Here is a 57,671-nt window from a genome sequence, read left to right as displayed (position 1 = left end):
CGGAACGCCAGCCACTGGCCGCCAGCCACCGCTACAGGTTCGGTCGCTATCTCGTTCTTGGCCGTCAGCAGCTTCTGCGCCGCGCCCTTGGCATCGACGCTGAAAATCTGCCGGTGATCGATTTCGGCGCAGTTGCCGCTGAACACGAATTCGCCGTTGTCGGCCAGGGTGCTGGTCTCGACCTCGCACTCGCCGCGGCTGAGCGCGACCGGTTCGGCGTTCTTGCCGCCGTCGGCATCGGGCGACAGCGCATACCAATGCAGCCAGCCGTTTTGTTCCGAGGCGAAGATCAGGCGATTGTCGCCGCTCCACGACAGCGGCGTGTTGGCGCTGAACTGAGCGTAGCCGCCGGCCTTGTCGCTGGAGCGGAATACGCGTTTCGCCAGCCCCGTGGCGACATCGGCGGTCCAGATTTCAAACGCGTTGGCGGCGGTGAGATCGAACGCATCGCCGGCGCGGGTCGGCGCGGTGCGCAGGAACGCGACGCGGCGGCCGTCGGGCGAGAACACCGGATTGGCGTCGTTGTAGAAATCCGCGCCCATCCAGCGCACCGTGCGCGCGGCCAGATCGAGCACGCCGACGAAGGCGTGATCGCCGCGATTGCTGCCGAAGGCCAGCAACCTGCCGTCGGGCGAAAACTCCGCCGCGCTGTTGGCGCCGCGGCTCTTGATCAACGCTTCCTTGCACCAGTCCGGCGCCTTGCCGCCGGGCAACGCGAAACAGCCCACGCCGCGACCCTGCACGATCAGCGCGTCGCCGTTGGGCGCGAACTGCACCGAGCGGCCCGGGGCGATGCGCTGCGGTTTGCCCGAACCGTCGCTGGCGACGATCCACACCGCCTGTTCTTCGCCGTCCGGATCGCTGGTGGGATTGCTGTTGTTGCCGGCCGCGTCCGGACCGCTGCCGCGCACGTAAGCCAGCCAACGGCCGTCGCGGCTGAGTTGCAGGCTGCCGAGCAACTGGCCGTCGTCTTCGTCGAACGCGGTCAATTTGCGCGGCGCGAATTCCGGCGCGCGCGCCGACCACAGATTGCGCGCACCGCGCTCGTTCGACACCCAGGCCAGCACCGGCGCGCCGCGGGACGCGGTCAACTGCTCGGGCTGCGGCGCGCTGAGCAGATCGGCGATGTCGATGCCGGCGGCGGCGGCCTGCGCGGCGCCGGTGAGCGCGATGCCCATGGCGATGCCCGCCGCCGCGCCGATCTTGCCGAGCCGTGTCGTCCCGCGCTGTGTCGCCTTCATGCCGCCCGCTCCGTGTCGCTTGGATAAGTGACCGACCAGGCAGGGCGGCCTTGCGGCCGGCTCAGCGCATCAGCACCACTTCCTCGGCGCTGGTCGGATGGATGGCGACCGTGTCGCGCAGGTCGTCCAGGGTGATGCCGCGCTTGAGCGCGACCGCGAAGCCCTGCAGCATCTCGTCGGCGGCTTCGCCGAGCAGATGGATGCCGACCACGCGGCGCTCCTCGCCGACGCAGATCAGCTTGAACAGGCTGCGCTGCGGCGATTCGGCCAGGGCGTACAGCATCGGCCGAAAACCGGCGCGATAGATGTGCAGATTGTCACCATGTCGCGCCCGGGCTTCGTCTTCGGTGAGGCCGACCTTGCCGATCGGCGGATGGGCGAAGACCACGGTCGGAATGTTCTGTTGATCCAGGCGGCCTTCGCGCTTGCCGTAGACGCGGTCCATCAGCCGGCGCGCGGCGGCGATGGCGACCGGGGTCAGCTGGACATCGGTGGTGACATCGCCGACCGCGTTGACGCCGGCGACGCTGGTCGCATGCAGCTCATCGACGACGATATGGCCGCGCGCATCGAGCTTCACGCCCAGTTGCTGCAGGCCCAGCTTCGCGCTGTTCGGCCGTCGTCCGGTCGCGAACAGCACCTTGTCGAACGCTTCGCTGAGCGCGCCGTCGGCGTCGCGCAGGCGCACGCGCACGCCGTCGGCTTCCAGCGCCGCGACCGCGCGATCGAAATGCAGGCGCACGCCGCTCTGGCAGTAATCGTCCGACAACTGCTTGGTGAGTTCGGCATCGAAGCCTTCGAGCAGGCGCGCGCCGCGCGCGAACACCTCGACCCGGCTGCCCAGCGCCTGCAGCACGCCGGCCAGCTCGACCGCGATATAGCCCGCGCCGATGATCGCCACCCGCTCCGGCGCCGCGTTCCATGAGAAGAAATCGTCCGAGGTACCGCCCAGTTCCGCGCCCGGCATGTCCGGCTTGACCGCGTGGCCGCCGGTGGCGATCAGGATCCGCGGCGCGCTCAGGCGCGCTCCGTTCTCGCATTCCACCGTGCGCGCGTCGAGCAGGTGCGCGCGCATCGGCGCGAGCACGATGCCGGACGCGTCCAGGCGCTTGCGGTAACTCTCGTGGATGTTGGCGATGTAGCGCTGGCGATGGACGATGAAGGTCGGCCAGTCCAGCTCGCAGCGTTGCTGCGGCGGCTGGTCGATGGAGAAGCCCAGCGACTGCGCCATGCGCAGCTTGCCGGCGATGTCGGCGGCCAGCCACATCGCCTTCTTCGGCACGCAGCCGACGTTGACGCAGGTGCCGCCCAGCAGCGCCGGTTCCAGCAGCGCCACGCGCGCGCCGTACTCGGCGGCGCGGAACGCGCCGGCCAGGCCGCCGGAGCCGCCGCCGACCACGATCAGGTCGAAGTGGGTCTTGCTTTGTTCGTCTGCGTTCAAGCGAAACGCTCCGGTCGGTAGGGATGCGGGTCGATCGCGGTCTCACGGCCGGCGATCAGGTCGGCCAGCAGCTGGCCGGTGCCGGCGCTCATGCTCACGCCCATCATGCCGTGGCCGGTCGCCAGCCACAGGCCGGCGCGGCCGGGCACGCGGCCGATCAGCGGCACGTCGTCCACGCTCATCGGCCGCCAGCCCTGCCAGCGCTCGCGCTCGACCGGGCCCACCGGCTGGTGCAGATATTCGGCCGCGCCGCGTTCCAGCGCGGCCAGGCGGCGCGGGTTGAGGCTGTCGTCGAAGCCGGAGAATTCCATCGTGCTGCCCAGGCGGAAGCCGCTGTCCCACATGGTCACGCAGACCTTGCGCTCGCGCAGCACCACCGGCCGCAACGGCGTCAGCGCCGGGCGGTCGTAGGTGATCGAGTAGCCCTTGCCGGGCTGCATGGTGCGCTTGAGCGAGGGCAGGCCGATCGCGTCGGACAGCTTCGGCGACCACGCGCCGAGCGCGATCACCGCCTCGCGCGCGCGCATCGGGCCGTGCGTGGTGTCCAGCTCGATGCCGCCGGCGCCGTGCTGCAGGCCGCGCAGCGCGCAGCGCTCGACGATCTCGCCGCCGCGTGCGCGTACCGTGCGCGCGAGCTCGGCCACGTAGCGGTCCGGGCGCAGCACCGCGTCGTGATCGAAACGGATCACTCCGGCCAGGCCGGGCTTGAACGCCGGGTCCTGCGCCTGGTAGGCGGCGCCGTCGATCAATTCGATCTGCACGCCGAACTCGCGCAACAGGTCGAGCTCATGCTGGCCGGAGGCGAAGGCGGCGGCGTCGCGGAACACGTAGTCCACGCCGGAGCTGTCGAACTCGCAGACCAGGCCGTAGCGCGTCACCCAGTCTTCCAGCCGTTCGCGCGAATCGTTCAGCAGCGCCGACTTGGCCTGCGCGCTGGCGCGCCAGTCGCTGGCGTTGCAGCGCGCGGCGAAGCGCAGCAGCCAGCTCCACAGCTGCGGATCGAGTTTGGGATGCACGTACAGCGGCGCGTCCGGGGTCAGCATCCAGCGCAGCGCCTGCGCGATCACGCCCGGCGCGGCCAGCGGCGTGGCGTGGCTGGGGGTGATGGTGCCGCAGTTGCCGTGCGAGCTGCCGCCGCCGACCGGGCCGGCGTCGATCACGCGCACGCCGCGCCCGCTTTCCAGCAGGGCCAGGGCACAGGTCAGGCCGATCACGCCGGCGCCGACGACGATGACGTCTTCGCGCCCGCCCACTGCGGCTGCCGAATCCACTTCCACTTGCACTGCGCCCATTGTGCTCCGTCGCTCGGTTGGAACTGATCAGCGCGCGGCGGCGCGGCGCTGGCGTGGGCCGCTTCGCGCGGCGCCGACGACATAGTAACGAGCGCGCGCCGATGCGGTTGTGTCGTGAGTCGGATGCATGGTTTCGGTGATGCGCAGGCCTGGATCGCGCAAAGGCCGCCACTGCGGAGTCGGTGGGCTCGAGCTGGGAGGAGCTGGGCGAGTCGTTCTGTCCGAACCTGGCCACGCCGCCATGCGTGGGATGTACGCCGATGCCGCCAGACCTGCGTCGCAGTACCGGCCGGCAGACTACGGGCCAAGACTCGTCTGAATTCAAAACCCAAGTGACAACCATCGTATTTATAAACGATCGTGCCCCGCGCACACCACTGCCGATCCCCCCCGATTCCTGTCGCGAATCCCGATGCGCTGCCGCGGCCCGCCGGACGCTACCGGAACGCCCGCGACGCCATCGGCCCAGCCGCGCCGCAAGCCAGCGCGGATGTCGTCCTTCCGCAGGACTTACTGCGCAATCGCTCCCATGCAGTCGAAGACCGTCTTACTTACCATCGCCGTCATCCTGGTACCGAACGCTGACCACGGACTTCCTTCTCCAGCACCGATTACCCGGCGCCCGCGCCGGCCCCCTGCAGGCGGCGGCGGATTTGTACGGCGCCGGCCCGGTCGAGTACCAGACCGTGGCCCACGTCTGGTCGGCGGTCAAGGCCAACTGACCGATCCATCGGCGTCACCGGAACGGTCCGCATCGCGGGCCGTTTTATTGCGGCGCGACGCGCGAGTTCGGTTCGCGCCCAGGCAACCAAGCACCCGATGCGCAGCGTTGGCGCTGAAACAAAATAACCATCCCGCCCGGCGTCTTCGCTCTCCCGCAAGCGCATACGGCTCAGGACCGCCACGCCCGCGCGTCGCTCAAGCCGATCGCGGATCTAAGACTTGTCTGAATTCAAGAATCGTGTCGAACCGATCACATTTCCCTGGCGTGAAAAGGCCGCCCGCTTCCGTCGCCGTCGGCCCGAGGTTCCTAGCCTAGACCCGACGCGCCGCCGGATCGCCCGCCCCACCGGAGAGTTGGCGGTGCCGTCGCACCGGCACCTCCAGCGCTAGCAGCAATCGTCCGCCTGGCCTGGATGCCGCCTTTCTGCTGCACTTTCCAGGGGAATCGCATCATGCAATTGAAGACCGCTCTACTCAGCGCCGCAGTCCTGGGCGCACTGGCCGGCGTGGCCGTGTACGGAACGCGTCACCACACCGCTACGGGCGCCGCCGCCGTCGCCTCCTCCACCGGCTCCGGCGCGCAGACCGGCACGCTCGTCCCGGCCAACGCCAAGGCCGCCGCCGCGCGGAACAGCGCGGCGCTGCGCGCGCTGATCGACACCAGCGCGCGTCCGGGCAGCCAGCAAGCCTGGGCCAGCAACTCGTCGGAACAGGCAGACCGCACCGCCGCCGCCGACCGCGCGCGCGGCTTGCTCGCCGGCGTCGGCGCGGGCGAGGTCCACCTGGCCAGCGCCGACGGCTTCCACGCCCGCGACGTGATGATCGACCGCGACGGCACCGAGCACGTGCGCATGGAACGCAGCTATGAAGGCCTGCCGGTGATCGGCGGCGACATGGTCGTGCATACGCGCAACGGCGAACTGCTCTCGGTCACCCAGGGCAGCAACATGCGCACCATCGCGCGCCCGCAACTCAAGCCCGGCATCGCCGCCGCCCAGGCCCGCTCCGAGGCCGGCGCCCACTTCGACGGCCGCGTCGCCGAACTCGATCCGGCCAAACTGGTCGTGTATGCCCGCAACGGCATGGAACCGACCCTGGCTTATCAGGTCGACCTGCGCGGCGAGCGCAACGGCAGCCAGACCCCGGGCGTGATGTCGTACTTCCTCGACGCCCGCGACGGCCGCCTGCTGGAAGCCGAGGATCATGTCGAAGCCGCCGCCGCCAGCGGTACCGGCAAGACCCTGACTCTGGGCAACGTCGGCATCGTCAGCAATTCGGTCAGCAGCGGCTACGAGTTGACCGACCCCTCGCGCGGCAGCGGCCAGACCCTCGATGCCCGGAACTATTCGTTCACCTTCCTGGGCAAGGCCGTGACGGACACCGACAACGTCTGGGGCAACAACACCACCTCCGACCGCGCAACCGCCGCGGTCGACGCGCACTACGGCGTGGGCGCGACCTGGGACTACTACAAGGCCGTCCATGGCCGCAACGGCATCAAGAATGACGGCCGCGGCGTGAAGAGCTACGTCCATTTCGGCAGCAACTACTTCAACGCCGCCTGGGACGGTACCCAGATGATCTACGGCGACGGCGACGCCAGCAACGGCAATTTCCCGCTGGTCGCTCTCGACGTCGCCGGCCATGAGATGACCCACGCCGTCACCGAAGCCACCGCCAATCTCGGCTACTACAGCATCAAGGACACCGGCGGCCTCAACGAAGCGACCTCGGACATCTTCGGCACCCTGGTCGAGTACAGCATCGGCAGCGCCGCCGATCCGGGCGACTTCCTGATCGGCGAGAAGCTGAACTACCGCCCCGCGGGCCCGGGCACCCAGCTGCAGCCGCTGCGGGTGATGTTCCAGCAGAACCTCGACATCGCCTTCCAGTCCAGCCCATCGTTGAAGTGCTATCCGGTGGGCGGCTTCACCGCGGCCGATACCGCCGAGGGCAAGAAGTACGATCCGCACCTCACCTCCGGCGTGGCCAACCTGGCTTTCTACCTGATCTCGCAAGGCTCGGTCGTGCCCGCGGATTACTCCAGCAGCCTTACCCCCGCCGACCTCGCCTGTAACGGCGACACCAGCGTCGTCGGCGTCGGCCTGGCCAAGGCCGGCGCGATCTGGTACCGCGCACTGACGAAGTACTTCGTGTCCAGCACCGACTACCCGGGCGCACGCACGGGTACGCTGCAGGCGACGGCCGATCTGTACGGCGCCGATTCGACCGAGTACAAGACCGTCGCTCGTGCCTGGTCGGCGGTTAGCGTCAACTGACCGATCCACCGGCGTTACCGAAACGGCCCGCATCGCGGGCCGTTTTTTACGCGAGCCCGTGTCGTCGCAATGCCCGGCTTCGCTGTCGAAACCACCGACTTGCGCCGATTTCGTTGACCGTCGCAGCATCCGTCCAGCCAATCGCGGCAAAACTGTCCGACTGACGCCGCGGACCGCATCGCGCGTGATTGCGTTTATGTAAACGCTTCGCTGCGTTCTTGCCGCGAATGCTTCCTCCGCATTCGACCGCGTCCGCGCATCGCGAGGCCTGCCTTTGCGACGCCGCATTTACGCCTTGATGAAGTTCTGTGACGCCTTGCGAACTAGCGCGCGCGATTGTGTGACGCGATGCGCTGGTTTTCGCTGCGTGCATCGGCGGCGCAGGCATATGGTTTTCAACGCTCACTGGCACATAAGAAACATGCATCCAACGCCGATGAGTCTCCCATTGCTTCCGGGAGAGCTGTCTTGCGCGCATTCGCGAGGACGTGCGCAACCACATTCCATCCACCTTGTAGGGGATCCAATCGAATGCAACTCAAGACCGCTCTGCTGAGCACGGCCGTGGTCGCCGCGCTCGTCGCTGTGTCCGCCCAAGTCGGCTCGGGTTCGGACCCGATGCAATCGCTGTCGCGCCAGAACCCGGCAACGGCGCCGTCCGGCGCTGCCGCGACCGACGCCGCCGCGCCCGCCATCGCCGCGGCCGTCGCGCCGCGTCATTCCGCCCTCGGCGCAGTCGCCAACGCGCCCGGCGCGCGTCCGGGCAGCGATCTGGCCGCTTCGTCCGAATCGCCGGCGCAGGCCGACGCATCGCCCGCCGCCAACCGCGCGCGCGGCCTGCTGTCCGGCGCGGCGGCGCAGGAAGTCCATCGCGTCCAGGCCGACGCCTTCGTCGCCCGCGACGTGATGATCGACCGCGACGGCACCGAGCACGTGCGCATGGAGCGCAGCTACCAGGGTCTGCCGGTGGTCGGCGGCGACTTCGTCGTGCATTCGCAAAACGGCGAGCTCAAGTCGATCAGCCAGGGCGACAACATGCGCACCTTCGGCCGTCCCGACATCGCGCCCAAGATCAGCGCCGCGCAGGCCAAGATCGAAGCCGGCGCCGCCTTCGACGGCACCGTCAACTCGATCGACAACGCCGGCCTGGTGGTGTTCGCGCAGGGCACGCAGCCAACCCTGGCCTATCAGATGGAACTGATGGGCGACCGCCGCAACGACCAGACCCCGGGCCATATCGCCTATTTCATCGACGCCAACAACGGCAAGCTGCTGCACGCCGAAGACCGCATCCAGACCGCGGCCGCCAACGGCACCGGCAAGACCCTGCTGGTCGGCAACGTCGGCATCGTCGCCAATTCGGTCAGCGGCGGCTTCCAACTGGTCGATCCCAACCGCGGCAGCGGCTCGACCTACGATGCCAAGGGCTCGATGAGCTACAGCACCGGCTTCCCGACCGCGACGCTGTTCACCGACGCGGACAACACCTGGGGCAGCAACACCACCTCCGACCGCGCCACCGTCGCCGCCGACGCTCATTACGGCGTCGCGGTGACCTGGGACTACTTCAAGAACGTGCACGGCCGCAGCGGCATCTTCAACGACGGCAAGGGCGTGCGCAGCTTCGTGCACGTCGGCAACGCCTACGACAACGCGTTCTGGTACGGCTCGCAGAAGCTGATGGCCTACGGCGACGGCTCCAGCTTCCTGCCGCTGGTCGCGCTGGATGTCGCCGGCCACGAAATGACCCACGGCGTGACCGAAGCCACCGCCAAGCTGGGCTACTACAACATCAAGGATACCGGCGGCCTCAACGAAGGCATCTCGGACATCTTCGGCACGCTGGTGGAGTTCTACGCCAACAACGCCAACGATGCCGGCGACTATCTGATGGGCGAGAAGCTGGTCAAGAACAATACGACCGGCACCAAGGCGCTGCGCGTGCTGTTCAAGCAAGACGCCGACGGCCGCTCCAAGGTCTGCTACCCCAGCGGCGGCTTCACCGCCTCGCAGACCGGACAGGGCGGCACCTACGACCCGCACTACACCTCCGGCGTGCTCAACCGGGTGAACTACCTGGCTTCCGAAGGCGTGGTCGTGCCGAGCGGCTTCAGCTATACCAAGGCGCAGTTGGTCTGCAACACCGACACCACCATCGTCGGCATCGGCCGCGACAAGGTCGGCGCGATCTTCTATCGCGCGCTGACCCGTTACTTCGTCTCCAGCACCACGTATCCGCAGGCGCGGACGTGGACGCTGCAGGCGGCGTCGGATCTGTACGGCAGCACCTCCAACGAGTACAAGATCCTCGCCCGCGCATGGAGCGCGGCCAGCGTCAACTAAGGCCAGGCGGCGATACCTGCGAAATGGAGCGGCCCGCGCGAGCGGGCCGTTCTTTTGTCCGCGCGCTTTACCGCTCGCGCGCATGTAGATACCGGCGGGCTCAGTCGCGGACCCGAATGGGAGTGAGTTCAGAGGAGTGAGGAGTGAGTAAAGGCCGTTAGCGGCTTCACACTCACTCCTCACTCCTCTGAACTCACTCCTCTCGTGAAAGCGCTGCGCATCGCCGGCCGGCGCCAATAGGCGAACGCGCGCCACAGCCATTCCAGCGGACCGAAACGGAAATGCCGCAGCCACCAAGTGCTGGCGGCCATCTGCAGCGCGAACAAGACAACGGCGGCGGCGATCAGTTCGGTATAGGACAGCCGCCCCCACAGATTCAGACCATGGTGGTACAGCGCCCAGGTCGCGATCAGCGACTGGCCGAGGTAGTTGCTCAGGGCCATGCGCCCGGCCGGGGCGAAACGCAGCGGCCAGCGCGCGCCGCCCTGCATCAGCAGCAACACGCCGGCGATCAAGGCCAGCGCCAACGGCAGCCCGGCGAGCATGTGCAGGGTCTGCGCCAGCATCGAGGATGCACTGAACAAGGCCAGCGACGGCGCGCTGTCGATCATCAGGCTGACGACGGTCAACATCGCGCCGACGGGCAGGCCGATACGCACGAACCCGCGCAGCAGCGCGCGATGGCGCCGCGGATCGGCAACGAGGCCGGTGCGCGCCAGCCCGGCGCCGATCAGGAACAGGCCCAGCGACAGCGGCAACATCATGATCCAGCCGCGGGTCGTGGACTCGAAGAAGAAGCGCAGGCGTTGCCCGGTGACGGCGAAGTAATCGCCGTGCGCGTACACGGCGACCTCCGCCGCGCGTTCGGCCTGCGCGCGCGCCAGATCGGCCGCGTCGCCCTGGGCCACGCCGGGCACGGTCAGGGCGGCGGCGACCAGCAACAGGTAGGCGATCGTGCCCAGATACAACGCCGCGCCGAGCTTGAGCCAGCTCGCGCCCGACCACGAACGCAGCGCCAGCAGCACGAACGCGCTCAAGGCGTAGGTGACCAGGATGTCGCCGGCCCAGATCAGCCAGGCGTGGATCAGGCCGATCGCCAGCAGCCCGATGCTGCGGCGCAGGTAGACCGCGCCGAAACCGCGGCCGGCGTCGCGGGCGCGTTCGAGCATCACCGCGAAACCCATGCCGAACAGCAGCGAGAACAGCGTCCAGAACTTGTTGCGGATCGCCACATATACGAACGCCGACAGCCAGTAATCCGATCCGCTCAGCTTCGGATCGATGCCCTCGCTCAATTCCGCCAGCGGGCCGGCGAAGCTGGCCACGTTGCTGAGCAAAATGCCGAGCAGGGCGATCCCGCGCAGCGCATCCAGCGCGAGCAGGCGCTCGCGTGCGGGGATGGGCGCGAATTCGGGCGGGGCGGCGATCATGGAGTCGGTGGCGTGCGGGGCGGTATGAGTGATGGGGCGGCGGCGGCACGAGCGATGATGATGCCGGCAACGACGTCTGCCGCGAGGTCTTGCGTGGGAGGGGCTTCAGCTCCGACGCTCGTGCACAGCGGGACCAGCCCACATCCGGCAACCGCCTCGCCATCGCTATCACGCAAAAACGAACGGCCCGCTCGCGCGGGCCGTCGTCGTGCGATGCCGGCGGCGCGACAGCGCCGCGCCGGCCACGCGTTTGTCAGTGAGCGTGGCCGCCGTCGCCGTGCACGTGACCGTGCGCGATCTCTTCTTCCACCGCCTCACGCACTTCGACGATCTCGACCGCGAAATGCAGATCCTTGCCGGCCATCGGGTGGTTCAGGTCGACATCGACCACGCTCATGCCGATCTTCAGGATCGTCACCGCGCGCGGGCCGAAGTTGGTCTCGAGCACCGCCTGCATGCCCGGGAACAGCTTGGCGTCCTTGAAGTACTTCTTCGGCACGCGCTGGGTCAGGCCTTCCTGGTGCACGCCGTAGGCGTCGGCCGCGGCCACGTCGACTTCGAACTTGTCGCCGGCCTCGTGGCCTTCCATCGCCTTCTCCAGGCCCGGAATGATGTTGTTGTGGCCGATCAGGATCGCCAGCGGATCGCGGCCTTCCGAAGTTTCCAGCGGCTCGCTGCCCTGCTCGGAAACGGTGTAGTGGAAACGCACGACGCGATCTTTTTCGATTTTCATGGCAAGTCCGGCTGGGATGACCGCCCACGGGGCGATCAGGAAAGGTAACGGCAGCACCGACATGCGCGGGCCGCCACAAAAGGTCATATGGATTGTCTTGTCGCCGCCGCCGATAGCCGCCAAGCTATCGGCCGTGACGAAGGCCGCGCATTATCCCGGCAACACCGTGTCCTCGCCAGCGCGCGGGCCGCTGCCGTGGTCGGCGGCGCTGCTGGGACTGGCCCTGTGCGGGCTGCTCGCGGCCTGCGGCGGGGGCAAGCAGATCGTCCGCCGCCCGCCGCCGTCCCAGCCCGTCCGGGTCTGGCCGCATGTCGATCCGGAAAACCCCGGCGCCGCCAATTCGGTGCTGATGCGCGCCTTCAGCCTGGTCGGCACGCCCTACCGCTACGGCGGCAATACCCCGGAAGGCGGCTTCGACTGCAGCGGCCTGGTCAACTACGTCTATCGCGACATGCTGGCCCTGAGCCTGCCGCGGACCTCGCGCGACCTGGCCGGCTACCAGGGCCCGCGCATCGACCCGATGCGGCTGGCAGCCGGCGATCTGGTGTTCTTCGGCAGCTCCGGCAACGTCAGCCATGTCGGCATCTATGTCGGCGAGGGCCGCTTCGTCCACGCCCCCAGCAGCGGCGGCACGGTGCGCCTGGACCGGCTCGACGGCCCCTACTGGCGGGATCACTACAGCGGCGCCAAACGAGTTCTCAGAAGGAACTGAGACACTTTATGAATGCGGCATCGGTCTCAGACTCGTCAGAAATGTGAGGAAAATCACACACCTGTTAACGACCGTCTAACGAAATTTGAACCAACCTCTGCCTCTTCGAAGGTATCGTCCCCTACCGGTGACGACTTCGTGATTAATAAGTGACGACCCAAACCACTCGCCACAACCGCCAGGCTGCCACCCCCCAAGCATCCCGCGACACCGCCCAGAGCCACTCCGGCCGGGCTACCCAACGTCTTTTGCTGACCGCCGCGCTGGCGGTTTGCGCCCTGCCCGTTTTCGCCCAATCCTCGCCTGCCGGCGTGGCTGGCTCGTCGATGGCCGGCGGCGCCCTTCCGGGCGGCCCGTCGCTGCGCAACGACTCGGCCGACGCGCCGGAGCCGACCGCCAGCAACATGCTGCCGGAGGCGATGACCCTTTCCGACCGCGCCATGATGCTCGCCACCGACCTGAACCGTCTGCTGGGCCAGGGTCAGGACGTGGAGCTGAGCAAGACCGACATGCCGGTCGCCGAGCAGGGCCGGATCAAGGGCATGCTGCAACGCGCCCTGGCCCTGCTGGGCACGCCCTATCGCTGGGGCGGCACCTCGCCCGACCAGGGCTTCGACTGCAGCGGCCTGGTCGGCTACGTATTCCGCAACGCCCTGGGCATCGAACTGCCGCGCGTCTCGCGCGAGATGGCCAAGACCGGCGAAGTGATCGAACGCGACTCGCTGACCGAAGGCGACCTGGTGTTCTTCGGCCGCCGCGGCCGTGTGGACCATGTCGGCATCTACCTGGGCGAAGGCCGCTTCGTGCATGCACCGCGCACCGGCAAGGACGTGACCGTGTCCAGCCTGGACAGCGGCTATTGGAGCGCCAAGTTCATGGAAGCGCGTCGGGTCGATGGGATCTGAGTTTCGCGCCCTTCTGCATAACGAAACAGGCCGCCTTCGGGCGGCCTGTTTCGTTGTGGGCTTGTGAACCGACGCGTTCCATTGCCCCCTTTGAAAAAGGGGGCGAGCCCCCGGCGCAAGGTTCGTTTCTGAGAAACGATCGGAGCGCGGGGGATTTGCTTTTCGTGGGGACGCGGGCAACTGCGGCTAAGAGCAAATCCCCCCCCCTTTTTTCAAGGGTCTTAGGAAGCAAAGCTGCCCCATAACGCAGCTATCTTCCTGAAATGCAAAGAAAAAACAGGTACTACAGCCGTTCGAAAATCAGCGAGGCCCGATTTCGGGCGCTCGTGCGCTGTTGGTCGCTGGATCTCACCGCCACCAACACCGCTCAGTTGACCGGCTTGAGCGTGCGTTCGGTCAACACGATCTTCCTGGCCATGCGGCGCGTCATCGCGCACGACTGCGAGCAGCATTCGCCTTTCACCGGTCAGGTCGAAGTCGATGAATCCTTCTTCGGACCGTGGCGCGTGCGCGGCAAACGCGGACGCGGCGCCGGCAAGAAAACCATTGTCTTCGGCATGCTCAAACGCGGCCAGCACGTCTACACCCAGATCGTGCCCAACTGCAAAACCGCCACGCTGCAGGCCTTAATTCGTGGGCATATTCGCCTGGAGAGCGAAATCCTCTCCGACTGCTTGTCCAGCTATGACGGACTGGTCGATCTGGGCTACGCCAAGCACTGGCGCATCCGCCACAGCGGCAATCACTTCGCCGAGGGCGACAACCACATCAATGGCATCGAGAGCTTCTGGAGCTTCGCCAAGCGCCGCCTGGCCAAGTTCAACGGCTTGGCCAAGACCACCTTCTACCTCCACCTCAAGGAGTGCGAGTTTCGCTTCAACCATCGCCACCACGACCTCTATCGGGCGACCCTTAAGTTGCTACGATCCAACCCCCTCTGAGGGCGCGTTTGCTTCCTAAGACCCTTTTTCAAAGGGGGGAACAGCAAGTACCGAATCAACCTTCCTTGACGTACCGCTCCACCGTAGCCTCGATGCCCTTGCTCAGTTCCATGACCTTGAGCGCGTACTCGGCCAGGCGCTTGTCGTCCTCGGTCTCCGGCGTCCACGACGGCACCGCCGTCGGCTTGCCCTCGACCTGATCCATCGCCACGAACACGATCACGCAGTGCGTGCACAACCGCTCTTCCGGCTCGCCGTCGTCCAGGCCCGGGTCGCGCGCTTTCACGTCGACGGCGAAATGCATGCTGCTGTTGCCGGTCAGGATCAGCTTGGTGTGCACGGTCACCAAGTCGCTGATGCGGATCGGGGCGACGAAGCGGATGCCGCCGACGGCGACGGTGACGCTGTACTTGCCGCTCCAACCCACCGCGGCGGCATAGCCGGCCTGGTCGATCCACTTCATCACCATGCCGCCGTGGACCTTGCCGCCGTAGTTGACGTCGGTGGGCTGGGCGAGGAAGCGCAGGTTCAATTCGCGTTGCTGGCCTTTCATGCGCGGGCTCCGGCGATGGATGGGTTGTAGACGTGCAGATGCCGCACCACCGCGGCGCCGACGCGATGCACCGCTTCGCGCGCGCGCTCGTCGCCGAGTTGGCCGTAATCGAGCAGCTTCTCCCCGGCCTGGCCAACCGCGACCTGTTGCGGCACCACGATCAGGCCCAGCTTGGCCAGCGCGTCGCGCAGGACCAGCAGCGAGCGCATTCCGCCCAGCGGCCCGGGCGAGGCGGAAACGATGCCGGCGACCTTGTCCGTAAACAGCGAGGTGCCCGAACGCCCGTCGCCGAGCGGCCGCGAAATCCAGTCGAGCGTGTTCTTGACCAAGGCCGGCATCGAGCCGTTGTACTCGGGCGTGGAGATCAGCAGGCCATCGTGCTCGGCCATCAGCGCCTGCAGGCGCCGGGCGTTGTCGGGCAGGCCTTCGGCTTCGATGTCGCCGTCGTAGATCGGCAGCGAGTAATCGCGCAGTTCGATATGGGTGACCTGAGCGCCGGCGGCGCGCGCGCCTTCGACCAGCACCGGGATCAGGCGGCGGTTGTAAGACCCCGAGCGCAGACTGCCGGCGAAGGCGAGCAGACGCGGGGCAGCGGGCGGATCGGCGAGCGGGCTGGCGGCAGACATACGGTCCTCCGTGGCAAGGCGGGCATTATGCGCGAGCAACGGCGAAGGCGAACGCTTGAAACACGGACGCCGCGGCGCGATGCTCGGCGCGGCCCGACGGGCGCGGACGCGGCGACAAGCCCGGCGACCGGCGCGGGCATCATCCAGGCGAACCAGGGGCGACGATGAAACAGGTGTACTACGGCGTGGGCGTATTCGTGGCCGCGTTCGCGATCGGCGCCGGGCTGGCGCATTTCGGCGCGCCGGGCGATCCGCTGGCGATGCTGATCGGCGGGGCGATGCTCGCCGTCGGCGTGATCGTGGGCTACAAGGCGCTCGAAGCGGTCGCGCTGCTGTTCGCGCCGATCGTCCTGGCGCGCATGGCCATGCGCTGGGCCGCGACCGGCAATCCTCTGCCGCGCGAGCAAAGCCGCGAACGCGGCGTGTGGGCGGCGCGGCTGATCTTCATTCCGGTGTACGGGCTGTATGCCTTGGTCACCGGAGGCATCGTCGGCGCGTTTCCGGGCGGGCACGGGATTTTTCTTAGCGGGTTGTTGTTTGGGTTCGTCGGTTTGCTGTTCGCGGGGATCGCGGTGCGGATTGTTATCAAGTATTTCGATTGAGGGGGTTGAGGACTCGACTCGACTCGACTCGACTCGACTCGGATTCGGATTCGGACTCGGACTCGGACTCGGACTCGGACTGTCGAAATACTCACACCAAAGCCGTCATTCCCGCGAACGCGGGAATCCAGGGCCTTTCGTGCGAGAAAGCAAGAAGTCTCGGCATGGTCTGCTTTGAAGCGATTGAACACGGAATCGCATTCGACAGACTTCTCTCTCTTTCGCACGAAAGGCCCTGGATTCCCGCGTTCGCGGGAATGACGAGCAAAAAAAAGCGGATTCCGTCCAAATTGCCGCTTCCGCGCAGCCTGGATTCCCGCGTTCGCGGGAATGACGAGCAAAAAAAACGGATTCCGCCCAAGTTGCGCTTCCGCGCAGACAACGACCAAAACCAAAAAGCCCCGACCGCGAACGGCCGGGGCTTTTGTCTGTCGCGAAGATCGCAAGCACGCCGACAACCCGTCAGCCGCACCCGCCACCCATCAGCCGCGAACTCACTTCTCCTGCTTGAACTCGCCGTACTCCTTGAGCTGCGACTGCACCGCCTTGTAGTCGCCGACCACGATGATCGACTGATCCTTGACGGCGTAATACTTCTTAGCCATCGCCTGCACCTGCTCGGCGCTCACGGCGCGGACCTTCGGCACGTACTCGCCGAGGAACTCCGGCGGCAGGCCGTACAGCCAGTTGCTGGCCAACGACGACGCCACCGAGGCCTGCAGCTGGTTGTTGATCAGGTAACCGCCGGCGACGTAACGCTTGGTGTCTTCCAGCTCCTGCGCCGGCACCGGATAGTCGCTGAGGCGGCCGAGCTCGTAGATGAACTCGCCGATCGCCGCGCCGGTGACTTCGTTGCGCACGTCCGCCGAGGCCTGCACCGCGCCGCCGGCGCGGAACGCGCTGAGTCCGCCGCGCGCGCCGTAGGTGTAGCCCTTCTCCTCGCGCAGCTTCTGCATCAGACGGCTGCTGAAACCGCCGCCGAGCACGATGCCGGCCAGTTGCGCCGGAATGTAGTCGGCATCGGTGGCGGCGATGGCCGGACGGCCCAGGCGCAGCGCCGATTGCACGCTGCCGTCGCGCTGCACGAACACACGCTGCGCCGGCGCCGAACTGCGCGCGGGTGCGACGTCGGCGATCGGCTCGCCGCTGGCTTTCCAGTCGCCGAATGCGGCTTCGGCGGACTTGAAGCCTTCCTCGGCGCTGATCCGCCCGGTCACCACCAGCAGCGCGCGGTCGGGACGGAAGCGACGCGCATGCTCGGCACGCATCGTCTCGGCGGTGACGGCGTTGATCGCCGCCTCGGTGGGCTGTGTGCGCGCGTAGGGATGATCGCCGTAGGTCGTCGCCAGCAGCGCGCGCGTGGCCTTGAACGAAGGCTGCGACTGCTGCGCCTTCAGGCCCTGCAGGGCATTGGCCTTGGCCAGCTTGACCTCATCGTCGGGAAAGCTCGCGCCTTCGGCGACTTCCGACAGCAGTTGCATCATCGATGCGGCCTGCGACGGCAGCGCATAACCGCTGAGGGTCAGGCCGTCGTTATACGGCATCGCGCCGATCACGCCGCCGTAGCTCTGCGCGGCTTCGGCGATGGCCTTGGCGTCGCGCTTGGCGGTGCCTTCGACCAGCAGGCCGGAGTACAGCGCGGAGAAGCCCGGCGCGTCGGTGGCGTCGCTGGCATAGCCGGCGTTGCGCACGGTCAGGGCGAAGTCCACGCGCGGCAGTCCCTGGCGCGGCACGACCCAGACCTGCAGGCCGTTGGCGAGGGTTTTCTGCGCGATCTGCGGCACCGGCAGCGCCTTGTCGGCGGCCAGCGGCGGCAGGCGCTCGGGCAGCTTGGCGGTGGGGCCGGCCGCGGCGGCGCCGGCGATAAGAGTCAGGGCCAGCGACAACGACAACGCGAGCGAATTGGTGTGGATTCTCATGGCGCGGGTCCTCAGTTCTTGCCCGACGGCGCGGCCGTCTGGGAGGGCGCGGCGTCGGCCTTGGCCGCGGGCGCGGCGGCGGCCATCGCGGCCGGCCGGCGATCGATCACGGTGCGGTTGGCGCGGGTCAGATAGGTCTTGGCCACGCGCTGCAGATCGGCCGAAGTCACGCCTTCGATCAGGCCCGGGATCTTGTTGACCACGTTGGCGTCGCCCCACAGGGTCTGCATAAGCGCGATGGTGTTGGCGCGCTCGATGAAACTCTCCAGGCCGTTGTACCAGTCGGCCAGCATCTTGGTCTTGACCCGTTTGAGCGTGGCCGCATCGACGCCGTCGCGGGCGATCTTGGCCACTTCCTCATCGATCGCGCCCAGCACCGCGTCGGCGTTGGTATCGGGCTTGTACAGCGCGAACAAGGTGTAGAGCGTGGGGCCGTTGTAGGTCCACGGATCGACCAGGCCGTACAGCGGCTCGACGTTCAAGGCGATCTGGCGCTGCTTGACCAGGCCCTGATACAGACGCGAAGCGTCGTCGCCGGCCAGCACGTTGCCCAGCACCGCCATCGGCGCGTGATCGCGGCTGCCGCGCGCCGGCATCTTCCAGGCGGCGGCGATCGCCGGCACCTGCGCCAGCGCATCGGTCTGGTTGATGCGCTTCTCGGCGGTGTTGAGGCCTTCGTTGTAATCCGGCGCGGCCGGCGTCGGGCGGCCCGGGACCGCGCCGAAGTACTTGTCGGCCAGCGCGAACGCCTCGGCCGGGCTGATGTCGCCGGCGATGCCAAGCACGGCGTTGTTGGGGCCGTAGTAATCGCGGTGGAACGACTGCACGTCGGCCAGGCTGGCGTTTTCCAGATCCTGGAAGCTGCCGTAGCCGTCGTGATTGTTCTCCCACTTCTGGAAGGCGTGCTGGCCGATATCGATCCACATGAAGCCGCCGTAGGGCTGGTTCTTCACGTTGACGCGGATTTCTTCCTTGACCACGTCCTGCTGGTTCTTCAGCGTGGTCGGATTGAAGTCCAGGGTCTTCATCCGATCCGCTTCCAGCCACAGCAGGCGGTCCAGCGCCGATACCGGCGCGACTTCGATGTAGTTGGTGAAGTCCGGACGGGTCGAGCCGTTGTTGCGTCCGCCGCCGCCGCTGATGACCTTGTCGAACACACCCTTCGGCGCAACCGGCGTGCCCTGGAACATCAGGTGCTCGAACAGGTGCGCGAAGCCGGTGCGGTTCTTGGGCTCCAGCCGCATGCCGACGTGATAGACCACGCTGATGCCGACGGTCGGCGAGGTGTGATCCTGCGATACGACCACGGTCAGTCCGTTGTCGAGTTTCTTGACCGCCACCGGCACTTGCCAGCGATCGCTCTCGGCCGCGGACGCTGTAGCGAACGCGGCGGTCGTGATCGTGGTCAGGCCGGCCAGCAGCACGCTCAGGTGACGCTTGCGCATGGAGTGCTCCCTGTCCTTGTCGAGATATTCGGATCGTGATGGATCCGTGGCGATTATGGCCGCATGCCGGCGCCGCCGCCGCGGGCCCGGGCACCTTAACCCGCGCCGATGACACCGGAGCAGGTCGAAAGTCACGTGGGGAGACCGGCGCCGCTGGCCGTTGCCGGACGAATCGCCGACACTGTGCGCCTGCAGTCCCGCTGCGCCCTTTCCGACGCCGATCCCCCGATGCCGTACACGCCTATCGTGGCCACCCTGGGCTACGTGATTTCGCCCGATGGCCGCCAAGTGCTGATGGTCCATCGCAACGCCCGCCCCGACGATCACCAGTTGGGCAAGTACAACGGCCTGGGCGGCAAGCTCGAGGCCGACGAAGACGTGGTCGCGGGCATGCGCCGCGAGATCTTCGAGGAAGCCGGCATCGACTGCACCGCCATGCAGTTGCGCGGCACCATCAGCTGGCCGGGCTTCGGCAAGCATGGCGAGGACTGGCTGGGCTTCGTGTTCACCATCACCGCCTTCCAGGGCGCGCCGTTCGCGAGCAATCCCGAAGGCACGCTGGAGTGGGTGGACATCGAGCGCCTGCACGAGCTGCCGATGTGGGAAGGCGACCGCGAATTCCTGCCGCTGGTGTTCGACGCCGACCCGCGGCCGTTCCATGGAGTGATGCCGTATCGCGACGGGCGGATGGTGTCCTGGAAGTTTTCGCGGATTTGAGCGGCGCTGTTTTTGTGGGAAGCCCTCAACCGCCGACCCGCACCGCCCCCTTGCCGTCCTTCTGCTCGAACACGAAACTGAAAGCCAGGCTCACCGCCACCGGCTCTTCCTTCCCGGTCACGCAGCCTTGCTCATCGGGTTTCGCGCCCGGATAGACGCAGCGGAACGCAGGATCGAAGCGCCATTGCGCCGCCGCGGCGCGCGCGGCCTCGACGAAGCGCGGGTCCGACCCGATCGCGCAGCCGGCCTGCGCATCGTCGATAGGCTGACTGTCCATGACCCGCCCGTCGGCGCCGATCGCCACGCGCAGGCACACGGTCTGAGGCGCCAACCGCTGCGCCAACAACTCGGCCGGATACACCGGCACCGCGTTAGCCGCTTCGGCCAGCGGCATCTGAAAGGTTTCGTTGTCGGCCAATTGCATGCGGTCGTCGGACGGCATGAGCTTGTCGATCGAACGCACGCCGACGGCACCGCTGCGCGGGTCCGAGGCCGGCTCGACGGATCGCGGCGCGCTCGCGCATCCGGCGAGCGCCACCAACAACAGCGCGGGCATCCATGACCTCATCGTTTCTTCCTCCGAATGGAAAGACGATATCGCAACACTCAGCGCGAATCGAACCGCTCTCGGGCCAGGCTCGATCCCGTCCCAGGAACGATTCCGTATCCTGCCATCATCGCTCCAATGCGGCGCGTCATGGCCCAGGCTTCGACGGCAGTCGCGTCGAACGATGCCGCCTCAGGCGTTTTCCTGCTCGATCCCGACGTTGGTCGGCGCGGCCTCGTACACCGCGCGGTCGAGCAGGCCGGTTTCCTTCGCCACCAGCACCGGCACCAGCATCTGTCCGGTCACGTTGGTCATGGTGCGCATCATGTCGAGGATGCGGTCGATGGCGTACAGATAGCCGATGGTTTCCAGCGGCAGGCCGGCGGCGCTGAGCACCACGGTGGCCATGATCACCGCCGTGCCGGGAACGCCGGCGGTGCCGAAGCTGCCCAGCACCGAGGCGATCAGCACGATCAGGTACTGGTCCGCGGTCAACGGCGTGCCGGTGTACTGCGCGATGAACACCGCGCACAGCGCCGGATAGATCGCGCCGCAGCCGTCCATCTTGATGCTCGCGCCCAGGGGCGAAGCGAACGCGGCGTAATCCTTGTTGACGCCGAGGTTGTGCGTGATCGAACGCATCGCCACCGGCATCGCGGCGAAGCTGGAGGAACTCACGAACGCCACCTGCATGCCCGGCGCGGCGCCGCGGAAGAACTTCAGCGGGTTCAGGCCGTGCGCGAGCAGCAGGCCGCTGTAGACCACGACGATATGAATGCCGCAGGCCAGATACAGCGCCAGGACGAAATTGCCCAGCGGCAGCAGCTTTTCGAAACCGTACGCGCCCACCAGCGCGGCGATCAGGCCGAAGGTGCCGATCGGAGTGAATTCCAGGACGAAGCGGGTGACCTGGATCATCAGCTCGCTGGCTTCGCCGACCAGCTTGCGCACGCCGGCGACTTTCTCGCCGAGCTTGACCATGGCGAAGCCGAGCAGCGCGGCGAAGAAAATCACCGGCAGGATCGAGCCCTTGCCGGCGGCGAGCACGGTTTCGCCGGCCGCGTTCTTGGTCGTGCCGATGCCGGTCAAGGCGTAGAACGGATTGCTCGGCACCACGTCGAGCAGCACCTTGGTCACGCTGGGCACGTCGCGCGGCTTGTAGGACGAATCCATCGCCAGGCCGATGACGCCGGTGCCCGGTTGCAGGATCGTGCCGACCGCAAGGCCCACGCCGACCGCCAGCACCGCGGTCAGCGCGAACCACAGGAAGGTGCGGCCGCCGAGCGCGGCAATCGACTTCTGTCCATGCAGCGAGGCCACCGCGTTGATCACCGCGAAGAACACCAGCGGCACCGCGATCATCTTGATCAGGGTGACGTACAGATCGCCCAGCGGCCCGAACCAGGTCTCGGCCGAATGGCCGAAGGCCCAGCCGGCCAGCGCGCCGAGCACGAAGCCGCCGACCACGCGCTGCCAGAACGGAATGCGGAACCAGGCCGAGAACAGAGCACTCATCGCGGGACTATCCAGTCAATTCAGCGTGGGACGCGCCTGCGCGCGCGGTTGCGAATGCGCGCGCCGCGCGGGCGGCGGCGCGAGAGGACGACACGATAAACAGCTTCGCCATCGCGCCGGCTGATGGAAGTGCATAAGCCGGCAACGAAACTTCATTAGTGTGAACCGCTTCGGCAAAACGCCGTATCGCGGCAGGCGCTTTCATGCGCGGGTCTTGCCGGCGCGCGCGGACGCCGGCTCGCCGCGGCGGGCGCGCGCTGCGGGCTTGGCCGCCGCTTTAACCGCGCTTTTTGCCGGCGCCGCCGGCGTCTTGCCCGGATATTTCGCCGCCGGCACGCTGCCGGCGCAGTGCAGGATCGCGCTCAGCAGGCCCGGGAAACGGCGCTCCAGATCGTCGCAGCGCAGGGTATTGAGATTTTGCGTTCCGGATTTGACGGTATGAACCAGGCCGGCCGAACGCAGCACATCGAAATGCCGCGACAGCGTCGCGCGCGGCAATTCCTCGTCGATGCAGGCGCCGATGCACGACACCGGCTGATCCTTGCTGAGCCCGCGCACCAGGCCCAACCGCACCGGATCGGCAAGCGCGTACAGCACGGTGGTCAGTTCGATGTCGTCGGTGGCGGGATGATGCAGAGGTCTCATGGCGACAGCTTGCAACAAGCCGGGGCCTGCTGCTATATTTTCCATAGTTCCGAATATTGGAACTATACCGCATCCGGAACCGGAACTCATCCGGGGCACTGCCCCGCTTTCCCGCCTGCGAACCCAATCGCCCCCGACCGCTGCGCAGGCGCTGTCGCGAATCCCGATTCCCCAATCCCCAATCCCGGCCTCATGAACAAAGCACTCTTCGCACTTCTGCTGGGCGCCTTCGCCCTCGGCTCGGCCGAATTCGGCACGGTCGGGCTGATTCCGTCGCTGACGCACCAGTTGCATCGCGACAGCGACGAACTGGGCTGGCTGGTGGCGATCTACGCCATCGGCGTCACCATCGGCGCGCCGGTGCTGACGCGGCTGCTGCAGCGCTACGACACCCGCCTCACCCTGGCGGTGTCGATGGCCGCGGCCGGCGCGCTGACGGTGCTGGCGTCGATGAGCGAACACTTCGGCCTGCTGCTGGCCGCGCGCCTGCTGCTGGGCGCCAACCACGGCCTGTTCTTCTCGCTGGCGATGCCGCTGGCCGGCCGGCTCAGCCCGCGCTCGACCATCGAAGGCATGGCGCAGGTGATCTCCGGTTTGACCATCGCCATCGTGCTGAGCATTCCGATCATGGGTTTCGTCAGCGATCACTACCGCTGGCAGCTCACCTTTTGGCTGCTCGGCGGCGCGTACCTGATCGCGGCGGCGGCGATGTGGCGCTGGATTCCCGCGCAGGCCGGCGCGCGCACGCCTGAATCGCAGCAGGTGCGCTTCGCCGAAGTGATCTCGAACCCGCGCGTGCTGTCGGCGCTGATGAAGATCGTGCTGCTGTTCGGCGGCTATTTCATCGCCTACACCTACCTGCCCAAGCTGATCATCGATTCACTGGGCTACAGCCAGGACACGGCGAATTTCCTGCTGCTGTTGTTCGGCGTCGGCGTGGTGCTGGGCAATCATTTCGGCGGCATCGCCGCGGCCAGGTACGGCGTGTCGCGCACCATCGGTTTCAACTACGCGCTGATCGCGGCGCTGCTGGTGGCGATCTATTTCCTGATCGGCCTGCCCTCGTTCGCTTACGCCGGCATCTTGCTGCTGGGGCTGTTCGCGATGAGTTCGACGCCGTCGCTGGGGCATTACGGCATCGAGGTGTCGCGCCGCCTGATTCCCGGCTCGGCCGAGATCGCTTCCAGCCTGACCGTGTCGGGCTACAACATCGGCATCGCCCTGGGTTCGCTGATCGGCGGCGTGGTGCTGCGCCAGGTCGGGCTCAATCAGGTGCTGGTAGTGGCCGCGGCGGTGATCGGGCTGGGACTGGTGGTGAATTTTCTGGAGCATCGGGCGGATCGGCGTTTGGACATGGCTATTTAGGCGGAAGGCCGGAGGCAGAAACGAGTTCAGAGGAGTGAGGAGTGAGTAAGGGCCGTGCTTTCTCTCACTCCTCACTCCTCTGAACTCGTTTCTGCTTCTGCACTCCTCCCCCAGACCGCCACGACCAGCAAACATCCGGCGCCGTACAACCGGCGCCGGCGCCCAACCGCGGTCACACGCCCAGGGCATAATCGCCGGCTTGTCATTCCCAACGCCCGGCCCGCCCATGTCCAAGCTGCGTTCCGCTTCCGTTCTCCTCGTTCCCGCGCTGCTCACCGCCTGCGCCGCGGCCGCGCCGACCACGCGCGCCGATGCGCCCGCCAGCGCTGTCGTCGTCGATGTCCCGCAGATCAAGCACCCGCAGGACGAAACCCCGGCATGGTGGTACCGCGACGGCGCCGCCCAGGCCGCGCAGCGCGGCGCCAGCACGGGCAAGGCCAAGAACGTGATCCTGTTCGTCGGCGACGGCATGAGCCTGACCACGGTCGCCGCCGCGCGCATTCTCGACGGCCAGCTCAAGGGCGCGCCCGGGGAAGAAAACCGTCTGAGCTGGGAGCGCTTCCCGGCGACCGCGCTGAGCAAGACCTACAACACCGATTCGCAGACGCCCGACTCGGCCGGCACCATGAGCGCGATGGCCACCGGCGTGAAGACCCGCGCCGGCGTGCTCAGCATCGGCCAGAAAGGCCAGCGCGGCGATTGCGCGGCCGCGCTGCAGGCGCCGATGCTGACCTTGTGGGAACTCGCCGCCAGCAGCGGCCTGGCCACCGGCGTGGTCACCACCACCCGCGTCACCCACGCCACCCCGGGCGCGACCTTCAGCCATTCGGCCGATCGCAATTGGGAAAACGACATGGACCTGCCCGACAAGGCCAAGGCCCAGGGCTGCATCGACATCGCCCGGCAAATGATCGAATCGCCCTATGGCACCGGCCCGGACGTGTTGATGGGCGGCGGCCGCGGCAACTTCATGACCGTGGAGCAGCGCGATCCGGAATACGACGACAAGGTCGGCCAGCGTCTGGACGGCCGCGACCTGATCGCGACCTGGAAGCAGCGCCATCCCGGCGGCGAGTACGTGTGGAACGCGAAGCAGTTCGCCGCCGCGCCGAAGGACAAGCCGCTGTTCGCGCTGTTCGAGCCCGACCACATGCAGTTCGACCACGACCGCCCGCAGGACGGCGCGGGCGAGCCGTCGCTGGCGCAGATGACGGTGGCGGCGATCGAGCGGCTGAAGACGATCAAGGGCGATAACGGCTTCGTGCTGCTGGTCGAAGGCGGCCGCATCGATCACGCCCATCACATGGGCAACGCCTACCGCGCGCTGACCGACACCATCGCGCTGAGTCAGGCGGTGGACGCGGCGACCAAGGCGACCTCGGCCGACGACACGTTGATTCTGGTCACCGCCGATCACTCGCACACGCTGAGCTTCGTCGGCTACCCGACCCGCGGCAACCCGATGCTGGGCAAGGTGCGCGGCACCAGCGGCGAAGACGGCGACGCCAACGACTACGCCCGCGACGCGCTGGGCAAGCCGTACACCACGCTCAATTACAGCAACGGCCCGGGCTACACCGGCGCCAGCTCGCAGCAGCCCGAAGGCCCGCACAAGTTCCCGCACACCGCCAGCGGCATGCAGGAAATCGAGAAGGGCCGTCCGGACTTGACCAACGTAGACACCCAGGCGCCGGACTACATGCAGGAAGCGCTGGTGCCGACCAGCAACGAAACCCACGGCGGCGACGACGTCGGCATCTGGGCGCGCGGCCCCGGCAGCGCCGCGGTGCGCGGCAGCGTCGAGCAGAACACCATCTATCACTTCATGTTGCAGTCGATGCCCACGCTGCGCGCGGCGCTGTGCGCCAAGGGCGATTGCGATGCGAACAAGGTGCCGGTGATGTTGCCTAAGGGTGAGGACTTCAAGAAGAACTGAGGGGTCGAGGCTAGCGCTAAGGCCTAAGAGCAAATCCCCCCTGCCCCCTTTTTCAAAGGGGGGAACGGCACGGGCTTCGGTAGGAAAAAAAAACGGCGGCCCTGGGGTCGCCGTTTTTTTGTCGCGCATAACGATCGCGCAAATCGCAGCGCCGCCCCACCACCGACGAACCAGTCTCCCCCTTTGAAAAAGGGGGATTAAGGGGGATTTGCTCTCCGCCCAAGAGCCGTCAGAACGGCTTAGCCAACACCAGCCAGACAATCGCGATCAACGCCACCAGCGGCAGCTCATTGAACAGGCGCAACGTGCGCGACGAAGGCAGCGCCTGTCCCTTGTCCACGCCCTTGAGCCAGCGCCCGGTGAAGATGTAGTACACCAGCAGCGCCGCGACCAGAGCCAGCTTGGCGTGCAGCCAACCGCCGCTCATATGGAACACCAGCCACAAGGTCAGCCCCAGGATCGCCGCGATTCCGAACATCATGTGGCCGAAGCGATACAGCTTGCGCCCCATCAACACCAGCCGCGCGCGCACCGCCGGTTCGTCGCCGGCTTCGGCGATGTTGACCAGGATCCGCGGCAGGTAGAACACCGCGGCCATCCAGGCGATCACGAATACGATATGGAAGGTCTTGGTCCAGACATAGGCATTCATCGCGGGCTTCCTGAAAACGGGCTGGCAGTGACGGCGAACGAGGGCGGCTTATGCAGGCGATCCGCCGGGCGCGTTAGGATGCCACGCCCCCACGCCACGCACGGCCACCATGAGCAAACAATACGACCGCGACTACTTCCAACGCTGGTACCGCGACCCGGCCCTGAAGGATCAGGCCATCGGCGGCGCCGCGCGGCTGACGCGCAAGGTCGCGCTCACCGTCGCCACGGCCGAGTACCACCTGGAGCGGCCGATCCGCAGCGTGCTCGATATCGGCTGCGGCGAAGGCCCGTGGCGCGCGCCGCTGCTCAAGCTGCGTCCGCGCCTGCAGTATCTGGGATTCGACAGCAGCCAGTACGCCACTGCGCGCTTCGGTCGCAGCCGCAATCTGCATCTGGCCCGGTTCGGCGACTTCGAGTTCCTGCGGCCGTGCGCGCCGGTGGATCTGCTGATCTGCAGCGACGTGCTGCATTACCTGGACACGCGCGAACTCGATCGCGGCCTGCCCGGCCTGGCCGAGCTGTGCGGCGGGGTGGCGTTCCTGGAAACCTTCACCCGCGAAGACGGCATCGAGGGCGACACCGACGGCTTCAAACGCCGGCCGGCGAAGTTCTACCGCGAGCGCTTCGCCGCGCAGGGATTCGCCGCCCTGGGTTCGCATCTGTGGCTGGCCCCGATGCTGCGCGGCGGCACGGCGGCGCTGGAAACGGCGGATTGATCCAAGCCACAACGAAATCATTCCCCATCCTCTGATCCCCCTCTACTGAGCTGTTCCCCCTTTGAAAAGGGGGGCCAGGGGGATTTGCCTTTGCTCTTCCCACAAACAAAAGCAAATCCCCCGCGCTACAGCACCTGCACCGACTTCGTACTACCACCGGGCGCTCGCCCCCTTTTTCAAAGTGGGCAACGGTTGACGCGCCCGGTCGAATTCGAAGCATTCGAATCCGGCGCATCCCCGCCCAGCCCAGCGAACGATCTCGCCAGCCACCGCGACACCCCTCGCCATTCACGCCAGCGCCGTCCCAATCCGCTATGCTGCGGCGCAGCAAACCGCTCGTGCCGGGGTCAGCTACTCTCCGGCGCCAGCTCTGCACCGCCACCGCTGCACACCGCCACTGAGAGTCCGACCCGATGCTGCTTTACCAAATGCACGAACTCGGCCGCGCCTGGATGGCCCCGATGACCTACTGGGCCGACGCCGGCGCGAAGATGTTCGCCGCGCCCGGCAGCTGGCTGTCCACCCTGCCCGCCGCGCCGCGTCTGGCCGCCGGCTACGAACTGCTCTACCGCATCGGCAAGGATTACGAGAAGCCCGAATTCGGCATCCACTCGGTGCAGATCGACGGCAACGCCTATCCGGTGATCGAACGCGAGATGCAGCGCAAGCCGTTCTGCCGGCTGCTGCGCTTCAAGCGCTACGCCGACGACGCGGACAACATCGCCGAACTCAAGGACGATCCGCCGGTGCTGGTGGTCGCGCCGCTGTCGGGCCACCACAGCACCTTGCTGCGCGATACGGTCAAGACGCTGCTGCGCGATCACAAGGTCTATATCACCGACTGGATCGACGCGCGCATGGTGCCCACCGAAGAGGGCGCCTTCACCCTCGACGACTATGTCGGCTACATCCAGGACTTCATCCGCCTGATCGGCGCCGACAGCCTGCACGTGATCAGCGTCTGCCAGCCGACCGTGCCGGTGCTGGCGGCGGTGTCGCTGATGGCCGCGCGCGGCGAAGCCACGCCGCGTTCGCTGGTGATGATGGGCGGGCCGATCGACACCCGCGAAAGCCCGACCAAGGTCAACGACCTGGCCGTGCACAAGCCGCTGTGGTGGTTCGAAAGCAATCTCATCCACCACGTCCCGGCCAACTTCCCCGGCCGCGGCCGCCGCGTCTATCCCGGCTTCCTGCAGCACAGCGGATTCATGGCGATGAATCCGGAGCGGCATTTCCAGTCGCACTGGGATTTCTACCAGGACCTGCTCAAGGGCGATCTGGAAGACGCCGACTCGCACCGCCGTTTCTACGACGAATACAACGCCGTGCTGGACATGCCGGCCGAGTACTACCTGGATACGATCAAGGTCGTGTTCCAGCAGCACCTGCTGCCGCGCGGCCTGTGGGACGTGGCCGGCGAGCGGGTCGATCCGGGCGCGATCAAGAACACCGCGCTGCTGACCATCGAAGGCGAGCTCGACGACATCTCCGGCCAGGGCCAGACCCGTGCCGCGCACACGCTGTGCACCGGCGTGTCGAAGGAACGCCGCGAGCACCTCACCGTCGAAGGCGCCGGCCACTACGGCATCTTCAGCGGCCGCCGCTGGCGCGAGCAGGTGTATCCGCAGGTGCGCAACTTCATCGCCAAGAACGCGGCGAAGTAACCCGCGCGTCATCGGTTCGATCGAGCAATCAGGAAAGCCCGGCCACGTGCCGGGCTTTTTTCATGCGCGGCTTATCGCCACGCGCTCAACAAAAAAAGCCGGCGCGAACGCCGGCTTTTTCGTTGCATCGCAGCTGGCCGCGATCAGTCGCGCTGCGCCCATTGCACCAGCAGATGCTTGGCCAGCTGCGCATGCGCATAGCCGATCAGGCGCGCCACATGCAGCATCACGAACAGCAGCAACACGCCGACCAGAGCGAAAACCGGCATCGCCCAGGGCTCCCAGACGCCCAGGAACGAAATGCCGTCGATCCGGACCAGGCCGTCGAACAAACCGAACAATTGCGCGAACGGCAGGAAAATCAGCGACAACGACAGCGCCAGACCGGTCACCGCGATGCTGAAGTACAGCGTACCCAGCGGCATCATCAGCAGCATGTACAGCAAGGTGCCCCAGGTGCGCGGATCGGTGAACATCTCCTTGATCCGCTCCAGCACCGGCCGGCTGCGATCGGAATACAGCGGCCGTCGCGGCATGCGCTCGCCCAGCATCACTTCGACCAGGCGCCCTTCCACCAGCGACAACACCCGCACCGAGCCCAGGAACAGGATCAGCAGCGGAATGCCGATGATCAGCACCATCAGGCCGAGCGACAGCGACACGCCGGTGGTGACCCAGGTGAAGTAGAACGTGCCGGTGGCCAGCGACAGCAGCATGTAGAACAGCGCGCCGTAGGTACGCGGTTCCAGCGCCACGCCGAAGAAGCGGCCGAGCGCCGATTTGCGCGGCGCCGGCTTCGGCGCGCGCAACGCGGTCTGCACTTTGACCTCGGTGTCGCGGTAGATGTCCGCCACCTCGTCGGGCGCGCCGTAGCTGCCGGCGACCGCGGCGATGATCTCGGCCTCGCTCTGGCCGGGGTTGTCGGCCATTTCCGAGCGCAGGTATTCCTCCGCGTCGTACAGCGCGTCCTGGATCAGCGCCGGGTCGGCGCCTTGCAGCGCTTCGCGCAGGCGCTGCAGGTATTCGGGAATCGAGCGCGGCAGGCCGGCGCCGGCAGCGGCGCCCGCATGGGCGGCGGCGGGGTCGGCGCTGGGTGCGTCGGCGCCGGACGGGTCGGCGGAGATCGGATAGTGGCTCGTGCCGGCTATGGCGTTCATGAGTTCAGCCCCTGGAGTACGGAATCGACGGAATCGCGGGTGGCGCGCCAGGCCTGCGTCCATTCGCGCAGCACGGCCAGGCCGGTCTCGGTGATGCGGTAGTAGCGGCGCGGCGGCCCGGTCACCGACGGCTCGACATAGCTGTCCAGCAGCCCGGCCGCGCCGAGATTGCGCAGCACCGGATACAGCGCGCTCTGCTTGCCGCTGAGCACGCCCTCGCCCTCGCGTTCCAGGCGTTTGGCGATCTGGTAGCCGTACATCGGCTCGCTGGCCGCGGCCAGCACCGCCAGCAACGCCAGCGATACGGTGCCGGCGCTGAGCTCCTTCTGGAACTTGCGCAACTGGCTGTCGAGTTCGATCACGGCGGCCCCCGCGGGGTGTCTGGCTAGGTTGGAGCTCAGGCTATTACGAAGTTCGGTATAGCGAATGTGCCGGTAGTCATTGGGCAGATAAAGAGTTGAGAGGAGTGAGTGGAAGGCAAGGGAGGCGAGGACTAGGGGACTGGGCCGTTACTCACTCCTCACTCCTCTCCACTCACTCCTGCTTCCAGCTACGCTTCGCCGACCCGCCGCCTTCGCGCGATGCATCCGCGGCGATTACGCTCGCCAACCCTGATCAGGAGATCGTCCATGCTTTCGATGCATCGAGCCGCGTTGCTCGCCCTCGCCCTGAGTGCCGCGGTCGCCGCGCCGGTCTTCGCGCAGACCGCCGAGCCGGCCAAGGGCCGGACCATGCAGCAGATTCTCGACGCCAGCCAGCCGTCGGACTGGCGCACGCTGGACCCGAAGAACACGATTTATCTCGAACTGGCGCGCGGCCGGGTGGTGATCGAACTGGCGCCGCAGTTCGCGCCGGCGCACGTCGCCAACATCCGCGCCCTGGCCCACAACGGCTATTGGAACGGCCTGAGCATCAACCGTTCGCAGGACAACTACGTGGTGCAGTGGGGCGATGCCAACGGCGAAGACCCGGCCAAGCGCAAACCCTTCGGCAAAGGCGTGAAGGCGAAACTGCCGGCCGAGTTCTCGCGCAAGAGCGCGGGGCTGGCGATGACGGTGTTGCCCGACCCCGACGGCTGGGCGGCGCAGGCCGGTTTCGCCGCCGGCTTCCCGGCCGCGCGCGATTCCGAGCAAGGCAACAGCTGGCTGGCGCACTGCTACGGCACCGTCGGCGCCGGCCGCGATCTGGCCGCCGATTCCAGCAACGGCACCGAGCTGTACGTGGTGATCGGGCAATCGCCGCGTCACCTGGACCTCAACATCACCACTGTCGGCCGCGTGATCAAGGGCATGGAGCTGCTGTCGACGCTGCCGCGCGGCACCGGCAACCTGGGCTTCTACGAAACCGCCGCCGAGCGCACGCCGATCCAGGCCATCCGCCTGGCCGCGGACGTGCCCAAGGCCGAGCGCGCCAATCTGGAAGTGCTGCGCACCGACACGCCGCTGTTCGCGGCGCTGGTGGAGTCCCGGCGCAATCGCCAGGACGATTTCTACAAGCGCCCGGCCGGGCACATCAACATCTGCAACGTGCCGCTGCCGGTGCGCGATCAGGTGGCTGAAAGCAAGGCGGCCAAGAAGAAGTGAGGTTGCGCCGGCGGTTGAAAGCTGAAAACCGCCTCAGCGCCCGTCCGAAGTAACTGCTTCGGGGAGCTTCGAATTTTTTTTGCTCGTCATTCCCGCGAACGCGGGAATCCAGTGACTTCAAACGTTCTCGCACAAAAGTCGCTGGATTCCCGCGTCCGCGGGAATGACGGGCCTGTTTTTTCTGGATTCCCGCGTTCGCGGGAATGACGGAACTATTTCTTGGAGACGCTGACCGCGCTCTTAGCCCCTCTCCCGCGGGAGAGGGGTTGGGGTGAGGGCACGCGAACCGACAAGCACGCCGCGGGCCCTCATCCGGCCCTTCGGCCCCCCTTCTCCCGCGCAGCGGGAGAAGGCATCAGCGACTACTACGATCGCGCCAGGCGCTGCCCTGCCCCAGCACCTGCGGCTGGAACAAACACATCCGCACCACGTCGTGATAGCGGCCGTCGCTGAAGAACTCATCGACCAGGATGCCTTCGCGCTGGAAACCGGCGTCTTCGTAGATCTGGATCGCGCGCAGATTGTCCACGTCCACCAGCAGATACAGCTTGTACAGATTCAACACCCGGAACGCGTAGCTGATCGCCAGCCGCGTCGCCGCGCGCGCATAACCGCGGCGCTGCTGTTCAGGCGAAATCATGATCAGGAATTCGGCGCGACGGTGCAGGTGGTCGATCTCGACCAGTTCCACCAGCCCCACCCGCTCCTGGCCGCCGTCCTGGACGATGAAGCGGCGCTCGGACTGGTCGTGGATGTGCTTGCGATATAGCTCTTCGAGTTCGACGAAGGACTCGTAGGGTTCTTCGAACCAGTAGCCCATCACGCTGCGGTTGTTGTTGAGCACGTGGACGAAATGCAGGTCGCCGCGTTCCAGCGGTCGCAATGTGACGCTGGGCACGGGCACCGACGTAGGGGCGGTTTCGGAGGTCGTGTTCATGCGCCTAGCCTACCGCGACGCGATTTAGACGGTGTGACGTTTCACGCGGTCTTAGCTGCGCCCTGCCTAGCCTCCAGGCTTCCCCGCGATTCCAGGTTTCCCGCCATGCCCCTGCTTCGATTGCGTATCACCGGCAACGACGACGACGCGCGTGCGATCAGCAATCTGCTGTCCAGCCTGGACGGGATCGAACACGTGGAGGAAGTCGCCGACCTGATGCCGCACATGGACGACTCCGATTCCAGTTCCGCCGGCCTGCCCGACGACGCCGGCCCCGGCGTGCACGAACTGGAAATCGACGCGCCCAACCCGTCCACCGCGAACAAAGTGCGCGAGGCGGTGGAGGCGCTGGCCTTCGACCTGGACGTGCTGGTCGAGTTCGAGTCGGAAGAAGAGCGCTGAGCGCAACGCTCGCCTGCGACCGGGCCGCGTCGCCGCGGCCCGGCTGAGCCCGCGCCTCAGCTCTTGCGGCGCGCGCGGCGGATACGGCGGATCACCACCACCAGCACGAACAACACCACTGCCACCGGCAGCAACGCGGCGAAGGCGCGGATCATGAAGGCGACCACGCCGGTCACGATGGAACCCACGTCCTTGAACGCCTGGCCGATTTCGCCCGTGTTCTCCTGCGCGCGCGTGGTCTGGAAGGTCAGCGTGACCAGCTGAGTCGAAATGCGCCGCTGTTGCTGCGCGGCTTCCTGCTCGGCCGCCTGCAACTGCGCTTCGATCTCGGCGATGCGGCCGGACAGCGTCATCACGTCGGCGATTTTCAGATCCTTGCGATCCTGGAATTCGAGCAATCGCGCATGCTCCTTGCGCAGACGATCCTGGCGCAGGCTGTTGTCGCGCACGGCGGTCGCCAGATCCTCGGCCTGGATGCTGCGCTCGGCGATCTGTTCGCCCTTGCTGGCCAGCCCGATCAGCTTGTCCACGCCGTCGGGCACGATCCGCACCTGTACGGTCGCCGACGGATCGTCGCCGCCGCTCTGGCTCATGCCCAATACCGCGCAGGCGCCGAACTTGCCGCTGTTGCAGGCGGCCTGCACCTCGCTGGCCCGGGCCGCGATGCGCTCGCCGGGCATGCGGATACGGATCTGATGTTCGTAGGCCAGCAGCACGCCCAGGTCGGCCTTCGCGCCGCCGCCGGCGTCGGAGCCAGAACCGGGTTTGACTGTTAGATAGGACTCCGTCGTCTTCACCGAGGTCTCGGCGGGCGACTCATAGGCGTGCTTGGCGCAGCCGGCGAGCATCGCTGTGGCCAGCAGCAACGTGCCCAGCCGGTTCGCGATCGTATTCGTATCCATGGGCGTTCTCTCCAGCCGTCAGTGGCCGCTAGCACTATGCCACCGGCCGGCGCGGCGGACAGCCTTCGTCCACCGCGCGCGATGACTGGATCAACGCGGGCCGCGCGCCAACGGGGTTGGCGCCGGCCCGCGTTCGCGGCGGCCGATCAGAACTTGTGCTTGAACCCCACGCTGACGAACCGCCCCAGCGCGTCGTACTGGCTGATGTCGTAGGGCAGCGCGCCGCCGGCCGGATCGAACGGCGGATCCTTGTCGGCCAGGTTCTGCACCGAAACGTACAAGGTCGTATCGCGCAGGCCCTCATAGCCCAGGTACAGATCGAACTGGTGGTGGTCGTCTACCTTGTCGCTCAGGCCCGGGTTGCTACGCGCATCGACTACCTGCTGCTTGTAGCCGCCGATGTAACGCCACGACAGCTGCGCGTTCCAGTCGCCGCGCGCATAGGCCAGCGAGGTGATGCCGCGCCACTTCGGCAACGCGCCGAAGCGGTTGCCGCCGGCGCCTTCCAGCGCGCCCTGGCCGGCGACCTGCGGCTGCTCGTAGCTCAGCAGGCGGGTCCAGGTGCCGTCCAAGGTCCACGACGAATCGCCGGCGTGCCAGACCTTGCGGCCTTCGATATCGAAGCCGGTCGTGGTCAGGGTGCCCTGGTTGGCGTAGCGGTTCTCGACCAGTTGCAGACGGCCCTGCGCATCGCGGGTGATGCGGCCGGGATTGCTCTGCGGGTTCGACACCACGAACTGCACGTTGTCCGGCGCGATCAGATCGTCCTGGCGGATGCGGTACAGATCGATGCCCAGGCTGGTGTCGGCGTCGGGCGCCCACAGCACGCCCAGGTTGACGTTGCTGGAACGCTCGGCCTTCAGGTCCTTGTTGCCGGCGCGCAGGATGGTGACGCCGCGCGAGGCGCCCGGCTGCACCGGATCGAAGGGATCGATCACCGAGCCGTAGCTGATGGTGGTGCTCTGCGCGATCTCCGGCAGCGACGGCGCGCGGAAACCGCGCGAGGCGTTCAAGCGCAGCAGCCAGTCGTCGCTGACCTGCCAGCGAATGCCGAGCTTGGGCGAGAACGCACTGCCGAAGTCGCTGTAGTGATCGCCGCGGCCGGCCAGCTGCACTTCCACCTGTTCCCACGGCTTGAGGCTGAATTCGAAGAACGCCGCGGCGACGCGGCGGTCGCCGTCGATCAGATTGATCGCCGGACGCAGTTCGGTGCCGGACAACACCTGCGGGCTGGTGCGCGCGTCCTGGGCCTCGTCGCGGAACTCCACGCCGGCGGCGACGCCGACATCGCCCGCGCGCCATTGCCACGGGAAGCCGGAAATCTTCCCGCTCAGCGTGCTCAGGCGATAGGTGCCCGGACGGCGCGTGGACAAGCGCAGCGCTTCGAGCGCGCCCGGCGTGCGCGAGGGATTGAGGAAATCGTAACTGCCGTCGCGCAGCACCTGCTCGAACGCATAGCGATTGAGGAAGTTGCGCACGTACTCGTGCTGCTGGCTTTCCGAATGGCTGCCGGCGACTTCCCAATCCCACACCTCGCCCTTGCCGCGCAGGCCGAACAGGATGCGCGAGAACTCGGACTTGTTGATCTTGTAGCGCGCGCCCAGGTCGAGGAAGGAATACTCGAATGGGGTCGGCACGGCGTTGGGATTGTTCGGATGGCCGATCGGCAGCACCGCCGGAATATCGACCAGGCGGCCGGTGCTGCGATCGTAAGCGCGCAGGCCCGCGCCGACCGTCATCGGCGCGCTGAAATAGGTGCCGTTGTGGCTGGTGCTGTAGAGAATCTCCGCGAAGCCCTGGACCTTGTCGTTGAACCAGACATCGCCCGCGACCATCGCCTGATAGCGTTCGACATCGGGAATCAGCGTGCGATACGGCTGGGTGTTGAAGGCGCAGGCGTTGCCCGGCAGCGGGCTGCCGAAGTCGCTGTACGGACGCGACTGCGTGCCCGGCTGGCAGGGAAAAGCGACTGGCGCGCGCGGATTGCTCAGGAACGCACCGCCCTGGGTAGACCAGCCGGCCAGACGTCCGCCGGGCTGATCGCGGTAATCGCCGTCGCGGGTCAGATCGCGCTCATCGGCGTTGAGCTGGCCGCGCTTGAACACGTCCAGGCTGAAACGCAGGCTGTAGCCGTCCTTGCCCGGATCGCCGTGACCGGCGCGCAGGCCGATGCTGTGCTGGTCCAGGCCGCCTTCGGTGGCCGCGCCATAAGACGCATCGAGTTCGATGCCTTCGATCTTGCGGCGCAGGATCAGATTGACCACGCCGGCGATCGCATCGGAACCGTACAGCGCCGACGCGCCGTCCTTGAGGATTTCCACGCGTTCGATCGCGCCCAGCGGCAGCGCGTTGAGATCGACGAAGTTGTCCTGGGTGTTCTGCGCGAAGCCGTACGAAGCCACGCGATAACCGTTGACCAGCACCAACGTGTTCTTCTGGCTCAGGCCGCGCAGCGACACGCCGGCCGAACCATTGGCGAAGCTGCCGGTGTATTGCTCGTTGAAGCTGTTGCCGCTGTTGACGGTAAGGCTGCGCAGCAGATCCGACACGGTGACCTTGCCGCTCTTCTCGATCTGCACGCGATCGATCACCAGCACCGGATTCACCCCGGCCTCATCGCTGCGCTTGAGGTTGGTGCCGGTGACCTGCACCGCATCGAGCGTGACGCCCGGCTCGGCGGACGCGGCGGCGGCTTCCTCGGCTTGCGCCAGCGGCGCGGCGATGGCGATGGACAAGGCCAGGGCGAGACGTCGATAACGCACGCGGCTACGGGTAAGAGAAACGAGACACATGGATAAGTCCTGCAAGGCGTGGGAAAGGGAAAGCGAAGAAGAGCGCCCGTCGCGGACGGCGCGCGGCCGCCGGCGCTGCGCAAGCGCAGCGCTGTCACGAGAGAGGGGAGAGAAAGACGCGGGACGGCGATGCCGTAAGCCGCGCGCCGGTCCGCGCCGGACGAAGAAGGCGGCAGGTTCAGCCCGTCAGGGCATCACCCGCCTCATACAAGCGTGAGGATGGCGCATGCACGGCGCGCGCCAGGGGCCGGTTGGGCCGGACAGGATCGATAAGGAATAAGCGGCAGCGGACATAGACGAAGACCAGGAGGAACGGACGAAGTGCGTTGCGGTTCGCAGCGGTGGGCGCTCAGCGGCAACACATGCCCATGCGGCGATCGACCGGGATTCGGCGGACGGCGGTGGGCGGATTCGTCGGGGTCACTCGGTTCACGGCGGTGTCGTTCGGTCTATGCGGAGGAGATCGGCCGCGCGCTGCGGCGATGGACTTATGTTGCATCGCGATAAAGCGATGTCAACGCGGTCTGGCTGCGATAAAGACGCTGTTTCGGCGTTCCGGCGCGGCGGACGGAAGCGGCCGGCGGCAAGCCGGCGCCGTCCTGTTCAGCCGCGATGCCCATGCGGCAAGGCGATCGCGGCGTATCGCAGGTTCGCCGGCCCCGCTGCGCGCCGCCGCAAACCGCGGCGCCCGAATATGAGCCCATTACCGATCGTCATGTGGCGGCGACGCACGGGAACGGCGAAATCCGACACCGGGCACGGCAATTGCGCGGATTCGCCATGCGGCGTCCGGCCATGCCGAAGCGGTCGCGTAGCGGGGTCGAATCGCCGTCGCGCGGCTTCGCGCAAGGCCGGTTGCCGGTCCAGGCCCGCATCGTCCGCCTGCACCGGAGCTAATCCGGATTTGCCCGCTCGGTCGGCTGCCTTTGCATCGAAAATGCAGCCCGCGCGAATCGTCCGCGTCGATCGCCCGCATCGGCGAGCGCCGCGACGCGCACACGCAATCCGCATTCGCTTGCGGCCATCGCATCCAGGCGATCGTCGCCCGACCAATGACCCATGCGGGCGCGACAGGCTTGGCATATCCTCCGCGCAACCCGGCCGCGGCCACCCCACCCCACCGAGAATGGATATGCGCCCGTTGCGCCCTACGCAGCTCGCTGCCTTGCTTAGTCCCACCCTGATCGCGCTGGCCCTGGCCGGCTGCGGTTCGCACGACCCCGCCACGCCTTCGCCGCGCAGCGCGTCCGCGCACGCGGCCGCCGCCGGCACCGCCGATCCGGCGGTCGATGCCGCCTTCGCCGCGCTGTCCAAGCGCTGGCTCGACGGCGTCATGCAGATCAATCCCATCGCCGCGAGCCAGATCGGCGATCACCGCTTCGACGGCGAGATCGATGACCTCAGCGCCGCCGGCCGCCAACGCCAGATCGACTTCAACACCAAGCTGCTCGGCGAACTCGACGCCATCGACGCGACCCGGCTGTCGCGCGAGAACCAGGTCGATGCGCTGGTCCTGCGCAACCGCCTGCGCTCGGACGTATGGACGATCCAGACCCTGCAAAGCTGGGCCTGGGATCCGCTGGTCTACAGCGGCCTGGCCGGCGACGCGCTGTACAACCTGATGGCGCGCGAATACGCGCCGATGCCGCAGCGGCTGAAGTCGGCGACCGCGCGCATGGAGAAGATCCCGCAGATCTTCGCCCAGGCCCGCGCCAACCTCGATCCGGCCCGGGTTCCGAAAATCCATGCCGAGACCGTGGCCAAGCAGAACGCCGGCGTGCTCAGCCTGATCGACACCTTCATCGCGCCCAACGCCGGCCAGCTCAATGGCGCCGACCGCAAGCGCCTGGACGCCGCCGTCGCCGGCCTGCGCAAGGCCGTGGCCGAACAGCAGGAGTGGCTGGACAAGACCCTGGTGCCGAACGCGAAGGGCAACTTCCGCATCGGCCAGACCCTGTACGACGAAAAGCTGAAGTTCTCGCTCAATTCATCGCTGTCGCGCGCGCAGATCATGCAGCGCGCGCAAGCCGAGCTGATCCGCGTACGCGGCGAGATGTACGCGATCGCGCAGAAGGAACTCAAGGACAAGCCCGGCGCGCCGGCGCTGCCCGACAAGCCCACGCCCGAGCAGCAGCAAAAGGCGATCGAAGCGGCGCTGGAACTGGCTTACGCCGACAAGCCGCCGCGCGACAAGATCGTCGATTTCGCCAAGCAGACCCTGAGCGATGCGACCGCCTTCACCCGCGCGAAGAATCTGGTGACCGTGCCCGACGCGCCGGTCAAGGTGATCCTGATGCCGGAATTCCAGCGCGGCGTGGCGCTGGCGTATTGCGATTCGCCCGGCCCGCTCGACAAGGACCTGGACACGTATTACGCGATCTCGCCGATCCCGGACGACTGGAGCGGCGAACAGGTCGATTCCTTCCTGCGCGAATACAACACGCGCATGGTGCACCTGCTGTCGATCCACGAAGCGATGCCGGGCCACTACCTGGAAGGCGCGCATTCGGCCAAGGCGCCCTCGACCCTGCGCGCGGTGCTGCGCTCGGGCGTGTTCGCGGAAGGCTGGGCGGTCTACACCGAAGATCTGATGGCCGACTCGGGTTATCTCGACAACGATCCGCTGTTCCGCCTGGTGCAGTTGAAGTTCTACCTGCGCACGCTCGGCAACGCGATCCTGGATCAGGGCGTGCAGGTCGAGGACTGGAGCCGCGAGCAGGCCATGGACTTCATGACCAAGCAGACCTTCCAGCAGGAACGCGAAGCCGCCGGCAAGTGGGTGCGCGCGCAGCTGACTTCGGCGCAGCTGCCGACGTATTTCGTCGGCGCGCAGGAGCATTTCGACATGCGCAAGGCGGTGCAGGCGCAGTTGGGGGCGAAGTTCGACCTGAAGACCTACCACGACCAGGTGCTGTCGTACGGCGCGCCGCCGGTGCGCTTCGTGCGCGAGTTGATGTTGGACGAACCGATCCGCTGACGATCCGCCGATCGGCGCTCCAGGCCGAATCCAGCTGCGGCGGCGCGGGGTCGTCCCGCGCCGCCATCCGGATTCGCGCAGCGCCTTGGAACAGGCCCAGCGCCTGGTTCGACGACGCCCGCGGCGAGTTACCGCGGGCGTCGGCTCGAGCCGCTCGCTCAGCGCCCGTCTTCGCCGCCACCGGAGCCGGCTTGCGCGGCGCCCTCATGGCCAGCGGCGTCGGTCGCGTCGTGCGGCGACGTCGCCGGCATCGCAATGGTCCGCGCCGCGCCCGGCGAATAGGACAACAGCAAGCCGAAGGTCGAGGCCGCATCCTGCCCGCTGGCGTGCTGACGGCGCAGCAACAGCGACAGGCGCCACGCCGCGGACAGGTCCAGGTCCATACCGCCGCCATAGGTGAAGGAACGATCGCCGTAACTGCGCAAGCCCAGCACGTAATCGTTCGCCGACGCACGTTGCACGTAGTTCAACGCGACGTCGCTGCGATCGTTGGAACCGTCGCGATACTCCAGCATCCAGTACGGATGCCAGCTGGCGCCGGTCGCGTACTGACCCTCCAGGCCCAGCGCCAGGCCCCTGTCGCGCAGCGTCTGCGCACCGTAACGCAGATCCAGATCGTCCAGGCCGCGCTCGGCATAGGCGCGCAGGCGCGTGCGGTTGACGTCGATGCGGCCGTAGCCGGTCAGATGCAGCTTGTCGCCGGCGTATTCGTAACCGGTGGTCAGCGCGCCGAAGGCCTGGCGGCCGTCGCGCTCGCCGCGAGCGGCGGCCGCGGCGGCGGAGTTCCATCGCTCGGTGTCGAAATTCAACCGGCCCAGGCCGAAGTTGCCGTCGACGAACCACTGGCCGCCGCGCCACAAGCCATACAGCGCCAGCGAACGCTGCTTGCCCTTGAGCCTGGAGCGCGGACCGTCCAGATCGGTGTCGTTCCAGCCGAAACCGGCGGCAAGGCCCAGCACCAGCGCATCGCCGCCGCGCCAATCGGCGCCGAAGGTCACACCGTCGCTGCGGAAATCGAAGCCGCGGCTGCCGCCGCGCGCATCGCGCCCGCCGGCGACGATCGTGCCCGCGCTCCACAGGCCCCAGCCTTGCGCCATCTCCGGCGCGAACGCCGCGGCGCGTTCCCGGTCGGGCGCCAGCCTCAGGCCCTGACTGGCGCGGCCGTCGCCGCGCAGGCTGAAAGCGAGCGAATGGCTGGAACGATTGTCCGCGGCATGGCGCAACTGGCGCAGGCGATCGTTGAGATTGGTCTGCTGCGCGGCGAGGAAGCGCGTGCTGGCATCGATCTGCGCCTGTAAGCCGCCGACCACGCCGGCATCGCGGGTCGGATCGGGACGATCGGCCACCACCAGGGCGATGCTCACGGTCGCGGCGAGGTAGCCGCCGCTCGCGGCCTGGGTCGCGGTCAAGGTGGTGATGCCGGTGCCGACCAGGGTGACGCGGCGGCCGCTGACGGTGGCCACGCCGGGGTCGGCGCTGGCGAAGCCGAACGCGCCGGCGCTATTGCTGCGCGGGTCCGGCAGGTCGAAGCCGCCTTCGGACAATTGCTTGCGCAGATCCTCGATCCAGGTCAGCGAAGGCGCGATCGCGCCGAGCATCACGCTCAATTGCGCTTGCGGCGCGGCCTCAAAGCCGTTGCCGCCGGCCTGATCGGCGCTCAGCGTGCACAGGCCGATCGCGCGCATGCTGACGGTGTTGCCGCTGACCGTGCACACCGCCGGCGTGAGGCTGGCGAATATCAGCCGATTGCCCGAAGCCCCGCCCACGGCGGACACGGTGAAGGTGCCGCCGGCGGCGAACACCGGCGCGACGGGGTCGGTGAGGAACTGGCTGATGCTCTGCGTGCCGCTGCGATTGACCAGCATCGAATAAGCGCGGCTGCCGCTGATGCCGTTGCTCGAAGTGGCCTGCACGCTGAAATCGAAACGGCCGGCGACGCTCGGCGTGCCGCTCAATTCGCCGGCCGCCGACAGGGCCAATCCATCCGGCAAGGCGCCCGATGCCAGCGCGAAGGCGTACGGCGCGATCGCGCCGTCGCTGCTGGACGCGGTCAGGGTCTGCGCGAAGGCGACGCCCTGGGTGGCATCGGACAGGCTGGCCGGATCGATCGAGACCGTGCCGGCGGATACATTCCGGCATTGCAGCGCCAGGTTGGCGACATCGGCGCCGACGGCGCTGCCGCTGGCCGGGGTCACGCCGCATTGCTGGCCGGCGGGAGTGGCGGCGATGCTGAGCGTCCAGTTCGCCCCGGCCGGCACCGGATTGGGAAAGGCGAAGCTAGCCGCCCCCTGGGCCACGGTCACTTGCTGCGTGGCGGTGGGGTTGGTGGTGTCCAGCCGCAGGGTGACCGCGCCGCTCTGCCCGCTGGCGCTGCCGCTGAAAGCGAAGGTCGGCTGGGTGTAGCAGATCAGGGCCGAACCGTCGCCGGCGTGCACGCCGTTGCGCAGCACGGGCGAGGTCAGGCCGCCGCCGTCGGAGGTGCCGCCCGCGCCACCGCCGCCGCCGCCGTTGCCGTCGAGGACCGCGCAATCGAACGAACCCATGCCGCCGCCACCGCCGCCGCCGCCGCCGCCCATGCTGGCGCCACCGCCGCCGCCACCGCCGCCGCCGGCCATGACCGGCGCGCCTGGCGCGGGGGGCGAAGTGCCGCCCACGCCCGTGTCCGAGCCGGCGCTCGGTCCGACCGCGACATTATTGCAACCCATGCCGGGCTGGCCCCCAAACCCCACTCTCCCGCCCTCTCCGCCCAATGGCCCCGGCGGGTTGGGAGTATCGACGGTGGCGGCACCGGCTCCTCCCGCGCCGCCGCCGCCGGCGCCACCGACGCCACCGTCAACAAAATTCACACCGTTGTTCCACCCCATAGAACCGGCCCCGCCGCCGCCGCCGGCGATGGCCACGCGATTGCCGCCCAGGAGCAAATCCGTAGCGCCGCCGCCGTTGTTGCCAAAATCGGCTCCCCCATTACCGATCCCGCCATTCACGGCTCCGCGGCTGTCTTCACCGCCGACCCGCACGGTGATCGCATCGCCCGGCGCGACCGCCAGGACGCCCTCCACCTGTCCGCCCAGTCCGCCCGATACACTGGTGCTTCCGCCTTGCGAGCCGTTCAAAAAGACCCGGATCGAACTGACCCCGGCAGGCACCGTCAGCGTCTGATTCGCGACGTCGCCGAAACCGGCGATGTAATTGAAGTTCACCGCGGTCTCGCCCGCGGCGCAGCTTTGCGCCCGGGCCGGCGCGCTTGTGCCGAGTCCGCCGAGCGCGAGCGCGGCGGCGAACATGGCGGCCCATGCACGCGTTCGTGGCGCGCTCGCGCCAGCGCGTTTCCCGGCCCGCGCGCGCAAGCGCGCCCGAGCGTTAGTCGTAACAGTCATCGATGATCCCCCTGAAGTGTTCCGATGTGCGCCATCGCCCGCGTCCGTGCGAAGAGCGGAGGCGAGTAGCGCGCTGCGAACGTCCGCATGCGCTTGCGCCCATGCCGGATTCGGCAACGTTATCGAAACCGGACAGCGAATACGCTCGATGCAAGCGCGAGCGCGCGACAAATCAGACGAGTCTGATGCGCTTGACGGCGATGGACCGTCGCGAAAAATTCCGCGCTGTCGCTGATCTCAACGCCGCGCCGACACTCATCGTGCATTTTCGTCAGCGCATCGCATTGGGTTTGACATGTTTTTTGCAGATTAGGAACGAGACAGGTGCGCTGTCTCGACACTGATGCAGTATCGACGACGCCGTAATCGCACCCGACACCGACCAGATCGGCGGCGCGGCAGAAGATCGTCCGCGAACCATCGAAGCACCGCCGGCATGACGATGCGCTTGGACCTTGTGTGCGTCCTGTCCGGTCGCGCGCCGGTCGGCGGCCAGTGAGGCCCGCTGGCGATTTCATCCGCGACGAGCAGGAAATCGGCCAGCGGCGAACACGCAAGCCGAATCGTGTTTTCGAACGGCTCCGGTGCCGAAGACGCTGCGGTGCAGGAACTCCGAGCCCTGCGTGCGTTCGCCTGCACTCACGGCACCGGCTTCGTGTTCGCGCCCAGTGTGGCAGTCGTGGATATGCGAGCGAGCCCCGCTCCAGAATGAACTATCGAGCCGATGCCGATGCCAATGCCGAAACCGGACCGCAGGATCAGGCGAACACCGCGCGCGCCGACGGAAACGCCTCGAACAAATCCTGCACCGTGCCGCAGCGACCGGCGTCGTAGCCCGGCAGCAAACCCAACTCGTGGCGGAAGCGCTCGCTGTGCAGGATCGCCATCACCTCGGCCAGGGCCGGCGCGGTCAAGGTCTGTTCGCGCACCAGGAAGAAGTAATGCTCCGAAGCGATCGGCAGGAATTCCAGGCCGTAGCGCCGCGCCGGCGTTTCCAGGCCGAAGCCGGCGTCGGCCATGCCGCTGGCGACGTAGGCCGCGACCGCGGCGTGGGTGAGTTCGTCGATGCCGCAGCCGCGTACATCACGGATCGAATGGCCCTGCTTGGCCAGCATGCGCTCCAGCAGCAGGCGCGCGCCCGAGCCGTGTTGGCGATGGATGAAGCGCACGTCCTCGCGCAGCAGATCGGCCAGCGTGCGGATGCGCTTGGGATTTCCGGGCGCGACGATCAGGCCGATCCGCCGCGTCGCCAGATGCAGGGCGCGGTCGCCGGCTGGATCGATGCGATCGGCGTAGTGGCTGAGGATGTCGCGTTCGAATTCGCCGATCGGCAGATGCACTCCGGCCAGATCGCAATCGCCCGAGCGCAGCGCCGCCAGCGCCTCACCGGGGCTGCGGTATTTCAGGTCCACCGCGACGTCGGCCTCATCGAGAAACCGCCGCAATGTCTCCACCGCGAATCCGTGCGCCGCATGCAACCGCGGCGGCGCCGCCTGGGCGCTGAGCACGCGGCCGAGTTCGACTTCGACCTCCGAGGCCAGACTGTCCAGGGTCGGCGCCAGGCGCGCGGCGATGCGCTGGTCGGCCCACACCAGGCTTTCGCCGAGCGCGGTGAGCGTGGCGCCGCGTCCGCGGGTCATGCGCAGCAACGGCGCGCCGAACAACGAACGCGAGGATTGCAACAATCCCCAGGCATAGCGATAGGACAGGTCCAGATCGCGGCACGCCGCCGCCAGCGACCCGGTCGCGTGCACGCCCAGCAGCAGATCGATCAGCTTGGGCGGCAGCGGCCGGCCGTCGGCGGCGTGCAGGGTCCACTTGGGTTGGATCAATACTTTGAACATGTCCGCTCCGCGCGGTGAGAGCGCTCGCGCGCGGTTGCGATCGCTTTGCGGTGCGCATCGACACATTGAACTGAGACCTGTTGCAGCGAACGGCGATGTCGCGGTTGGAAATGAAACCGGTTGCAGGCAGATTCGATCGGACGCACGCAAACCTTTCGCGACCGCTGCGGTCGCGCATGGGTTCGACCGTCCATCGCCGCGGACGCATGCATCGGCATCGTGCGATCGTCGATGCGTTCCGCCGATCCGGCTACGACAACGGCAAGGACTCCCCGCCCATGAGTGTTTTTCTCCAAGCATCGCCGGGGCGCGCGCTGAGCGCGCTCGCCGCAACGGCGCTGCTGCTGGCGTGCGGCGCCGCGGCCGCGCGCGAAAGCCGCGCGGACATCCGCATCGTGCGCATCGACGCGGCGCAGATGCACGGCGCCTACGACGACGCCGACCCGAGTCAGGCCAGCCTGGCCCGGGCGTGCAAAGCCTGGACGCTGCGGCCGCAGCAGGCGGTTCAATTCTTTCGCCTGGCCAAGCAATACCCGCAAGGCCGCGGCGACGATTTCTATTGGCTGCCGTGTTCGATCAAGGGCCAGCTGATCGCCAGCGACGGCGTGTGGGATTTCGAGATCGACGCGGCCGCCACCGGCCGCTGGCGCCGCGGCGACAGCGTGCGCCAGTGGGGCTGTCGCGATCGCCGCTGCAAGGCGCTGGTGCTGTTGATGCCCGACGACGGCGCGCCCTGAGCCGGGCCGGCATCGGGGTCGCGCGGGTGGCCGCATCGTCTTCATCGCCGTCCTCGTTTGCGGGAGCCGCCGCGCCCGGGCCTGGGCTCAGCACAGTGGCAACAATAGGCTATCGATAGCCGATTATTAGACTACCCGAGGATATACGCCAACCCATAGCTACGTTAGCCTCGCTGAGCGCCTCAGGACTGACCCCCCTTTATGTCCTGAAAAACCTATTTCGTACGAATCCGCAGTCCGTAGCATCGGGAGGGGTCCAAGCATGTCCAGTGAGAGCGCGGTGCTCGCAGCACCGCAGTCGGCCGCCGAAGGGTTGTTGTCGAAAGAACGCATCGTCGCCAAGCCGGGGTTCAACCGCTGGCTGGTCCCGCCGGCGGCGCTGGCGATCCATCTTTGTATCGGCATGGCCTACGGCTTCAGCGTGTTCTGGCTGCCGCTGTCGAAGGCCGTCGGCATCGCGCAAGCGATCGACTGCCCGAAAGAGATGGGCCTGTTCGCGCGCATGTTCGCCACCGGCTGCGACTGGAAAGTCAGCGAGCTGAGCTGGATGTACACCCTGTTCTTCGTGCTGCTGGGTTGCTCGGCGGCGATCTGGGGCGGCTGGCTGGAACGCGCCGGCCCGCGCAAGGCCGGCGTGGTCTCGGCGCTGTGCTGGTGCGGCGGCCTGGTGATCTCCGCGATCGGGGTGAAGACGCATCAAATATGGATGCTGTGGCTGGGCTCGGGCGTGATCGGCGGCGTCGGCCTGGGACTGGGCTACATCTCGCCGGTATCGACTCTGATCAAATGGTTTCCCGACCGCCGCGGCATGGCCACCGGCATGGCGATCATGGGCTTCGGCGGCGGCGCGCTGATCGGCAGCCCGCTCGCCGACATGTTGATGAAGCACTACGCCAGCGCGACCTCGGTCGGCGTGTTCGAAACCTTCCTGACCATGGCCGCGGTGTATTTCGTGTTCATGATGGCCGGCGCGTTCGGCTACCGCATTCCGCCCAGCGGCTGGAAACCGGCCGGCTGGACGCCGCCGGCGGCGAACACCAACGCGATGATCACCCAGCAGCACGTGCACGTGAAAAAAGTCTGGGGCATCCCGCAGTTCTGGCTGTTGTGGGGCGTGCTGTGCCTCAACGTCTCCGCCGGCATCGGCGTGATCGGCATGGCCTCGCCGATGCTGCAGGAAGTGTTCGGCGGCAAGCTGATCGGCGTGGACGGCGGCATCAAGAGTCTGGATGCGACCCAACTGGGCCTGATCGCCACCATCGCCGCCGGCTTCACCGGCCTGCTCAGCCTGTTCAACATCGGCGGACGTTTCTTCTGGGCGTCCACCTCCGATTACATCGGCCGCAAGATGACCTACGTGGTGTTCTTCGTGCTCGGCTTCGCCCTGTACGCGGCGGCGCCGTCGGCCGGCTCGTCCGGCAGCATCGCGGTGTTCGTGGCGATCTTCTGCGTGATCCTGTCGATGTACGGCGGCGGCTTCGCCACCATCCCGGCCTATCTGGCGGACATGTTCGGCACCCAGATGGTCGGCGCCATCCACGGCCGCCTGCTTACCGCCTGGGCCACCGCCGGCATCCTCGGCCCGGTGGTGGTCACCTACATGCGCGACTACCAGCTGGGCCTGGGCCTGCCGCCTTCGCAGGTCTACAACACCACCATGTATATCCTGGCCGGGATGCTGGTGCTGGGCCTGCTGTGCAACCTGATGGTGCGTCCGGTCGCGCAGAAGCATTTCATGACGCCGGAAGAACTGGCGCGCGAAAAAGCCCTCGCCCACGAGAAGACCGGCAGCAACGGCGAAGCGCTGTACACGCCGGAACAGATGGCGCTGGTCGGCCACGGCGGCAATCCGGCCCTGGTGCTGGGCGCCTGGGTCGCCATCGGAATCCCGATGGCCTGGGGCGTGTGGGTGACTTTGCAGAAGGCCTTCGTGCTGTTCCATTGAGGCCCGCGGCCGGACGGCTCCACGGCCGTCCGGCCACCGAATCGATATGAATACTCAGCGACCATTGCCCGGCAGCGAACGCCACGCCGAACCCGAAGCCGATCGCGCCGGCACGGTGCGGCGCACGGTGCGCCGACGGCGCGGCGCGAACGTGCGCGAGGCGCTGGACGTGATCGCCGCCGAAGTGCCGGTCGCGCTGATCTACAACGACACGCCGTTCGCGGTGATGATGGCCACGCCCGAGGATCTGCCCGATTTCGCCCTGGGCTTTTCCCTCAGCGAAGGCATCGTCGCCCGTGCCGGCGAATTGCGCGTGGAAGAAATCGCCACCTCGCTGGAAGGCATCAGCCTGCGCCTGCGCGTTCCCGACGAACGCGCCGCCGCGCTCGAACAACGCCGGCGCAATCTGCAGGGCCGCAGCGGCTGCGGCGTGTGCGGCACGGAAAGCATCGAGGCGGTGCTGCGCCCGCCGCCGCGCGTGGGCGACAGCGCGCCGGTGCGCGCGCGTGCGCTGCAACGCGCCCTGCGCGAGCTGCGCCAGCGCCAACCGCTCAACGCGCTGACCGGCGCCACCCACGCCGCCGGCTGGGCCGACGCCCACGGCCGCGTGCTGCTGGTGCGCGAGGACGTCGGCCGCCACAACGCCCTGGATAAGCTGATCGGCGCGATGTCCGCCGCCGGCATCGATCCGCTGCGCGGCTTCGCCGTGGTCACCAGCCGCGCCAGCTACGAGATGGCGATGAAAGCAGCGCAGGCCGGCATCGCGCTGCTGGCCGCGATCTCGGCACCGACCGCGCTGGCGATCGCGCTGGCCCAGGCCGCGCACCTGACCCTGATCGGCTTCGCCCGCGACGACGGCCACGCCGTCTACACCCATGCGCAGCGTCTGCTCGAAAGCGACGGGCTCGAAGACGCCGCGCAACTCTCACGCGAACGCGACGCAGATCGCGACGCCACGGAATCGAACTCATGAGCAAGAAAACCATCCGCCCCTACGACGGCCCCGCCGGCGGCTGGGGCGCGCTGCGCAGCGTCGCCACCCATCTGCTGGAGCAGGACGTGCCGGTGCTCGGCGCGCGCACCCTGTTGTCGGCGAACCAGCCCGACGGCTTCGACTGCCCCGGCTGCGCCTGGCCCGATCGCGATCACACCTCCACCTTCGAGTTCTGCGAAAACGGCGCCAAGGCCGTCGCCGCCGAAGCCACCCGCCATCGCGCCACGCCGGAGCTGTTCGCCAAGCACACCCTCGCCGAGCTGGCCCGCTACAGCGATCACTGGCTGGAGAACCAGGGCCGGCTGACCCATCCGATGCGCTGGGACCCGGCCAGCGACCGCTATCTGCCGATCACCTGGGACGAAGCCTTCACCCGCATCGGCGCGCATTTGAACGCGCTGGCCTCGCCCGATCAGGCACTGTTCTACACCTCGGGCCGCTGCAGCAACGAAGCGGCGTTCCTGTACCAACTGTTCGTGCGCGAGTTCGGCACGAACAACTTTCCCGATTGCTCGAACATGTGCCACGAGCCTTCCGGCACCGCCATGAAGGCGCAGATCGGCATCGGCAAGGGCACGGTGCAGTTGCGCGATTTCGAACTGGCCGATGCGATCTTCATCTTCGGCCAGAACCCCGGCACCAACCATCCGCGCATGCTCGGCGAATTGCGCCAGGCCTCCAAGCGCGGCGCGGCGATCGTCTCGTTCAACCCGCTGCGCGAGCGCGGGCTGGAGAAATTCGCCGACCCGCAGGACAAGCTGGAGATGCTGCACAACGGCTCGACCCGCATTTCCTCGGATTATTTCCAGTTGCGCATCGGCGGCGATCTGGCCGCGCTCAAGGGCATGATCAAGCGCACCCTGGAGCTGGATGCGCTGGCGCAGGCGGAAGGCCGCGCGCGTGTGATCGATATCGATTTCATCGCCGAACACACGCGCGGCTTCGATGCGTTCGCGAGTGAGGTGGCGACCGAATCGTGGGACACCATCGTCGCCGAGTCGGGCCTGTCGCGCGCCGAACTCGAACGCGCCGGCGATATCTACGCCCGCGCCGACCGGGTGATCTGCTGCTGGGGCATGGGCATCACCCAGCACAAGCATTCGGTGGCGACGATCCAGATGATCCTCAACCTGATGCTGCTGCGCGGCAATATCGGCCGCCCTGGCGCCGGCCCCTGCCCGGTGCGCGGACACAGCAACGTGCAGGGCGACCGCACGATGGGCATCTACGAAAAACCCTCGCCCGCGTTCCTGGACCGGCTGCGCGAGGTGTTCGGTTTCGAACCGCCGCGCGAACACGGCCACGACACCGTCGGCGCGATCGAAGCCATGCTCGACGGCCGCTGCAAGACCTTCTTCGGCCTGGGCGGCAACTTCGCCACCGCCACGCCCGACACCGAGGCCACCCATCGCGCGCTGCGCCGCTGCGACCTGACCGTGCACGTGACCACCAAGCTCAACCGCAGCCATCTGGTGCACGGCCGCGACGCCTACATCCTGCCCTGCCTGGGCCGCACCGAAATCGACATCCAGGACACCGGCCCGCAAGGCGTCACGGTCGAGGATTCGATGAGCATGGTCCACCTGTCGGCCGGCATCAACGCGCCGGCCGATCCGATGCTGTTGTCGGAACCGGCGATCGTCGCGCGCCTGGCCCACGCCACCCTGGGCGCGCGCAGCAAGGTGCCATGGCTATGGTTGATCGGCGATTACGACCGCATCCGCGACAAGATCGAGCAAGTGTTCGACGATTTCTACGACTTCAACCAGCGCCTGCGCGTGCCCGGCGGTTTCCATCTGACCAATTCGGCCAGCGAGCGGCGCTGGCTCAATCCCGAAGGCAAGGCGCTGTTCAAGCCGCACGCGGTGCCGACCGACCTGCCCGTGCACCGCGCCCGCGCCAGCCACTCGCAACCGGTGTTCACGCTGGCGACCACGCGTTCGCACGATCAATACAACACCACCATCTACGGCATGAACGATCGCTACCGCGGCGTGTTCGGCGAGCGCCGGGTGTTGTTCATCAACGCGCAGGATATCGCCGCGTTGCGGATGAGCGCGGGCGACTGGGTGGACTTGGAAAGCCTGTGCGACGACGGCGTCAAGCGCGTCGCCAAGCGCTTCATGCTGGTCGAGTACAACATCCCGCGTGGCTGCCTGGCCGCGTACTACCCGGAAACCAATTCCCTGGTGCCGCTGTCGAGCTTCGCCGACGAAGCGCGCACGCCGACTTCGAAATCGATTCCGGTGATCGTGTATCCGCACGCGCCGCAGCCGGCGCAGGGTTTGCAGTCGGCCAGAGACATCGGCCTTGTCCGAGTTGACTGAGCCGCTGCTGGCGATGCTGGCCGGCGAAGCCGGCGGCGTCTCGCTGCCGCGCCTGTGCAAACGGCTGGGCGTGCGCATGAGCGTACTGCTGCGCGAGTTGGCCTGGATCGGCGAAGACGCGATCGGCGATCATCCCGCGCCGGGCTGGGTGCGGGTCGAAGCGCATGGCGAGAGCAGCGTGGCGGTCCTGACCGAACGCGGACGCGAGCGTCTGCGCACCGGCGAGATCCCGAACTAAGTCAGCGCCGTCCGGTGCGAGAGCGGCGCGAGGCTCAGAACGAACGCCCGTCGATCGGCACGATCTTCAGCGATGTCAGATCCACCCCGTCCAGGCAGCGCACGTTGATCGCCGTCATCGGCGTACCGTCGGGCATCGACGCTTCGCTGTACGGCGCGATGCCGCAGTTGCGGCAGAAGTGGTGATCGATCGAATGCTTGTTGAAGCGATACGTGCCCACCTCGGCCGGATCGCTCTTCAGGCTGAAGGCCGCGCGCGGCACGAACCAGAGCAGGCCGCCGCGGCGCTGGCACATCGAACAATTGCAGTCGATCGTCTGATCGATCTGGCCCTCGACTTCATACGCGACCTTGCCGCAGTGGCAACTGCCGGTGTAAGTGGCCATGCGCGCGCACCCGTCCCTATGAAGACGCGAGAATAACGTTGCCGCGCTATCCTCGTCGCCTGACAAACGTCACCCGTCGCCGCGACAACCGCCAATCCGCCGTCTCAGGAGCCTGTCTCATGGATCCCATCGCCGGAAGCACCATCATCCCGTCCCTGCGCTACCGCAACGCACCCGCCGCGATCGAATGGCTGTGCCGCGCCTTCGGTTTCGAGAAACACGCGGTCTACCAGGACGGCGAGATCGTCCACCATGCCCAGCTGACCTACGGCCCGGGCATGATCATGCTCGGTTCGGTCGTCGACGGCGATAACGAGTGGAGCAAGCGCATCGTCCAACCCGATGAGATCGGAGGGCGCGAAACTCAGGCCTGCTCGGTCGTCGTCAGCGACGCCGACGAGCACTACGCCCGCGCCCGCGCGGCCGGCGCGCAGATCGTGGTCGAAGTCGCCGACCAGGACTACGGCGGACGCGCCTACACCTGCCGCGACATCGAAGGCCGCCTGTGGTGGTTCGGCACCTACAATCCCTGGAACCTATGAACCGCAAATCGAGCAAGTCCGATCATCCCTCCGCCGGCGGCGATCTGTTCGCCGCCGCGACCAGGCCCGCGGCCGTGGATCCGCTCGCCGGCAACAACGGCGTGGCGCCCATCGACGGCATCCGCAGCGGCATCGGCGGCTGGACCTTCGTGCCGTGGCGCGACAACTTCTATCCCAAAGGCCTGGTGCAGCGGCGCGAGCTGGAATACGCCAGCCGCCAGCTCAGCAGCATCGAGATCAACGGCACCTTCTACAGCGCACAGAAGCCGGCGACCTACGCCAAATGGGCCGCGGACACGCCGGAACATTTCATGTTCTCGCTCAAGGCGCCCGGCCGCATCACCCAGGCCGGCGCGCTGGCCAAGGCGAATTCGGGCGCGAAGGCCTTCATCGACGGCGGCCTGGGCGAGTTCGGCGAACGGCTCGGGCCGATCCTATGGCAGCTGGCGCCCAGCCGCCGCTTCGATGCCGACGATCTGGCGCCGTTCCTCGACGCCCTGCCGCGCACGCTCAACGGCCGCGCGCTCAAGCACGTGCTGGAAGTGCGCCACGCGAGCTTTCTCGATCCAGCTTATCTGCAACTGGCGCGCGAGCGTCGCATCGCCACGGTGTTCACCGATTCCGACGAATACCCGTCGCTGGCCGATGTCACCGGCGATTTCGTCTACGCGCGGCTGATGCGCGCGCGCGCCGACATCGCCACCGGTTATCCCGAGGACGAGCTCGACGCCTGGGCGCGGCGCGCGCAGGCCTGGGCGCGAGGCGAGGACAATCCGGAGCTGCCGCATGTCGGCGCGCCGCTGGCCAAGGCCGCGCCACGCGAGGTGTTCGTGTATTTCATCAGCGCGGCGAAGGAGCGCAATCCGGCGGCGTCGATGCGGCTGCTGGAGATGATCGGGGCGCGTTAACGCGGCCGTGGACGCGTTGCCGGCGCTTGAGCGCGGCGCCGGGATGCGCGAGGCTGCGCATCGAAGCCGTACCGAACCGCATCGATTCCAACGCGAGTCATCGTCATGGCCAGTCGTCGCGAATTCCTCAGTTCCACCGCCGTGGTCGCCACCGGCCTCGCCCTCGCGCCCTTGAGCGCATGCAGCGGCGAAACGCCGTCGGCGGCACCGGCCGCCGAGCGGCCGGATACGCCGTTCTCCGGCGTGCTGATCAAACGCAAGATTCCCGCGACCGGCGAACTGATCCCGGTTATCGGCCTGGGCACCTCGGGCAATTTCGAAATCGGCGACGACTTAGCTGCGCGCGAACCGCTGCGCGAGGTGCTCAAGCGTTTCGTCGATGCCGGCGCGCGTGTGGTCGATACCGCGCCGACCTATTCCAGCGCCGAGGACGTGCTCGGCGAACTGGTCGCGCAGGCCAAACTGCGCGATCGCCTGTTCCTGGCGACCAAACTGTCCGGCGTCAGCGGCCGCGCCGAAGGGCTGGCGCAGTTCCAGCGCTCGTTGCAGCGCCTGCGCACCGATCGCATCGACCTGCTGCAGGTGCATAACCTGCGCGATACCCCCACGCAGCTGGCCTTGGCGCGCGAACTCAAGCAGCAGGGCAAGGTGCGGCTGGTCGGCCTCACCCATTACCTGGAAAGCGCGCACGCGCAGTTGGCGCAGGACATGCGCGCGCTCAAGCCGGACTTCATCCAGATCAATTATTCGGTGATATCGCGCGGCGCGGAGCGGACGGTCCTGCCGCTGGCGGGCGAGCTCGGCATCGCGGTGATGATCAACCGCGCCTTCGAAGACGGCCGTCTGTTCGCCCAGGTCAAGGGCAAACCGCTGCCGGCGTGGGCGAGCGAGGTCGGCGCCGATTCGTGGGCGCAGTTGTTCCTGAAGTTCGTGCTCAGCCAGCCGGCGGTGACGGTGGTGATTCCGGCTACGGCCAAGCCCAGGAATCAGACCGACAATCTCAAGGCGGGGGTTGGGGCGATGTTGGATGCTGCGCAACGTGAGGCGTTGATTGCTGCCGTAGGTTGAGGTGTTGCGTAGCTCTCAAACCGTCATTCCCGCGAACGCGGGAATCCAGTGTCTTTGACGCAACCTGCACGGAAGTCGCTGGATGTTCGGCTCCGCCGAAGTAAAGCGGAGCCCGCGTTCGCGGGAATGACGGTCTCAAGCAGCGGGCGCCATCCGCCCGCCGCCATCGATCCTTCGCTCAGTACGCCACGGTGAACCGCTTGCGCGAATGCGCCGGCTGCTCCAGCTCATCGATCAGCGCGACCGCGTAATCCTGCACCGAGATATTGCTCTCGCCCTTGTCATCGACCAGCAGCTGATCGCCGCCGACGCGGAACCGGCCGCTGCGCTCGCCCGGCACCAGATGCGCGGCCGGGGACAGGAAGGTCCAGTCCAGTTCGCGCTCGCCGCGCAGCGTGTTCAACACCGTGCGCATCGCTTCGGCGCCGCCACGGTACTGCTCCGGGAAGCCGGGCTGATCGAGCACCTGCTGACCGGGCGAGACCTCCAGGCTGCCGGCGCCGCCGACCACCAACAGGCGCGGCACCGAGGCCTGCTTCAGGCCGGCGACGATCTGCGCGTAACCGGCGACCGTATCGGCGCCGAGATTCGGGTTGTTCCAGCCGCCGGCGTTGAACGAAGCGATCACCGCCTCGTGGCCGCGCACCAGCTCGGCGACCTTGGCCGGGTCGCCGCCGTCGATGGCCGCCGCCTTCGCGGTCAGGCCGGCGTGGGCCGGCAGCGAAGTGGTGTCGCGGGCCACGGCGGTGACGCGGTGGCCGCGGCTCAGGGCTTCTTCGAGCACGGCGCGGCCGACGTAGCCGGTGGCGCCGATCAGGACGATGTTCATGGGTGACTCCAGTGAGGTGAGGACGGGATATAGTTTGGCTACTTAAAGACCCCGCGATAATCCGGCCACGGAAGCTAAGACCATGAAGCTGGACTTCACGATAGATCGCCTCAAGCGCATGGCCCTGTTCGCCCGCGTGGTCGAGCTGGGCTCGATGAGCGCGGCCTCGCGCGAGCTGGACATGACCCCCTCGGCGGTCAGCCAGCAACTGCGCCAACTGGAGAGCGAGACCGGCGTGGTGCTGCTGCATCGATCCACCCGCAAGCTGACCACCACCGAGATCGGCCAGGCCTATTACGAGGACTGCGCGGCGATGCTGCACGCCGCGCGCAACGCCGACGGGCGCCTGGGCGACCTGCGCGACACGCCGCGCGGCGAATTGCGGGTCGCGGTGCCGGTGGGGTTCGCGTCGCATCTGGCGCCGGCGCTGGCGCCGCTGCTGCGCGCGTATCCGGAGTTATCGCTGCGCGTGTTCGCCGACGACCGCCAGATCGACCTGATCGCCGAGCGCATCGATCTGGCGATCCGGGTCGGGCGCCTGCTGGACTCCAACCTCATCGCACGGCGCATGGCCGAATGGCGGCACCTGCTGGTGGCCTCGGCGGCCTACGCGCGCGAGCACGGCCTGCCGGCGACGCCGGAAGAGCTGTCGCAGCATCCGATGCTGATCCTCAGCGTGATCAATCAGCCCGAATACGTGGAGCTGTATCGCGACGGCGAACCCTCGCGGCGCGTGCGCGTGAGCGGACGCATCGTCAGCAACAGTTCGCGCACGGTGATGGAAATGATGCTGCAGGACCTGGGCATCGTGCGCCTGCCCGAGCCCGATGCGACGCCGCTGCTGGCCGACGGCCGCGCCGTGCTGGTGTTGCCGGAGTGGACGATGCCGCCGCTGGGCGTGTTCGCGGTGACCGCGCAGCGCGATGCGCAGCCAGCGAAGGTGCGGATGGCGATCGCGGCGTTGCAGGAGTATTTGCGGCGGTGAGTTTCGGGCGGTCTGGCCGAAAAGCATCGGGGCTGAAGCCCCTCCCACAACAAACCTCGTAGCCGCGAAGTCTTTTGTGGGGCTTCAGCCCCGATGCTCTTCGCTCAGCACTCGCGCACGCCCCACCGATCAGCCGACGATCTTCGCCAAAACCCGCACCGGAAACGTCCCCATGCCCTTCACCTTCGGCGGCACCGCGCTGAAGCTGAAGCCCTCATCCGGCAGCGCGGCCAGATTGCGCAGGTGCTCGACGATCAGAATGCCGGCGCCGAGCAAGGTCGAATGCACCGGCCGGCTCTTGCCGCGCGTGTCGTCGATATTCACCGAGTCGATCCCGACCAGCTTGACCCCGCAATCGCGCAGCCACACCGCCGCCGATTCGGTCAGGAACGGATGGTCCACGCCATAGGCCGCGGTGGCGAAATGCACATCCCAGCCGGTATGCACCAACACCGCGCGGCCGCGCAGTTCCAGATCGCGGAAATACGTGTCGTCGATCGCGCGCACGTCCGCTCCGACCCGCACCACGATCGCGTCGAGGTCGGCGCAGTCTTCCGCGCCGATTTCGGACAAGTCCTTGCCGTCGGCATAGCGATGCGATGGGCAGTCGATGTAGGTGCCGGTGTTGGCGACCATGTCGATGCGTCCGATCTGGAACTCGGTGCCCTCCTGATAGATCTCGCGCGAGCGTTCGCGGCTGAGGTAATCGCAGATGTGCGCCGGCGGCATGCCCGGATACGTGACCAGCCCGTCTTCGATGGTATGGCTCAGATCGACATAGCGGATGCTGCCGCTCTCGATCTCGCCGGCCTTGCGCTTGTGCGCCTCGACCAGGATGCGCTTGTTGAGGATGCGCGCCGGGCCGACCATCAACAGGCGCAGATCGCGCACGATGTAGTCGATCAGTTCGGCATCGCTGATGTCGTCGCCGTCGATGTCGAGGCGGAAGCCTTGGCCTTGCAGGCCGCCGCCGTTGCTGAATTCGATGTCGAAGTCGAATTGGACGCGGTGTTGGATGGGGGGCATGCGGGGCTCCGGGTAAAACTGCTGATTCGTTTTTCGCTCGTCATTCCCGCGAACGCGGGGATCCAGTGACTTTGACGCAACCTGGACGAAAGCCGCTGGATGTTCGGCTCCGCCGAAGTAAAGCGGAGCCCGCCTTCGCGGGAATGACGGAGTAAGAAATGCGCGGGAAGGGGGAATGCAAAAGGCGCGGCAACAACGGCATCCGCGCGATGCCATGACGATGCCTTCGTTGGCAGAGGCCTACTTGGCCGCCCGCTGACTCAACGCCACGCTCCCCAAAATCAACATGGCCGCAACCACCATCGTCACCGTCAACGGCTCGCCCAGCAGCATCCAGCCCCAGGCCACGCCGAACAGCGGCACCAGATAGGTCACCGCGACCGCGCGGGCGGCGCCGATGCGCTGGATCAGGCGGTAGTACATGACGAAGGCGATGCCGGTGCAGACCACGCCCAGCATCGACGCGGAGAACCACGACTTGGCCGGGATCGCGTGATCGGGCCAGTTGGCGATCGCGAACGGCAGGATCAGCAACGCCGAGGTGCCCAGCGTCGCCGCCGCGACCGCGGCCGCCGGCAGGCCGGTGAGCTGGCGCCGCACCAGGTTGGCGCCGATGCCGTACAAGAACGCGGCCGAACAGCCGGCGGCGACGGCCCAACCGATGCTGGCGCCGGCGGTCTTGCCGCTGGCCAGCACCACCACGCCGGCGAAACCGGCGAGCAAGGCGATCGCGCGCTTGCCGCCGATCTTCTCGCCGAAGAACAGGAACCCG

Annotated in this window: 47 protein-coding genes (2 of these 47 running past the window's edge); 23 read left to right on the top strand and 24 right to left on the bottom strand. The window is 67.3% G+C overall.

Going from position 1 to position 57,671, the window contains the following annotated elements; translation table 11 throughout:
* From LG3211_RS06810 to LG3211_RS06800, 3 genes are all read right to left on the bottom strand, one after another.
* Positions 1-1,241 carry the 5' portion of a S9 family peptidase gene (locus tag LG3211_RS06810; RefSeq protein WP_057942165.1) on the bottom strand. The gene continues 907 nt to the left of window position 1, outside the view, so 1,241 of the gene's 2,148 nt are visible here — the first part of the coding sequence; the start codon lies at positions 1,239-1,241; its stop codon lies off the left edge, out of view.
* Between the two features lie 61 nt (positions 1,242-1,302).
* Entirely contained in the window at positions 1,303-2,682 is a 1,380-nt protein-coding gene (gene gorA / locus LG3211_RS06805; protein ID WP_057942164.1) for a glutathione-disulfide reductase, read from the bottom strand.
* The gene (locus LG3211_RS06800) at positions 2,679-3,974 is read right to left on the bottom strand and encodes an NAD(P)/FAD-dependent oxidoreductase (RefSeq protein ID WP_057942163.1); all 1,296 of its coding nucleotides are present in this window, start codon (positions 3,972-3,974) and stop codon (positions 2,679-2,681) included. The genes gorA and LG3211_RS06800 overlap by 4 nt, the downstream gene beginning before the upstream one ends.
* A gap of 1,175 nt (positions 3,975-5,149) precedes the next feature.
* On the opposite strand from LG3211_RS06800, the gene LG3211_RS06795 reads away from it, so the two are divergent.
* Both LG3211_RS06795 and LG3211_RS06790 read left to right on the top strand, forming a co-directional pair.
* Positions 5,150-6,976 (top strand): M4 family metallopeptidase, encoded by a 1,827-nt coding sequence (locus tag LG3211_RS06795; protein ID WP_057942162.1) that lies wholly within the window; start codon positions 5,150-5,152, stop codon positions 6,974-6,976.
* A 531-nt stretch (positions 6,977-7,507) separates the two neighbouring features.
* Positions 7,508-9,319 (top strand): M4 family metallopeptidase, encoded by a 1,812-nt coding sequence (locus LG3211_RS06790; protein ID WP_237049843.1) that lies wholly within the window; start codon positions 7,508-7,510, stop codon positions 9,317-9,319.
* Between the two features lie 179 nt (positions 9,320-9,498).
* On the opposite strand, the gene LG3211_RS06785 is transcribed toward LG3211_RS06790, so the two are convergent.
* The gene (locus tag LG3211_RS06785) at positions 9,499-10,749 is read right to left on the bottom strand and encodes a DUF418 domain-containing protein (RefSeq protein ID WP_057942161.1); all 1,251 of its coding nucleotides are present in this window, start codon (positions 10,747-10,749) and stop codon (positions 9,499-9,501) included.
* Between the two features lie 253 nt (positions 10,750-11,002).
* A complete protein-coding gene (locus LG3211_RS06780; protein ID WP_057942160.1) occupies positions 11,003-11,482 on the bottom strand; it encodes an FKBP-type peptidyl-prolyl cis-trans isomerase in 480 nt (159 codons plus the stop codon).
* Between the two features lie 133 nt (positions 11,483-11,615).
* Between LG3211_RS06780 and LG3211_RS06775 the strand changes: the two genes are divergently transcribed.
* From LG3211_RS06775 to LG3211_RS06765, 3 genes are all read left to right on the top strand, one after another.
* A complete protein-coding gene (locus LG3211_RS06775; RefSeq protein ID WP_057945326.1) occupies positions 11,616-12,194 on the top strand; it encodes a C40 family peptidase in 579 nt (192 codons plus the stop codon).
* A gap of 248 nt (positions 12,195-12,442) precedes the next feature.
* Positions 12,443-13,099 carry a C40 family peptidase gene (locus LG3211_RS06770; protein ID WP_057942159.1) on the top strand — a complete coding sequence of 219 codons (657 nt, stop codon included), beginning with the start codon at positions 12,443-12,445 and terminating at the stop codon, positions 13,097-13,099.
* A 263-nt stretch (positions 13,100-13,362) separates the two neighbouring features.
* Positions 13,363-14,040 (top strand): IS1595-like element ISLgu1 family transposase, encoded by a 678-nt coding sequence (locus LG3211_RS06765; protein WP_057942158.1) that lies wholly within the window; start codon positions 13,363-13,365, stop codon positions 14,038-14,040.
* 55 nt (positions 14,041-14,095) lie between these two features.
* Here LG3211_RS06765 and LG3211_RS06760 read toward each other — a convergent pair whose 3' ends face one another.
* Positions 14,096-14,593 carry an acyl-CoA thioesterase gene (locus LG3211_RS06760; RefSeq protein ID WP_057942157.1) on the bottom strand — a complete coding sequence of 166 codons (498 nt, stop codon included), beginning with the start codon at positions 14,591-14,593 and terminating at the stop codon, positions 14,096-14,098.
* A complete protein-coding gene (locus tag LG3211_RS06755) occupies positions 14,590-15,219 on the bottom strand; it encodes an NADPH-dependent FMN reductase (protein WP_057942156.1) in 630 nt (209 codons plus the stop codon). The genes LG3211_RS06760 and LG3211_RS06755 overlap by 4 nt, the downstream gene beginning before the upstream one ends.
* Positions 15,220-15,383: 164 nt before the next feature.
* On the opposite strand from LG3211_RS06755, the gene LG3211_RS06750 reads away from it, so the two are divergent.
* The gene (locus LG3211_RS06750; protein ID WP_057942155.1) at positions 15,384-15,821 is read left to right on the top strand and encodes a hypothetical protein; all 438 of its coding nucleotides are present in this window, start codon (positions 15,384-15,386) and stop codon (positions 15,819-15,821) included.
* A 494-nt stretch (positions 15,822-16,315) separates the two neighbouring features.
* Here LG3211_RS06750 and LG3211_RS06745 read toward each other — a convergent pair whose 3' ends face one another.
* Both LG3211_RS06745 and LG3211_RS06740 read right to left on the bottom strand, forming a co-directional pair.
* Complete coding sequence (locus tag LG3211_RS06745; protein ID WP_057942154.1) at positions 16,316-17,740, bottom strand: M16 family metallopeptidase; 1,425 nt, start codon at positions 17,738-17,740, stop codon at positions 16,316-16,318.
* Positions 17,741-17,751: 11 nt separating this feature from the next.
* Entirely contained in the window at positions 17,752-19,185 is a 1,434-nt protein-coding gene (locus LG3211_RS06740) for a M16 family metallopeptidase (RefSeq protein WP_057942153.1), read from the bottom strand.
* A gap of 228 nt (positions 19,186-19,413) precedes the next feature.
* On the opposite strand from LG3211_RS06740, the gene LG3211_RS06735 reads away from it, so the two are divergent.
* Complete coding sequence (locus tag LG3211_RS06735; protein ID WP_057942152.1) at positions 19,414-19,902, top strand: NUDIX hydrolase; 489 nt, start codon at positions 19,414-19,416, stop codon at positions 19,900-19,902.
* 25 nt (positions 19,903-19,927) lie between these two features.
* On the opposite strand, the gene LG3211_RS06730 is transcribed toward LG3211_RS06735, so the two are convergent.
* The 3 genes from LG3211_RS06730 to LG3211_RS06720 all read right to left on the bottom strand — a co-directional run bounded on the left by LG3211_RS06730 (position 19,928) and on the right by LG3211_RS06720 (position 22,609).
* Positions 19,928-20,470 (bottom strand): hypothetical protein, encoded by a 543-nt coding sequence (locus LG3211_RS06730; protein ID WP_148648780.1) that lies wholly within the window; start codon positions 20,468-20,470, stop codon positions 19,928-19,930.
* Between the two features lie 171 nt (positions 20,471-20,641).
* On the bottom strand, positions 20,642-21,964 hold the full coding sequence (locus tag LG3211_RS06725; RefSeq protein WP_057942150.1) for a dicarboxylate/amino acid:cation symporter: 1,323 nt from the start codon (positions 21,962-21,964) through the stop codon (positions 20,642-20,644).
* Between the two features lie 201 nt (positions 21,965-22,165).
* A complete protein-coding gene (locus LG3211_RS06720) occupies positions 22,166-22,609 on the bottom strand; it encodes an ArsR/SmtB family transcription factor (protein ID WP_083512357.1) in 444 nt (147 codons plus the stop codon).
* 192 nt (positions 22,610-22,801) lie between these two features.
* Here LG3211_RS06720 and LG3211_RS06715 point away from each other — a divergent pair, with 192 nt between their 5' ends.
* On the top strand, positions 22,802-23,974 hold the full coding sequence (locus LG3211_RS06715) for an MFS transporter (RefSeq protein WP_057942149.1): 1,173 nt from the start codon (positions 22,802-22,804) through the stop codon (positions 23,972-23,974).
* A gap of 226 nt (positions 23,975-24,200) precedes the next feature.
* Positions 24,201-25,910: an alkaline phosphatase gene (locus LG3211_RS06710; RefSeq protein ID WP_057942148.1), complete on the top strand. Its 1,710-nt coding sequence runs from the start codon at positions 24,201-24,203 to the stop codon at positions 25,908-25,910.
* Positions 25,911-26,139: 229 nt separating this feature from the next.
* Here the strand turns inward: LG3211_RS06710 and LG3211_RS06705 are convergent, their stop codons facing one another.
* A complete protein-coding gene (locus LG3211_RS06705; RefSeq protein WP_057942147.1) occupies positions 26,140-26,562 on the bottom strand; it encodes a CopD family protein in 423 nt (140 codons plus the stop codon).
* A 109-nt stretch (positions 26,563-26,671) separates the two neighbouring features.
* On the opposite strand from LG3211_RS06705, the gene LG3211_RS06700 reads away from it, so the two are divergent.
* Positions 26,672-27,280 carry a class I SAM-dependent DNA methyltransferase gene (locus tag LG3211_RS06700; RefSeq protein WP_057942146.1) on the top strand — a complete coding sequence of 203 codons (609 nt, stop codon included), beginning with the start codon at positions 26,672-26,674 and terminating at the stop codon, positions 27,278-27,280.
* A gap of 416 nt (positions 27,281-27,696) precedes the next feature.
* The gene (locus LG3211_RS06695; RefSeq protein WP_057945325.1) at positions 27,697-28,944 is read left to right on the top strand and encodes a polyhydroxyalkanoate depolymerase; all 1,248 of its coding nucleotides are present in this window, start codon (positions 27,697-27,699) and stop codon (positions 28,942-28,944) included.
* 143 nt (positions 28,945-29,087) lie between these two features.
* Here LG3211_RS06695 and LG3211_RS06690 read toward each other — a convergent pair whose 3' ends face one another.
* Positions 29,088-30,101 (bottom strand): sensor domain-containing protein, encoded by a 1,014-nt coding sequence (locus LG3211_RS06690; RefSeq protein ID WP_237049842.1) that lies wholly within the window; start codon positions 30,099-30,101, stop codon positions 29,088-29,090.
* Positions 30,098-30,463 (bottom strand): PadR family transcriptional regulator, encoded by a 366-nt coding sequence (locus tag LG3211_RS06685; protein WP_057942145.1) that lies wholly within the window; start codon positions 30,461-30,463, stop codon positions 30,098-30,100. The genes LG3211_RS06690 and LG3211_RS06685 overlap by 4 nt, the downstream gene beginning before the upstream one ends.
* Positions 30,464-30,730: 267 nt before the next feature.
* Here LG3211_RS06685 and LG3211_RS06680 point away from each other — a divergent pair, with 267 nt between their 5' ends.
* A complete protein-coding gene (locus LG3211_RS06680) occupies positions 30,731-31,684 on the top strand; it encodes a peptidylprolyl isomerase (protein ID WP_057942144.1) in 954 nt (317 codons plus the stop codon).
* A gap of 355 nt (positions 31,685-32,039) precedes the next feature.
* On the opposite strand, the gene speG is transcribed toward LG3211_RS06680, so the two are convergent.
* Complete coding sequence (speG, locus tag LG3211_RS06675; RefSeq protein ID WP_057942143.1) at positions 32,040-32,621, bottom strand: spermidine N1-acetyltransferase; 582 nt, start codon at positions 32,619-32,621, stop codon at positions 32,040-32,042.
* 105 nt (positions 32,622-32,726) lie between these two features.
* Here speG and LG3211_RS06670 point away from each other — a divergent pair, with 105 nt between their 5' ends.
* A complete protein-coding gene (locus LG3211_RS06670) occupies positions 32,727-33,023 on the top strand; it encodes a hypothetical protein (RefSeq protein WP_057942142.1) in 297 nt (98 codons plus the stop codon).
* Between the two features lie 56 nt (positions 33,024-33,079).
* Here LG3211_RS06670 and LG3211_RS06665 read toward each other — a convergent pair whose 3' ends face one another.
* Both LG3211_RS06665 and LG3211_RS06660 read right to left on the bottom strand, forming a co-directional pair.
* Entirely contained in the window at positions 33,080-33,925 is an 846-nt protein-coding gene (locus LG3211_RS06665) for a DUF4349 domain-containing protein (protein ID WP_057942141.1), read from the bottom strand.
* 146 nt (positions 33,926-34,071) lie between these two features.
* Complete coding sequence (locus LG3211_RS06660; RefSeq protein WP_057942140.1) at positions 34,072-36,717, bottom strand: TonB-dependent receptor; 2,646 nt, start codon at positions 36,715-36,717, stop codon at positions 34,072-34,074.
* Between the two features lie 1,132 nt (positions 36,718-37,849).
* Between LG3211_RS06660 and LG3211_RS06650 the strand changes: the two genes are divergently transcribed.
* On the top strand, positions 37,850-39,694 hold the full coding sequence (locus tag LG3211_RS06650) for a DUF885 domain-containing protein (RefSeq protein ID WP_057945323.1): 1,845 nt from the start codon (positions 37,850-37,852) through the stop codon (positions 39,692-39,694).
* Between the two features lie 158 nt (positions 39,695-39,852).
* Here LG3211_RS06650 and LG3211_RS06645 read toward each other — a convergent pair whose 3' ends face one another.
* Complete coding sequence (locus LG3211_RS06645; protein ID WP_057942138.1) at positions 39,853-42,978, bottom strand: autotransporter outer membrane beta-barrel domain-containing protein; 3,126 nt, start codon at positions 42,976-42,978, stop codon at positions 39,853-39,855.
* Positions 42,979-43,829: 851 nt separating this feature from the next.
* Positions 43,830-44,915 carry a substrate-binding domain-containing protein gene (locus LG3211_RS06640; protein WP_057942137.1) on the bottom strand — a complete coding sequence of 362 codons (1,086 nt, stop codon included), beginning with the start codon at positions 44,913-44,915 and terminating at the stop codon, positions 43,830-43,832.
* 278 nt (positions 44,916-45,193) lie between these two features.
* Here LG3211_RS06640 and LG3211_RS06635 point away from each other — a divergent pair, with 278 nt between their 5' ends.
* From LG3211_RS06635 to LG3211_RS06615, 5 genes are all read left to right on the top strand, one after another.
* On the top strand, positions 45,194-45,652 hold the full coding sequence (locus tag LG3211_RS06635; RefSeq protein WP_148648779.1) for a hypothetical protein: 459 nt from the start codon (positions 45,194-45,196) through the stop codon (positions 45,650-45,652).
* Positions 45,653-45,914: 262 nt separating this feature from the next.
* The gene (locus tag LG3211_RS06630; protein ID WP_057942135.1) at positions 45,915-47,597 is read left to right on the top strand and encodes an OFA family MFS transporter; all 1,683 of its coding nucleotides are present in this window, start codon (positions 45,915-45,917) and stop codon (positions 47,595-47,597) included.
* Between the two features lie 46 nt (positions 47,598-47,643).
* Entirely contained in the window at positions 47,644-48,570 is a 927-nt protein-coding gene (gene fdhD, locus LG3211_RS06625) for a formate dehydrogenase accessory sulfurtransferase FdhD (RefSeq protein WP_057942134.1), read from the top strand.
* Positions 48,567-50,918, top strand: coding sequence for an FdhF/YdeP family oxidoreductase (locus LG3211_RS06620; RefSeq protein WP_057942133.1), 2,352 nt, complete (start codon positions 48,567-48,569; stop codon positions 50,916-50,918). Before fdhD ends, LG3211_RS06620 begins: the two co-directional genes overlap by 4 nt.
* A gap of 13 nt (positions 50,919-50,931) precedes the next feature.
* A complete protein-coding gene (locus tag LG3211_RS06615) occupies positions 50,932-51,156 on the top strand; it encodes a hypothetical protein (RefSeq protein WP_057945322.1) in 225 nt (74 codons plus the stop codon).
* Positions 51,157-51,190: 34 nt separating this feature from the next.
* Here LG3211_RS06615 and LG3211_RS06610 read toward each other — a convergent pair whose 3' ends face one another.
* Entirely contained in the window at positions 51,191-51,541 is a 351-nt protein-coding gene (locus tag LG3211_RS06610; protein WP_057942132.1) for a GFA family protein, read from the bottom strand.
* Between the two features lie 119 nt (positions 51,542-51,660).
* Here LG3211_RS06610 and LG3211_RS06605 point away from each other — a divergent pair, with 119 nt between their 5' ends.
* The 3 genes from LG3211_RS06605 (at position 51,661) to LG3211_RS06595 (ending at position 54,059) form a co-directional block, all read left to right on the top strand.
* Positions 51,661-52,083, top strand: coding sequence for a VOC family protein (locus LG3211_RS06605; RefSeq protein ID WP_057942131.1), 423 nt, complete (start codon positions 51,661-51,663; stop codon positions 52,081-52,083).
* A 74-nt stretch (positions 52,084-52,157) separates the two neighbouring features.
* Positions 52,158-52,991: a DUF72 domain-containing protein gene (locus LG3211_RS06600; RefSeq protein WP_057945321.1), complete on the top strand. Its 834-nt coding sequence runs from the start codon at positions 52,158-52,160 to the stop codon at positions 52,989-52,991.
* 105 nt (positions 52,992-53,096) lie between these two features.
* Positions 53,097-54,059 (top strand): aldo/keto reductase, encoded by a 963-nt coding sequence (locus LG3211_RS06595; RefSeq protein ID WP_057942130.1) that lies wholly within the window; start codon positions 53,097-53,099, stop codon positions 54,057-54,059.
* A 178-nt stretch (positions 54,060-54,237) separates the two neighbouring features.
* Here LG3211_RS06595 and LG3211_RS06590 read toward each other — a convergent pair whose 3' ends face one another.
* Positions 54,238-54,888 (bottom strand): NAD(P)-dependent oxidoreductase, encoded by a 651-nt coding sequence (locus LG3211_RS06590; protein WP_057942129.1) that lies wholly within the window; start codon positions 54,886-54,888, stop codon positions 54,238-54,240.
* Between the two features lie 82 nt (positions 54,889-54,970).
* Here LG3211_RS06590 and LG3211_RS06585 point away from each other — a divergent pair, with 82 nt between their 5' ends.
* On the top strand, positions 54,971-55,873 hold the full coding sequence (locus tag LG3211_RS06585) for a LysR family transcriptional regulator (RefSeq protein WP_222837581.1): 903 nt from the start codon (positions 54,971-54,973) through the stop codon (positions 55,871-55,873).
* 129 nt (positions 55,874-56,002) lie between these two features.
* On the opposite strand, the gene LG3211_RS06580 is transcribed toward LG3211_RS06585, so the two are convergent.
* Together LG3211_RS06580 and LG3211_RS06575 are read right to left on the bottom strand one after the other, a co-directional pair.
* On the bottom strand, positions 56,003-56,899 hold the full coding sequence (locus tag LG3211_RS06580) for a cyclase family protein (protein ID WP_057942128.1): 897 nt from the start codon (positions 56,897-56,899) through the stop codon (positions 56,003-56,005).
* Positions 56,900-57,139: 240 nt separating this feature from the next.
* Positions 57,140-57,671: the 3' portion of a DMT family transporter gene (locus tag LG3211_RS06575; protein WP_057942127.1), read on the bottom strand. It continues 374 nt past the right edge of the window; the window shows 532 of its 906 coding nt (coding positions 375-906); its start codon lies off the right edge, out of view; its stop codon occupies positions 57,140-57,142.

The organism is Lysobacter gummosus (assembly GCF_001442805.1).
In the GTDB taxonomy this organism is placed as follows: domain Bacteria; phylum Pseudomonadota; class Gammaproteobacteria; order Xanthomonadales; family Xanthomonadaceae; genus Lysobacter; species Lysobacter gummosus.
This window is presented reverse-complemented; position numbering and strand designations above follow the sequence as displayed.

Excerpts from the sequence above, each read along its gene's own strand:
- LG3211_RS06800 (WP_057942163.1), bottom strand. The coding sequence starts at position 3,974 with ATGGGCGCAGTGCAAGTGGAAGTGGATTCGGCAGCCGCAGTGGGCGGG.
- LG3211_RS06795 (WP_057942162.1), top strand. The coding sequence starts at position 5,150 with ATGCAATTGAAGACCGCTCTACTCAGCGCCGCAGTCCTGGGCGCACTG.
- LG3211_RS06790 (WP_237049843.1), top strand. The coding sequence starts at position 7,508 with ATGCAACTCAAGACCGCTCTGCTGAGCACGGCCGTGGTCGCCGCGCTC.
- LG3211_RS06785 (WP_057942161.1), bottom strand. The coding sequence starts at position 10,749 with ATGATCGCCGCCCCGCCCGAATTCGCGCCCATCCCCGCACGCGAGCGC.
- LG3211_RS06780 (WP_057942160.1), bottom strand. The coding sequence starts at position 11,482 with ATGAAAATCGAAAAAGATCGCGTCGTGCGTTTCCACTACACCGTTTCC.
- LG3211_RS06765 (WP_057942158.1), top strand. The coding sequence starts at position 13,363 with ATGCAAAGAAAAAACAGGTACTACAGCCGTTCGAAAATCAGCGAGGCC.
- LG3211_RS06760 (WP_057942157.1), bottom strand. The coding sequence starts at position 14,593 with ATGAAAGGCCAGCAACGCGAATTGAACCTGCGCTTCCTCGCCCAGCCC.
- LG3211_RS06755 (WP_057942156.1), bottom strand. The coding sequence starts at position 15,219 with ATGTCTGCCGCCAGCCCGCTCGCCGATCCGCCCGCTGCCCCGCGTCTG.
- LG3211_RS06750 (WP_057942155.1), top strand. The coding sequence starts at position 15,384 with ATGAAACAGGTGTACTACGGCGTGGGCGTATTCGTGGCCGCGTTCGCG.
- LG3211_RS06745 (WP_057942154.1), bottom strand. The coding sequence starts at position 17,740 with ATGAGAATCCACACCAATTCGCTCGCGTTGTCGTTGTCGCTGGCCCTG.
- LG3211_RS06740 (WP_057942153.1), bottom strand. The coding sequence starts at position 19,185 with ATGCGCAAGCGTCACCTGAGCGTGCTGCTGGCCGGCCTGACCACGATC.
- LG3211_RS06735 (WP_057942152.1), top strand. The coding sequence starts at position 19,414 with ATGCCGTACACGCCTATCGTGGCCACCCTGGGCTACGTGATTTCGCCC.
- LG3211_RS06730 (WP_148648780.1), bottom strand. The coding sequence starts at position 20,470 with ATGAGGTCATGGATGCCCGCGCTGTTGTTGGTGGCGCTCGCCGGATGC.
- LG3211_RS06725 (WP_057942150.1), bottom strand. The coding sequence starts at position 21,964 with ATGAGTGCTCTGTTCTCGGCCTGGTTCCGCATTCCGTTCTGGCAGCGC.
- LG3211_RS06720 (WP_083512357.1), bottom strand. The coding sequence starts at position 22,609 with ATGAGACCTCTGCATCATCCCGCCACCGACGACATCGAACTGACCACC.
- LG3211_RS06715 (WP_057942149.1), top strand. The coding sequence starts at position 22,802 with ATGAACAAAGCACTCTTCGCACTTCTGCTGGGCGCCTTCGCCCTCGGC.
- LG3211_RS06710 (WP_057942148.1), top strand. The coding sequence starts at position 24,201 with ATGTCCAAGCTGCGTTCCGCTTCCGTTCTCCTCGTTCCCGCGCTGCTC.
- LG3211_RS06705 (WP_057942147.1), bottom strand. The coding sequence starts at position 26,562 with ATGAATGCCTATGTCTGGACCAAGACCTTCCATATCGTATTCGTGATC.
- LG3211_RS06700 (WP_057942146.1), top strand. The coding sequence starts at position 26,672 with ATGAGCAAACAATACGACCGCGACTACTTCCAACGCTGGTACCGCGAC.
- LG3211_RS06690 (WP_237049842.1), bottom strand. The coding sequence starts at position 30,101 with ATGAACGCCATAGCCGGCACGAGCCACTATCCGATCTCCGCCGACCCG.
- LG3211_RS06680 (WP_057942144.1), top strand. The coding sequence starts at position 30,731 with ATGCTTTCGATGCATCGAGCCGCGTTGCTCGCCCTCGCCCTGAGTGCC.
- speG (WP_057942143.1), bottom strand. The coding sequence starts at position 32,621 with ATGAACACGACCTCCGAAACCGCCCCTACGTCGGTGCCCGTGCCCAGC.
- LG3211_RS06670 (WP_057942142.1), top strand. The coding sequence starts at position 32,727 with ATGCCCCTGCTTCGATTGCGTATCACCGGCAACGACGACGACGCGCGT.
- LG3211_RS06665 (WP_057942141.1), bottom strand. The coding sequence starts at position 33,925 with ATGGATACGAATACGATCGCGAACCGGCTGGGCACGTTGCTGCTGGCC.
- LG3211_RS06660 (WP_057942140.1), bottom strand. The coding sequence starts at position 36,717 with ATGTGTCTCGTTTCTCTTACCCGTAGCCGCGTGCGTTATCGACGTCTC.
- LG3211_RS06650 (WP_057945323.1), top strand. The coding sequence starts at position 37,850 with ATGCGCCCGTTGCGCCCTACGCAGCTCGCTGCCTTGCTTAGTCCCACC.
- LG3211_RS06645 (WP_057942138.1), bottom strand. The coding sequence starts at position 42,978 with ATGTTCGCCGCCGCGCTCGCGCTCGGCGGACTCGGCACAAGCGCGCCG.
- LG3211_RS06640 (WP_057942137.1), bottom strand. The coding sequence starts at position 44,915 with ATGTTCAAAGTATTGATCCAACCCAAGTGGACCCTGCACGCCGCCGAC.
- LG3211_RS06635 (WP_148648779.1), top strand. The coding sequence starts at position 45,194 with ATGAGTGTTTTTCTCCAAGCATCGCCGGGGCGCGCGCTGAGCGCGCTC.
- LG3211_RS06630 (WP_057942135.1), top strand. The coding sequence starts at position 45,915 with ATGTCCAGTGAGAGCGCGGTGCTCGCAGCACCGCAGTCGGCCGCCGAA.
- fdhD (WP_057942134.1), top strand. The coding sequence starts at position 47,644 with ATGAATACTCAGCGACCATTGCCCGGCAGCGAACGCCACGCCGAACCC.
- LG3211_RS06620 (WP_057942133.1), top strand. The coding sequence starts at position 48,567 with ATGAGCAAGAAAACCATCCGCCCCTACGACGGCCCCGCCGGCGGCTGG.
- LG3211_RS06615 (WP_057945322.1), top strand. The coding sequence starts at position 50,932 with ATGCTGGCCGGCGAAGCCGGCGGCGTCTCGCTGCCGCGCCTGTGCAAA.
- LG3211_RS06610 (WP_057942132.1), bottom strand. The coding sequence starts at position 51,541 with ATGGCCACTTACACCGGCAGTTGCCACTGCGGCAAGGTCGCGTATGAA.
- LG3211_RS06605 (WP_057942131.1), top strand. The coding sequence starts at position 51,661 with ATGGATCCCATCGCCGGAAGCACCATCATCCCGTCCCTGCGCTACCGC.
- LG3211_RS06595 (WP_057942130.1), top strand. The coding sequence starts at position 53,097 with ATGGCCAGTCGTCGCGAATTCCTCAGTTCCACCGCCGTGGTCGCCACC.
- LG3211_RS06590 (WP_057942129.1), bottom strand. The coding sequence starts at position 54,888 with ATGAACATCGTCCTGATCGGCGCCACCGGCTACGTCGGCCGCGCCGTG.
- LG3211_RS06585 (WP_222837581.1), top strand. The coding sequence starts at position 54,971 with ATGAAGCTGGACTTCACGATAGATCGCCTCAAGCGCATGGCCCTGTTC.
- LG3211_RS06580 (WP_057942128.1), bottom strand. The coding sequence starts at position 56,899 with ATGCCCCCCATCCAACACCGCGTCCAATTCGACTTCGACATCGAATTC.